The organism is Colwellia sp. (assembly GCF_013214175.1).
Lineage (GTDB): Bacteria > Pseudomonadota > Gammaproteobacteria > Enterobacterales > Alteromonadaceae > Colwellia.
Genome location: NZ_JABSPA010000005.1, coordinates 230,566 through 288,236, shown reverse-complemented (window position 1 = coordinate 288,236; position 57,671 = coordinate 230,566). Strand labels below are relative to the sequence as shown.

Here is a 57,671-nt window from a genome sequence, read left to right as displayed (position 1 = left end):
AAAGCATGGTTATTGGATCACGGCACTCATCGAAACAAATCATTGGCTATGAAAAAGGTAAGCAACTTAGGTATCCAGAGGATTCTTTTGAATATAAATACTGGTTTCGTTTTGAGGTTAGGCTACGTGCTAGGAAATCACAACCCATACCTTTTGATGCATTATTTAACCCCGATGAGTTCTTTGTTGGCGCATACCCTAAAGCTAATCGTCGGTTAATAAGGCATGTGACACCGCGTGTTATTAAAAGAGAGGTGATTAAAGCTACTGATAAAATGCTTAGCGACAAACTAGCTTATGCCAAACACCAGGTAGGGAAAACGATATTTGGTGCGGTTGACAGAGGCTTAACGAGTGAAGTTATCGTTCAAAAGATTATACGTAAAGGTAAAAAAGATAACCTTTGCTATCCGTCATTTATTACTGAGAATGATAAGAGCAGCTACATCTTTAATTAATCGTATTTAACAGAAATTAGTTTTAAATTTAGCGACAAATACTAGTTAGTCGTTATGTTTAAACTGCTCACACCTGGTTATTAACATGACAACAGTACGATTAAACCTTTCCAATAATGCCATTGAAGTAAACCAATTAGATACAGCGGTAAACCAGTTAAGGGATAACCGGCACTCGGTTTATTATCGCTACAATAAACACCATCGGGAGTTAGGCACTTTCTATGGTGTTACCCATCAACAAGGTAAAACAAAATGGATAAAGTTGGGTTGTTACCCGGCTTTATCTGCCAAAAATTCGTTAATTAAAATGCAAAAGCTACTTCAGGAGGGTGCATTAAAAGAAACCGTGACTGATCAGCTTGAGTTTATTACCGTCAAAGAGTTATTAACGTGGTACCAAGCAAGACTAAGAAGTAATAAGTCGATATCTCAACATACCAAGCAGAACCAAAGTTCCTGTATTAAGCGTCACTTATTGCCGTTAATGGGAGAAATTGAGATAAATACACTGAGCCTTTCATTAGTCGATGAAAAACTGTTTCAACCCTTACAAAGCAAACTGTCTTTATCTACTGTGGATAACGTCTTGTCTGTGTTTAATGCAGCCAGGAAGAGGGCGAGACAAGTCGAGCTAATTAACGATAGTGCCATGTTTAAATGTACGTTGGCAGAATTTACGAATCAACGGCCGCGATATAAAGCAACAAGGTTAACCAAGAAAGCTTTACTTTCAGCTATTCGAGCATTACCTAAACAAACATTAGAACATCAAATACTCTTTGTATTGCTGCTGATGCATGGCACCCGAATAGGTGAAACCGTTAATGCTAAGTGGGAGACTTTTGATTTTAAGGAGAAGCTTTGGCGAATACCTGCAGAAGATACCAAGACTAAGAAAGCACACTCGATACCGTTAACTAAGCAAGCTATCATTTGGCTGAGGTTATATAGAAAGTATCAACTCAGACAAGGTAAGTCAGCATATTTGTTTCATCAAAAAAACAACCGAAGCAAAGCTAAATCCCCTAATCATGCATCAACGGTTATATCTACCATGGCCAATAAACAATGGTCTGCACATGATTTGAGGAAGTTTGCTCGCTCTTGTTGGATGGATTTAGGCATTGATTACATGGTTGCCGAGTTCTTGCTTAATCACACGTTAAAGAAGTTAGACCAAACGTACATTCAAACCCTTGCGCTGCCTAATTGCAGAGCAGCTTTAGATAAGTGGTGTAACTGGCTAGAGCAGCAAGGTTTAACACCTAGATATAAGCTAGATTCACCGAAGCGGTAACTGAGCTTTTATATCGTTGCATCAATAGCTTAGAGTACTTCATTGTATCCTTGAACTAATAGTTAATCGAAAAGCACGTATTTACTAAGCGTAGGACAAAATATTGAAGGTGGATTTTCTAGGGCTCCGCGCACCCTATGCGTGTTTAAAAAAACACCTGCTTGGCTAGAGGCCAATAGACAAAAGGAATTTGTCATTTGCGCACTTAAATCTAATGCGCACTTTGATTGACCTATTTTTAGTTGGTTATTTTTATTTATGTGGACAAATAAAAGGTAATTGAAGAATTATTATAACCCGGAGAAATATGAGCCGTACTATCATCACTTATAAAATAAATAGCTTAATTCTCACGTAAAAGGTAAATGATAAAAATAAATTAATTTATTTTTGGCTAAATAAACTAGAAAAATTGCTCCTTAAAACAAGATCTTTAAGTAGGTATTGACCTGTATTCATTAAAATAAGCAGGAAAAATAAAGTACTTATATAACAATGCGTTAAATAACCTAGTAAATACCTAGTAAATACCTAGTAAATATTTAAGAAATACTTAGTAAATACTTTTTTGATATGAAAGTTACATGAAAATCACATGGAAATTGTATGAAAAACTCTTTTTAAAACAACTGTGTAGTGTAATCGCATCTTTGACAGATAAGAGTTATAAATATAGATTACATATCTTAAAAATCTGGTTCAATTATGTATTCTATGAGTGCGAGTGATAATTATGACGAAGTTAACTAAAGACCAAAAACGCAAAAAAAAACTGTTAAAAGCTAAGAAAAATGTACTTACAGCAGAAAATGCTAATAACAAAACCCACAACGATAAAGCCAAAGTGAATGACATGTATAACGGAGTCACAAGGAAAGTTGGCTCGGGGATCATATTAGATGGTGAATGTTGGCATGGTTATGATAATACATCAGTTCATGATCTTGGGTTTATGAATGAAAATTATCTGTGCGGCGTGACAAAAATTACACAAGGAAATCATCAAGATTTCGAGGAAATGTTAAAAACCTATTGCCGAGTAGGTCAATGGGTAATACTCCCTAATGGGAAAGAAGGTTTAGGCTTTTCTGGTCCATACGAATTACTGGAAACGGCTAAAGAGTTTATGTTTGAGCATTTCCCTATTAGTGTAATTCGTAATGATAGAGGAGGAAGAATTGATGGTGAAGTTGACTATGACTCTTTGATTTCTACTTTGTTATTGTCTTCAGGTGATGCTGCCCACCAAATGGAAGATAAATTAGATCTATATGGTTATGCTTACGACCCCTTGTGTTTTATTTATTACTTACTTGATAACTTGGCTAAGAGTGTGGAGTGCCCAGCTGTTTTATCTAATATGATACTTGATTATGAAAATGATGTGACATCATTGAAAGAATATGTGGTTTTATTAGAGACAAATCACTTCAATGTACATTTGAAATTGTTATTAATCGCAGCGGAACAAGAAGGGATTGGCGTAATTGATGTCAACAATGCCGAATAAATTTAGTTGAAGTGAAATCATAGGAAAATTTATCACGTTGCTATTTACTTTGTTTTTTCTTGTATTTTTTTAATTTATTGGATATTGACGTAGCTTTAATTTACCATTCATGGCTAAAATTTTAGAAGGGAATAGAAATGGAACAAGAAAATGAAGGACTTAGCTGGAAATGGTTAGGTTGCAAGGTAGTCAGCTACTTCACCTTAATTTTAAATGCGGCTTTCTACTTTATTCTTTTTTTAATTGTGAAAAATGTTTCATTCTCTTTCTCACAGGTGACAATGACATCATTGACTAGTGATGGATCTTGGGGAATTGCTCTTTATTTCTTGAATAAAATAAATAGTACTTACTTTCTACATTGGCTATATATAACTACCCTTATCATAGGGGTATGGAATATTGTAGTCTACAAATTTGATAAGCATGGAAATCGAACCCCCGCGTTTTTAAGACTTAGATTTAATATTCAATGGCTGAGCAGTCCTGCGTGTACATCTACACTATATTTTCTTATTTTTGCCATAGGCATATATTTCTCAATAATTTCGTCTGCTATCAACCAATGGCTAATCAGCGATAACTTAATGTCAAGTGGGACAAGTTTTAGCTTCTCAATTGTTGTGGCTAGTTTAGCACTCTGCATAATTGTATTCATATTAAGCCAAATAGCTATTGGGAAAAAAAAGCACGGCGAAGATCGCGCTAATCAGGAAGTTTACCAAGATAAACTTGGTAAGTTAGAAGACATCATTCGGTTTGCTCCTCCCAATGGATTTGCAAACATATTATCTAATTATGTCGATGTTGCTGACGACTTCGTACAGGCAATCATCAAGCGTAGTAACAGTGTTAAGCAGGCAACTCTATTCGCAAAAAACGTACTTGGTGTTGATGAAGAGACTGTCTTCAAAGGTATTGATTCAATTGAAGGTAAATTAGATAAAGTAAATGTATTGAAAAATAAAGCAGAGATCACCAAAATGATCAATAAACTGAAAAGTGCTCAAGAATTCAATGCTGAATATATTCGAGCTATATTGATTGCTTACGCACGACTTGCTGCCCTATTTGATGGCATAATTCCGTCTAGCAAAAATAAAGATATTTACCGTGCCAATTTGATGCTTAAATACAACGTTACTGACAAGAAACTATCGCGTGAAGACACTTTCAGGTATGTTCCAGCAGTGCTGAAAGGAGCAGGTGCTCCCAATATTAAGCACTATTTGACCTTGCACGAGGAACATTCTGTAAAGGTTTTTAGCGAGAAAACTGGGCTCATAAAGATAAATGAACAGGGTGAATTCGTACCAATAAGATTCGACCAAGATCCTGATATTAAGACGTTTTCGTTGCCATTTTTTCTGGGTGAAGATAAGAAAAATTATAATTGCTTTGGAGCCCCCAGAGCTGTTGCCGAAGTAGAGTGTCAATTTATCAATAACACTCAAAAAGAGATAAAAAAATGGCGAAAAGAGCAAATGACACCCGTCGAAATTATCGATGAAGCTGAAAGGCATTTTAATCAGCGAGATATAGCTAAATCAATCATATCCCTACCACTAATGCTTAGTCGATATGATGTTATCCATAAGTCATCTAGATATGTAATGGGCGTAGTAAATATCTATCGGGATAAAACTGACCTGATGATGGGTAACCCGAAAAAACAAGAGCAATTTGAACATATTACTACACCGTTAAACTTTGCTTTATCAAAGATTGTCGCACATGACATGGTACACCGTTATCATGCCAATCTTTTGCAAGACATCCTTTCTTTTGCTACTATAGGTTCAACAAGTATTGAAGATTCGCAGTTAAGTGGCGAGATTGGAGAAAGCAATGGGTGATTTTCTAGAAAATTCTAGCTATATTTTTGATGATCTTCATGATCAAGAGGTTATTGATAACAAGGCAGCTGAGATCCTAGCATCCGGAGATTATTCTGATGAAGAGCTTAATCCCGTAAAGCGATCTTAAACCCTAGTTTATTCTAGGTACTTGTATGCTATTTAAGGCTTGTCATCGACAGGTCTTTTTTGTGTGTTTTTTTAGGTGAATTTCAAATACGAAACGAAGTTAGTATATTTGTTCTAGGCATTAATGGTTTATTATGCTGGCAAGATAATTAGCTATTTTGGTATGCGCAGCTAGCCGTTCGTCTAAGTAATCATGACGGTTATAAGTACCTACAATGCCTTTTAGTTTATGGTTCAAACATCGCTCTGCAACATGACCTTGAATTCCTAAAGCGGCAGCCAAGCTTCGAAATGTTCTCCGTAAATCATGAGGGGCGAATGGCTTAATATCACCCATTAAATTTACTGGTTGTACTTTCCGCCCAGCTTCATGACCAAACATTGATGAAATAGCTCTATTTAGCGTGTCGTCACCCATGTGAGGCTTTTTAGAGGTTCGACGGGCAGGGAATACATAATCAGAGCCACATGCTCTTATTTTTAGCTCATTTAGCCATTCCATGATTTGTATAGGTAGTGGAATGGTAATTGGTGCTCCTGTCTTACTTCTGCCTTCAGGTAAATTCCACAAAGCTTTATCAAGCTCGAACTCATCCCATTTAGCACAGCAAAGCTCGCTTTTGCGAACCCCTAAGGTTATTAGTAATGCACAGGCTAAGTAATTATCACGATTAAACTTAGCAATATTTTTCTTTAACACTCCAAATACTTGCTCTATTTCTTCAATAGTTAAGTATCTATCCCGACTTTTCTCTACACCACCAGCATCGCTTACAGTAAATGCGTTTGCAGGGTTATGTGTAAGTAGGTCTAACTTAAAGCCATGTCGAAACATTTGCTTCATGTACATCAGAGCATCATTAGCAACGGTAGGTCTAGCGTCTGATATGCCTTGAATAATTTTACGAATACTTAAGGCGCTCACTTCAGCAATAGGTAAGTCTCCAATTACAGGCTTAATATCTTTAGTGTAAATGCGCTTGGGGATACCTGGGTGTTTCAGCCTTTTGGCTAGATCGTTCTCATACCAGTCTGCAAAAAGGTCATCTACTAACTTAATGGATTGCTCTTTAACCTGCTTTTTGGCTAGAAGTGGATCTGAACCTAGGTTTATTTCCCGCTTTTTAATTGCAGCATCGGCTTTGGCATCAGATAGTGAAATGTCGGGGTACTGCCCTAAGGTCATTTCTTTCCTTTTACCGTTTGCTGTATAACGCAACATCCAATAGGGTGTCGCTGCATTTCTAACAACAAGATATAAGCTACCACCTATTGCATGTCGCTTAGGTTCACCCTTAACAAACTTTTGTATTTGTTTTGCAGTTATAGTTGTCATTAGTTACTTGCCCACCATTTAGGTTTTGTATGAAAGTTTTTGCCCACCACTTTGCCCACCACAAATAATACAACTTTATCGAACGTAATAAAACAAGCAGACATAAAAAAGCCCCGAATAACGAGGCTTTTCATATGGTTTGGTACTGTTTGGAACTTTATGGATTACTATTCTATATTCGCAATCTGCTCACGCATCTGTTCAATTAATACTTTCAACTCTACTGCACTGGCGGTAACGTCGGTATTAATAGATTTTGAGCCTAATGTATTCGCTTCACGATTAAATTCTTGCATCATGAAATCTAAACGACGGCCTTGAGCACCACCTTTTTTCAGTATCTTTTTGGTTTCGCTAACATGGCTGTTTAAACGGTCGAGCTCTTCGGCAACATCCATTTTTTGCGCTAATAAAACTAACTCTTGCTCAACACGGCCAGAATCTAAATCAATCTTAGCATCAGTGAATTTTTCAATGATGCGATTACGCTGCCAAGCAATTACCTCTGGCATATACGTTTGTACTTTATCGGCTTCAGCAGATATAGCATCAAGGCGCTGTTCAATCATCACCTTAAGGTTTGCACCTTCACTAGCGCGAGCTTCAATAAAGTCTTTAAGTGCTTGGTCAAAAGCGGCTAGTAATTCTGCTTGAATGGCCGACATATCGCTTTCAGGTGCTTCCATAACACCAGGCCAGCGCATTACTTCAATCGGGTTAACTTGACTATTCAGCGTGTGTGCATTAATCCAGTTAGCATGCTCAATAAGTTGCAAGGCGAGTTTTTCATTTAGCGCTAATTCACTTTTGTTGGCTGGGTTGGCGTTGAAACGTAAGTTACATTCTACCTTGCCGCGATTAAGTTGTTTGCGAAAACGTTCTCGTAAAACTGGCTCTATACCACGGAATTGCTCAGGTAAACGGAAATAAGTTTCTAGAAACCTTTGATTTACCGAGCGGATTTCCCATACTGCATTGCCCCAATCGCCTTTAATTTCGATGCGAGAAAAAGCAGTCATACTGTAGATCATGGTAAGCCTTATTATTAATGTCACTGATTAAATTGGATTATGCCTGAGCTCGGCACATCTAGCCAGAAATTCAGTGTTTAATGAATAGCCTTATTGCTCTGTTACTGTATAGCTAAGGAGCCGTTAAGGAGTAAATTCCATCTGGCCAAAGTTAGCAGCAAAATCGACACACCAAACACTGAGACCACTAAGGTCATCTAAGCTTTTATTTTGTGGCAGTTTTATCATTATGCTAGCGTTATCAAAGGTTTTTCCATTAATTTGTTGCCCTATAGGAAAAGCCTCTTCATTTGCATATTGATGATTTTTAGCGCCGTAGAAGTAAACATCTGGACCACCGCCATCATAACTAAATTGAGTTATTTCGATGGTGCAGTCATCAATGATTGTTGCCTTACCCGATACATTGTGAGCAAAAGTATTGAAGAAGCCACTATGACCAACTTTTTCGTGTGTAGTGGTGCAAGTTGTTAAATTGTTATTACTGATTTGACTTAGTGTTAACTGAAAGTGTTCGATGGCCATTGTCGCAGAAATAAGCTCTTGGTTAGCTGCGCCACTTTGACTGACTAGCTCAGTAACTTGTTGGTCAAAATTACTGGCAGAAAAGTCAATATTCAAATTAGCGGCTAATTGGTGAGTAGACTCGGTAATTTCGATACCGTTACTGGCGTCGCCATCTAAATCTAGACTTTGCAATAACCGTAATAAGTTAACAACTTCAATTTTATTGATATCATTTGTTTGATAGAGCTCTAATGGCGTTAAGTAGAGAGCGGCAGGTGTACTGGGCAGTTCAATGCCGCCAATCGAGAAAGTGATCATTTCATCTTCTTGAAAAGTAAATTCGCCAAGTCCATTCGTTTGGCCGTTTTGGCTAGCCGTTTTATAATTTAGTCCGTCGACAACGGAATCTAAAAATATTCCTGTATAAGTAGTTGGTGGTGTCGGGATTAAGTTAGCTTGTGTTTCTGTAGCCTTGTCATCTGAGCCGCAAGCGGTTAAAAGCAAAACCAATGTGCATGAAAGTAGTATTTTGTAGGTCATATCCAGTCACCAATAATGATTATTATATAAGGTGACCCGATATTGACGGTATTTATTCACAGAAATATCACAAGTTGATAGTTTTTTTAATATTTCTACTAATGCGACTTAATTATTAAGGCTTATTAGATAATGCTAACCAATGAGTTTTTATTTGATCCGCTACGCGAAAAGCATTGGCATAAATAGTAAAGGTGTAAGGCACGCTACCGCCAGTAGGCATAAATGAGCCATCGGTGACATACAAGTTATCAACTTCATGGGCTTGGCAGTTTTTATTAAGTACAGAGGTTTTTGGATCATTACCAAAACGACAACCACCGGCCATTAAGTTTGTTGATGGGTAACCGCTAACCGAAGACGAAACATTTTTTGCTCCTAAGGCTTCTAACAATTTTTCTGCTTTTTTCGATAGGTATTCACCTACTTCTAGGTCATGGTCATGATAACCAATACGCACCTTAGCTACCGGATCACCCCATTGATCAGTCACTTCGTTATCTAAACTAACAAAGCAATCGTCTGTGGGTAGCCAATCATTAAACACTTCAAAACGTAGGGTTTTGTAGGAAGTGAATTCAGTCTTCATGCTTTGTTTTAATTCTTCACCCCAAAGCAATTTGTCATCGCCGTTTTCATCCAAGCCCCATTGTGTGCCACGCGCTCTAGCTATGGGGTTTTGGTGGAACAAAAAGTCGATAGTACCACCTTTGGCTTGGCCTTGATTATTGGCGCCGCTAAAGCTTTTGTCGCTAATTTGATACCAGTCTTGTAATGCGCGATTAATAAAAGGACCGACTTGCTTTAATTCATTAACTTTTTGCTTAGATAGGTCAGCATAATTAAAATCACCTTGGCCAGTACCACCACCACTAAATAGTAAGTTTTTTCCTACTTGGCCACTATTATTCGCTAGACCTTGAGGGAATTTCTCACCGGTTGAAGCTAGCAATAAGCGCGAAGTTTCTACCGCCTGACAAGCAACGACATATATTTTGGCACTGACTGATTTTTTACGACCGATTTTATCGTAATAATGTACGCCAGTAATTTTACCCTCTTTATCACTGGCAATTTTATAGACCTTAGCATTGGCCTTTATCGTGCAATTACCCGATGCTACCGCATGGTTTAACAACGCAGCTCTACCACTGCCTTTAGCGCCAGAAGAGCAGCCATAACTGCTGCAATAACCAGAATATTCACAGCTACGTCTGCCCATGGCAGGTTCAGATAAAATGGCTCTGGGTACTGGAATGGCGTGATAACCTATTTTTTTCGCGGCTTTATCTATCCATGAAGACATGGGTAATTCGGCAATAGGAGGGTAAGGGAAGTCTGTTGAACGCGGTTCTTGATGAGGGTGTTCAACCACTCGGCCAGATACACCCACTTCACGCTCTACTTTGGCATAATAAGGTTCAAGTTCATCATAACTTATCGGCCAATCGGCGATATTAGCGCCTTTTATTCCACCAAACTCAGATTTTAGGCGAAAATCTATTGGCTTTAACCGGTGAAAGTAACCACTCATAAAGTTTGATGAGCCACCGACCACATTGCCATTCCACCAACTCCAGCCTGAATCACTGGTTTTTTCACCTTGCCAAAACGGCTTATCGTTTTCATCAAGATATTCTTCTTCAATAACGTGCTGTTCATCACTTAACTTAGGATTGTAAGCATCATGAATACTGATGGTCAGTTCGTCTTTGAAGAATTCTTTTTCCGTTAACCAAGGGCCTTTTTCAAGCACTAATACTTTAGCGCCTGCTTGTGCTAGTTGATGGGCAATAGGGGAGGCGCCAGCACCGCTACCTATGATGCAAATATCATAACTCATGGAAAACTCCAAGATTGAGGTGAGGTAAACGCGTTGTTATCAATAACTCGGTAGCGGTGGCCAGTACCGTCATTACAAGTGAAGCAAATGTCATCATTTAACGAAACGGTCATGCTTTGCGGGTTCCTTGATGGGCTTTTTTGCGGTTGCTTGCCACACGCTTATTTTCATAATCTTCTCGGCTAAGCATATCTACCCGAGATCTAGTTGGTAATTCAAAATAGCGTTGACCTTTTTTGGGTAAGGGAAAACCTGCTTGATGCTCTAACCATTGCCAGCCTATACCGTTAGGGTTGCCGCCGTAACTTTCTGGTGAAAGCATAGCTTCAAAAATATAACCGAGCAGGGTATTTAACCAATTTTGTCCTGCTCTTGATTGGCTAATGCCACGCAGTAACTGTTCTTTATCGGCAAAGTCTAGTAGGGCAAAGTCCATTGCTTTTTGTGAATTAGCATAACCATTTAACCAACCAACCCCCTTAACAATAAAATCTTTTTCATCTTGCTCGGTAGGTTGTACTGTCATCACTTGATGCAAATAAGCGGTCGCCCTAATTTCGCTGGCACTTGGACCCGTTGCTGACTTGGGTAATAAATGATTAAGCGTGGCATCAAGCGTTAACCAAGGCTCGGTTTTAACTAAGCTTTTAAGCGATTCATTTAGTGAATCCTGCGCTTTAGCGCTAACAGAAAAAGTAGATAAACTGGCCATTGCGCCCATGCCAGCAGCCGATTTAAGAAAACTACGTCGACTTTGTTGTGCTTTTTTTTGTTTATCTTTGATAAATTCAGGCGTTTGATAATTTTTATCAAAAAAAGAAGTTACAGTTGGCAAGCTGATTATTCCTCAGATTATTGGGCGGTGGTTTTAGTGGAGATATTACTGGCGGTATTAGTGGTGACCTTAGCACTGGTAGCGTTATTTTCTACCGACCACTGAGTGAGAAAATCTAGCCATTGAGATTTTGAATAATTATTATCGGCCAGTAATTCGGCAGTATCTTTCGATAAAATCATTTTTCCTTGTGCTGTTGAGACATACATATGTGGATAACCCAATACCGGCGGTAATGATTTCATAAAGTCATCATTTTCATTACTGTCACTGACATTAATTTTCAACAAGACATATTGACTATGTAGTGCTTGAAATACTTCGGGATTTTTAACGAGAAAGGCATCCATTTTATGGCACCAACTACACCAGTTTCCGCCTATTTCAATCAATACTTGGCGATTAGTTTCTTTTGCTAAGACAAGTGCGGCAGCAGCATCTTTAAAAGGGTCGCGTTGCTCATCATAGACTTTACTGTAACTGGGTAAGTTCGCTGTTATTGCTGTTGGCGTGGCATTGCTAGTAGCACTTACGGTAATAAAAACGCTTAAAAGTATATTTAAACTGATAACTAAGGCGGTGATAATTTTCATGGTGCTCTCTGATGTAATACATTGCTCGGACAATTAACATGACCTTGCTTTGCTGAACTATATTTCAAAAAAGTCTGATAGGCATTATAATAGCCGGAATTAATTTATCAGTCTTTATATAAAGGAACACACATGCGTCCAAGTGGCAGAACATTAGGGCAAATTCGCCCGGTAACGATTACCCGTCAATTTACTACTCATGCGGAAGGCTCAGTACTTATTGAGTTTGGCGATACTAAAGTCATTTGTACTGCTTCAGTTGAAGTCGGTGTACCACGTTTCTTAAAAGGCCAAGGTAAAGGTTGGATTACGGCGGAATACGGCATGTTACCTCGCTCTACTCATACACGTATGCGTCGTGAAGCCGCTATGGGCAAACAAAGTGGTCGTACTTTAGAGATTTCTCGCTTAATTGCGCGTGCATTACGTGCCGCGGTTGATTTAAAAGCGTTAGGTGAAAATACTATCTCAGTTGATTGTGATGTTATTCAAGCCGATGGTGGTACACGTACTGCGGCTATTACCGGTGCTTGTGTAGCACTTGTCGATGCACTTAACTACATGCGTGCTAAAGATATTATTAAAACTAACCCACTTAAACATATGATTGCTGCGGTATCTGTTGGTATTTATAAAGGCGAAGCAGTGGCTGATCTAGATTACCCAGAAGATTCTGCAGCTGATACCGATATGAACGTGGTGATGACAGATACCGGTAAACTTATTGAAGTACAAGGTACTGCTGAAGAAGAACCGTTTAGCTTTGAAGAAATGCAAGCCATGCTTGAACTAGCTAAAAACGGTATCAACGAATTATTCGACATACAAAAAGCTGCATTAAGCTAGGCTACGTTCAGATAAGTAACAGGAAAATAACTATGAAAGATTATCAACGCGAGTTTATTGAATTCGCAATCGAAAAACAGGTTTTACGTTTTGGCGAGTTCACGTTAAAGTCTGGCCGAGTTAGCCCATACTTTTTTAATGCGGGTATGTTTAAAACTGGTGGTGATTTAGCACGTTTAGGTCGTTTTTATGCAGCTAGTTTAATGGATGCAAAAATTGATTTTGATTTGATTTTTGGTCCAGCTTATAAAGGCATTCCAATTGCAACTACCACGACTGTTGCTCTGTACGATCACCATAATATGGATGTGCCTTATTGCTTTAACCGCAAAGAAGCTAAAACCCATGGTGAAGGTGGCTCATTAGTAGGCGCTGATCTTGAGGGTAAAATCATGTTAGTTGATGATGTTATCACTGCGGGTACTGCGATTCGTGAATCAATGGAAATTATTAAAGCACACGGGGCACAGCTTTCCGGTGTATTGATTGCGCTTGATCGCCAAGAGAAAGGCCAAGGCGAGTTATCAGCGATTCAAGAAGTTGAACGTGACTTTGGTACGCAAGTGGCGTCGATTGTCACTTTAGGTGATGTTGTAGCTTTTCTTGAAGAAAAAGTTGCAGCTCAAGGTGCCGAGAGTTCAGAACTAGCAGAAAACTTAGCCAGTATTAAAAAATATCGTTTAGATTACGGTATTTAAGCTATAAGAATTTCAGTGATTTAATTATCAGCCTGTGGACAATTTTCATAAATTTTAACGCCTTTGCCGCATAATGCTGCAAAGGCGTTATTTTTTTGGTTACTATATGACGTTCTTGCACAGCTAATTCATCAATAAATTAACAGGAAGTCATTATGCAAAAGGTAAATAGGTATGCGCTATTACTACTCTGGCTGGTAAGTACTTTGTCATTTGCTCAGGGACAGGAGAATTGCCTGAGTATTCAAGCTGACTATGCCGCGCTCATTGAATCGGGTAAGTATCGCTTTTCTAAGGAAGTAGCTAATGAGTCTTCAGCCAGTGTTAATTTTAAAAAGCTAGCAAGTTATCAGCAATATCTTACACAGACTTATCAAGAAATTGTAAATAAAAATCCTAAGGCTAGTATGCCTTGTCCGATTGTTACTGATACCTACCAACAATTGGCGAAACAAAATCAATGGTCACAAACACCGCAAATAAGCCAGTTAGTTGCTCCGTTTGAATTAGCTCAAGATCATAATGACAAAGCTATTTTGCTTATTCATGGTTTAACGGATTCACCGTTTTCTTTTCATGATCTTAGCCAGTTTTTCTATCAACAGGGTTTTACCGTCCGCACGCTGTTATTACCAGGGCATGGCATGGCGCCGTCTGAGTTGTTGACTGCCGACTATAACGAGTGGCAACAAGCGACAAAGTTTGCCATTGAACAAACCTTGAATGATTATCAGCAAGTCTACCTTGGTGGCTTATCTACGGGCGGAGCACTTATCTTTGATTACTTGATGCAAAAAAAGCATGTTGATGAAAAAATTAAGGGCTTATTTATGTGGTCGCCGGCATCAAAGGCAAAAAGTGATCTCGCTTGGTTGGCTAAGTATATTGACGCTATTCCTTTTGTCGATTGGCTTGATTTAGATGCCGATATAGATTTTGCTAAATATGAGTCATTCCCCTATAACGCAGCGACTCAAGTCGATGCCATAATGAACCTAGTTGCTGGCGAACAAGCCTTAGCGAGTCGGAAAATGCATGAAATTCCGGTATTTGTCGTTGCTAGTGAACATGATCAAACTATAGATACTGAGCACACCTTACAGTTAATTCAGCAATGGCAACTAGCATCACCGCAAGAGCAGATGCAGAAAAGCGTGTTGATTTATTATGGTAATAACAACAAACTGCCAAAAAAATTAGTTAAAGTCATGCAGGTGATTGTGCCGGAATGTTCAGCTGAGAGCTTATGTGATGAGATATTTGATGTAGCTCACATTGCTACAACTAATTCTCCCGATAATCCACATTATGGCGTTAATGGCCAATATAGAAACTGTGGTCACTATGTTAAAGATGCAGCACGTTATCAGGCGTGTAAACAAAATAAGCAGGTGATAAAAGGGGAAGTAACAACAATGAACCTTAATCGAGAATTACCAATGCAAAGACTGACTTACAATCCGTATTATCAAGAAATGCTTGCTGCCATGACAGTGTTTTTAAAGGCTACTCACTAGCAGTTAGTGATTAACTTGTGTATATCAAGAAAAGATTTTAACGTGAGTATTTCAGCCAAAGCTTATAAAAAATGGCATTACAGCTTGGGTTGTCATCCATTTTTCCATCTCTATCGCAATCTGAGCCGGTCAATGATTTAGCGACTTGTTGACCGTATTCTTCTATATCGGCCTTTGATGGCGTGACGGTCATAGTTACCCTGGGTGACTGTGCAATAAAGTCTGCGACATCTTTATAGTTGGCAAACTCTTCTTTAGAAATTAAGTGACTAATATCCTGCGAGGCTGGTTTTTTTGCGCTTAAGGCAAATGATGCTAAGGCTAAACTTGCTGTTAGAAGCAGAATTATAAATTTCATTTAAGTCATCAATGTGTATGAGTGAGCAAAGTATACCCTACTCAAGTGATAAGCCCAGCTAAGCAATTTAATTGCAGCCAAAATGTGGAGGTAATCTGTATTTTTATCATTCTAAAAAATAGAAAAGCTGGGTCAGAGTATTGAGTGATGAAATTAATAACACACTGGGGCCAAGTATCTCGTTAGCCTCTAGGTTAGATAAATTAACAGTTCAAAGTGATTGAACTTGAAAAGAAAGAGGATATTCAATCAGAGTTGAAGGTTATTTAAGATATAGCAAATATTTAGCCGTATTGTTTTGTGAAAAAATGTTTTAATGATTGAAATAAATTTATTGATGTTATACCAGTTTCATTAAGTTTGTAATCTTGTTGTGTATAGGAAAAATAAATCAGGGCAAGGCGCTCGATTGAGCAATAGCTGGCGTGTGTGATTGAGAGTAACGCTGACATGGCGTATTTTAACCAGAACAAGTGAGTAATAATTTAATGAAATTGGTATTGAAGGGAGATAGTTGATGCACGAACCTGAGATCTCACGTTGGACCTTGATTAGAGATATGCTCATTTTTCAAGCTAAGCTAGCTATGGATGCCATTCGTGACTTATTGTTAAGCCCAGTATCAATAATATGTGGGCTTATAGATATCTTGAAAGGCCATACTCTTTCCAAAAGTTATTTTCATAAATTAATGGCCTTTGGTCAGCAAAGTGACTCGTGGTTAAACTTGTTTGGTAACCATAACAAGAGCGCTGAAAATACTGACGTTATGGGCAGTCAAAAAACTAAGGTTGATGTAACTGTTGACCAATTATTTTTACAAGTTGAATCATTATTAAAAGATCAGCACGGGAAAGGCGGTTTAACGGCTTCTGCTAAAGCTAGCATCGACCGTTATCTTAATAAGATAGTGGCAAACAAAGACTCCGGTCGAGTAAAATAATCGAATTTTTTAATAAAGATAAAAACGGCTTCCACACCATATTAAGTCTTATTATCTTAATTTAAATCTTGATAGCCAGACATCAATGCCTGCCAGTTTTTCTCGGTAAAATAAAACTGTTCGAGTTTATTTAACTCCTTTAAAAACGAGCGTTGTAAACGCGCCATATTGGCTTGTTTCCACTCAGTATTTACTGGGTTAGTGCGCAGTTCACCACGATCAAAGTCGATTAAAAATACCTGTTCTTTATCATCTAGCAAAATATTATGGCTATTTAAGTCATGGTGATAAATACCATGATGATGAAAGCGTTTAATGGTGGCGCCAATGCGTTGCCAAACATCATCAGTTAAAGTTTTTTCACTTAATACTGCCACTAAATCTTGCGCATCTTGAATACGGCTTGATAATAAGTCTGCTTGGTAAGTTAATTTATGGCGAATAACGCGATAGGCAACTGGCTCAGGTGCCGGAAGTTGCAAGGTTTTCATATGACGCAGCAGGGCAAACTCACATGCCGCACGGCTGCTTTCTACACCGCTAAACCAGTAGGAATCTTTGATTATTTTACCAATTAAACCACCACGGTAATAATGGCGCAATACCCAATCATGCTGATTATTGTTGTTATCTTTATAAGCAACAAACCAAGTGGTACCACGTCCTTGAGCAGAGCCAGTAACCGCATCTTGTTGCTGCCAATAACTTGGACTGAGCATCTCGGCAGTGAAGTTACTAATAAGGCTTTCATTGAAAAAACAAGTGGTTTTACCTTGCTCAAGCTTAGAAAATTTTTCACTGGTTATCGTTTGGCTCAAGAGTTTTCTCCTAATGGCTTGGTGCTGTTACTCGCTAAGAACTCTTGTACTTGAGCTAAGGTTTTATCGCTGGCACCTTGATTGGCAAGTACTACGTTAAATGCCTTGTCGCCAAGCGACTTTTGTCGTGCTGGTTGTTGTAATAACTTACTTACTGCATCGGCTAATTGCTGCGACGTTGATTGAGTAGTGCTATTAACATCTGAATCATTAACCAGTTCAATAATGGCATCTGCTTGCCTTAACTGTTGCATGATCTCATTGAAGTTACTCATGTTGTGGCCAACGATGACTGGCTTATTAAATAACGCTGGCTCTAATGGATTGTGGCCGCCCACTTCATTGAAGCTGCCACCCATAGTGACGATATCACTTAAAGCAAAAGCCGCCATTAACTCACCTAAGCTATCGAGTAACCATACTTGTTCATCAGTTATCACAGTGTTTTCACTGCGCTTAGCCAATGATAAGTCGTGCTCAAGGCAAAGCTTGGCTACTTGCTCAAAGCGTTCGGGATGGCGCGGCACTAGCACTAATAATAACTGAGGATATTGAGCTAATAATTCGTTAAAGGCAGCCAAGGCAATAGCTTCATCACCATTATGGGTGCTGGCGACTAACCAAATGGTTCTTTTGGCTTGACTACTATCAGCAAAAAGTAATTTGGCTAACTCGGTCTTTTTTGCCATTACTTGCTCGTTGATACTGATATCAAATTTTAAGTTGCCACTATTCGCACAGCGACTTGTTTGCGCACCTAGCTGTAAGAAATGATGTAAATTTTCTTGGCTTTGGGTCAATATTTTATCGAAACTATTTAAACAGGGTTTAATAAGTGGGCTAATTTTTTGGTAGCTTACTAAAGACTTTTTCGATAACCGCCCGTTGATCAGTAATAATTTAATGTTTTGTTGTCTGCATTGTGCAATTAAGTTCGGCCATAACTCGGTTTCCATGAAAATCATCATTTTTGGTTTCAATCTATGTAGAAATAATGCCGTACAAGGCAATAAATCCAGTGGTAGATAACCGTGTTGCACACGACTGCCAAAGAGTTTGCTGACTTGTGCAGAGCCTGTCGGGGTAAAGGAAGTAATGGTAATAGGTAAATCAGGGTAAGTGAGTAACAACTTTTCGATAAAGCTTTTTAGCGCGATTACTTCACCAACACTGGCAGCATGAACGACGATACCAGCTTGCTGGCAAGGTTTTGGAAATAGACCTAATCGTTCAGACCATCGTTGACGATAGGCTTTATTATTTTTAGAGCGAAACAGCAAAAAAATGAGTAGCAGTGGCAGTAATAGTAAGAGTAAAATTCGGTAAAATAGCAAGGAAATCATGTCGGTGAATATTGCTCTATAATGAGTTTGTCGGTAGATTATACCAAAGGGTATCCAAATAAGCGTTAGCAATTATGATGGTAAAAGCCATACAGCAAAAATTAATGAAAACCTTCGCCATCTGCAAATTAAAATGCCTTACTTATCTGGGTATCATGATGGTTTATAGCTTAGCTATGCCTGCTTATGCACAAGGTGTATTTCCTGAGGATGAGGTCAAATCAGCTATGCAAGCTAAGATCAACCTAGCCCTTCAATACCAAGTAAAGTTTAAAGCACGTCCTGACCATAACTTTTTATTAACGGCTGATTATCGCTTTTTCCCCGATAAAGCATCGGCTAAAAATATGCCCGGTGTTATCGTTTTACATGACTGTCATAGTCAACGAAACAATTATCAAAGCTTATCGACAAGTATTGCCGAGCAAGGTTTACATACTTTATCGTTAGATTTTCGCGGCTATGGCAGTAGTGTTGCTCAGGGCTATTCGAAACTAGAAGTGAAAAAACATGCCACTGACATTATTAGTTTTCAAACTGAAATTGCGGTATTGATGTCTTATTGGACAGAAGACTTACTGGCGGCTTATGAATACTTACGCAAAAAAGTTGATAAAAGTCAGGGGATTTCAATTGTTGCTAGTGGTTGTGCAGGTGCTTATGCAGTAGCATTAGCTGAAAAAGTGCACTTAAGCTCTATGGTGTTATTAACGCCCGATATGTCTTATGGCGATAAAGAGCGTTATAAAAATCTGGTTGATATTCCCAGTTATTTTATTAGTTCAGCTCAGCACGCCATAAGCTATGCTACAGCACAGGAGCTCTTTGCTTGGAGTGGTGCGAGACATTCAAAGTTGCAAGTGTACAAAGGTGACAAGCTCAATTACCAGGTCATTAGGGCCAATAAATATTTGGTTAATGATATTGCCCTTTGGTTGAAATTCACTTTACGTTAAAAGCAGCCTAAAGAGATATTCAGAGAGATTAAGGGAGCAACAGGGCAGCACTAACGCTCAAAGATGGTATCAAGAATAATAGCAGAATTGGTTCTTTCTACACCTTCAGTTGAGCATACCGTATTGAGTACGTCACTGAGTTTTTCTAGAGTACTGGCTTGTATGGTAACCAATAAGTCATATTCGCCACTTATCGAATGGATATGGGTAATTTGGTGAACTTTCCTTAAGGCGATACAAATAGTTTTTCGTAAGTTTGGCTTTACTTTTAACGAGACATTGGCGGAAATCAAACCACTGGTATATGCGCTGTTGAGCACAACGCTGTATCCTTTAATCACCTTATTATTTTCAAGCTTACTGAGTCGATTTTGTATCGCTGTTCGAGAAACGCCTGTTGCTCTGGCGATATCTGAAACACTTGCTCGGGCATTTAGCCGTAATATTGACAACAATTCTTCATCTTTTTCGGTTAACAAACTACACTCCATTTTACTGACTACATTCATAAAATAGCCATTAACTTACACTTTGACAGCTTTATATGTCAATTTTACTATAAAAAAGGTCATATTACCAAGTTGTGTCACTTTTATTGTAGCCGGCCTGAGTTGATAATATGATTATTAAAGCACAATAATTATTTAAGGAATTTACATGACTGATTCTGTATCTACGAAAGGTTTTTATTCACATTTAACTGCACAAATTGAGCAAGTAAAAGAAGATGGTTTATACAAGGCTGAACGTATTATTACTACTGCTCAGCAGCCACAGATAGCCGTTAATACTGGTGAAGAAGTGATTAACTTTTGTGCCAATAACTATTTAGGTTTAGCAAATCATCCAGAACTCATTGCCGCAGCAAAAACTGGTTTAGATGAACATGGCTTTGGTATGGCATCAGTGCGCTTTATTTGTGGTACACAAGATATTCATAAGACCTTAGAGCAAGGTATCAGTGAATTCCTAGGTATGGAAGATACCATTTTATACTCTTCTTGTTTTGATGCTAATGGAGGTTTATTTGAAACCTTATTAGGGCCAGAAGACGCTATTATTAGTGATGCCTTAAATCATGCCTCTATTATTGATGGCGTACGTTTGTGTAAAGCGAAACGCTTTCGTTATGCCAACAATGACATGGCTGCTCTAGAGCAAAGTTTAATCGAAGCGGATGCCGCTGGCGCACGTTTCAAGTTAATAGCCACCGATGGCGTTTTCTCAATGGATGGCGTTATAGCTAACTTAAAAGGTATTTGTGATTTAGCGGACAAATACAATGCCATGGTAATGGTTGATGATTCACATGCGGTAGGTTTTGTCGGTGAACAAGGCCGTGGTAGTCATGAGTACTGCGAAGTGATGGGTCGTGTTGATATCATCACTGGTACTTTAGGCAAGGCTATGGGCGGTGCTTCAGGCGGTTTCACTGCAGCGAAAAAAGAAGTAGTTGAATGGTTACGTCAACGCTCTCGTCCTTACTTGTTTTCTAATTCACTAGCGCCAGCGATTGTTAATGCGTCATTAAAAGTACTTGAGCTTTTAGCAGAAGGCGGTGCTTTACGTAAAACATTGAAAGATAATGCTGCTTATTTCCGTACTAGTATGGAAGCGGCTGGCTTTACTTGTGCTGGTGCTGATCATGCGATTGTGCCGGTAATGTTAGGTGATGCTAAAGTTGCTAGTGCCATGGCTGACCGGTTATTAGCGGAAGGTATTTATGTTATTGGTTTCTCTTTCCCGGTAGTACCTAAAGGGCAAGCACGTATTCGTACACAAATTTCTGCTGCACACACTAAAGCACAGTTAGACCATGCAATTGAAGCCTTTATTCGTATTGGTAAAGATATGGATGTTATCTAGTTAAAATTCACTACTTGTATAGCCCAATTTTTGTTTGATAATTAATTGGGCTATACAACTTGTAATCAGTTAAGAATTAAAAAGATAGAGAGCGACAATGAAAGCTTTAGCTAAATTAAAAGCAGAACCAGGTATTTGGTTAACCCGTACCGAAAAGCCTAAACTAGGTCATAATGATCTACTTATCAAAATTAAAAAAACTGCTATTTGTGGTACTGATATCCATATCTACAATTGGGATGAATGGGCACAAAAAACGATTCCTGTACCTATGGTGGTCGGCCATGAATATGCAGGTGAAGTGGTAGGTATTGGTCAAGAAGTAAAAGGCTTTACTATAGGTGACCGTGTTTCAGGTGAAGGTCATATTACTTGTGGCCATTGTCGCAATTGCCGAGGTGGTCGTACGCACTTATGTCGCAATACGGTAGGTGTTGGTGTAAACCGTGAAGGTTCATTTGCTGAATATTTAGTGATACCCGCTTACAATGCCTTTAAATTGCCCGATGAAATTTCAGATGATTTAGCTGCAATTTTCGACCCCTTTGGTAATGCAGTACACACCGCATTGTCGTTTGATTTAGTGGGTGAAGATGTTTTGATCACAGGTGCTGGTCCTATCGGTATTATGGCTGCTGCAGTGGCCAAGCATGTTGGTGCTCGCCATGTCGTTATCACAGATATTAATGAGTACCGCCTTGATCTAGCCAGAAAAATGGGCGCTACTCGTGCGGTAAATGTCAGTACAGAAAAACTAGAAGATGTCATGAAAGAGTTAGGCATGAATGAAGGTTTTGATGTTGGCATGGAAATGTCAGGTGTGCCAATGGCGTTTACCTCCATGTTAGAAAATATGAACAATGGTGGAAAAATTGCCATGTTAGGTATTCCAGGTGGCGAAATGGCTATTGATTGGAGCCAAGTTATTTTTAAAGGTTTAACCATTAAAGGTATTTATGGCCGTGAAATGTTTGAGACCTGGTATAAAATGGCGAGTTTGATTCAATCTGGCTTAGATCTAACGCCAATTATCACCCATCATTACAAGATTGATGATTTCCAACAAGGCTTTGATATGATGCGCTCTGGCCAATCGGGCAAGGTGATTTTAGATTGGACCTAAATCCGTTATACTAACTGCTACAAAAACGCTACCCTAGCTGGGTAGCGTTTTATTAAGTTGAGTAAAACAAAAAATTCACTGTCACTAAGGCCGTGATTAAAAATAAAGGTTAATTGAGGAATTAAAAGTGTCAGATAATAGTTTCAAACATATGTCAGTCAGTGCTCTACAAGAAGTTATGGCGGATAAATCACATGTTGTTGTCGATATTCGAGATGAAAATTCCTTTGCCAATGGCCATATTGCTCAAGCGATTCATTTAACCAATGAATCAATGGCTGACTTTTTACGTGCAGCTGATCTGGATGCACCGGTAGTTGTTTGTTGTTATCACGGCATTTCTAGCCAACAAGCGGCACAATTCCTTATTAGCCAAGATTTTACCGATGTCTACTCTCTTGATGGCGGTTTTACCCAATGGCAAACGGAATTTCCTGACAATATTGAGCGATAATTAGCATGACAAATGGGCCTGCTGAGAATATGGATACTTTACAGCCTCTGGTACAAGTTAAAGACCATAATATTGCCTTACTATTTAGTAATTATTTACAATCTTTGGGCATCCAAGCTCAGCTTAAGGCAAGCGAAGATCAGGGCTATATAATTTATTGCCCTGAGGATAAAATCTGCCAAGCAAAAGCAGAATTTGATGCCTTTATTTTGCAACCCTATGCTGATAAATATCAACAAGCGGCATGGGATAGAAGTGAAGCAGTCACGTTAAATAGCGATGATTTCAGTTTATTCACCAACTTTAAAGAAAATTTTTTAGCCCATGCGGGTATTGTCACCTTAGTGGTTTTTAGCCTTTGTTGGTTGGTTTTTCTTGGCAGTGAACTTGGTTGGGCGCAGCAACTTTTCAATACCTTACAGTTTTACCCGCAATTATCACTTAATGCTTTTTTAGCCGACCCCATACGCTTAATTGGACCAGCATTTTTTCATTTTTCTTGGCTGCATATTGTCTTTAATACCATGTGGTGGTGGCAATTGGGTGGCAGTATTGAGAAGACATTAGGTAAAGCAACGCTAATTAATATATTACTTATCTCGGCAATTGTTTCTAACCTAGGACAGTTTTTAGTATCCGGCTCAAATTTTGGCGGCTTATCCGGTGTCGTTTATGCCTTGGTGGGCTTTGTCTGGTGGTTTGGTTATTTAGCACCTGAGCGTGGTTTATCACTGTCTAAACCGATAGTTGGCTTTTTACTTTTCTGGCTAGTACTAGGCTTTGTTGATTTACTACCAGTTAATGTTGCTAATACCGCACACTTACTGGGGTTACTGTCTGGCTGCTTACTTGCCGTGTTCACGGTAAAGGTTATAAAGAAATTGTAGACAATATACATTTGCTTACTAACTAACCTTTCTATTTTTTTATTTCTATGATTCAATAAGTTAAAATGCTTATTCAAAATAGGGAGATAGAGCAAGTGATCAGGATTGAGAACATCACTAGAACTTACGGTTCCGGTGACATTGAAGTTAACGCCCTCGTAAATGTATCCTTAGTTATTAAAGAAAATGAATTTGTCGCAGTCATGGGAGCCTCAGGCTCTGGCAAATCAACCTTAATGAATATTCTTGGTTGTCTTGATACTCCTACTTCCGGTGAATATTACCTGTCAGATTTATCTGTGAAAGATATCGATGATGTAAGTCTATCTAAAATTCGCAATGAAAAAATAGGCTTTATCTTTCAAACCTTCCATTTACTGCCGCGCTTAACTGCCCTACAAAATGTGACTTTACCGCTGCGCTATTGTGATGTGACTCCTGAGGAGTCCGAACGTCGGGGTAAAGAGTTACTAGCAAAAGTTGGACTATCAGATCGCGCCCATCATAAACCTTTCGAAATGTCTGGCGGACAACGACAGCGCGTAGCAATTGCCAGAGCATTAGTGAATAACCCTAAAGTGATTTTTGCTGATGAGCCAACGGGTAACTTAGACTCTACAACTTCATATGAAATAATGGACTTATTGTGTGAATTACACACACAAGGGCAAACAATTGTCATGGTTACCCATGAAGAAGATATTGCTAGGTATGCTGATCGCACCATTCGCATGAAAGACGGGCAAGTGGTTCAGGAGAAATTATGTTTAACGGCTTAGTTTTTAGTTTATTACTACTCTCTTTTTCAAGTGTCGCTAATGATGCTTTTATTCTTTCGGGACAGATCAAAGCCAGTGACAATCAAACCTTTTACGCACCGAAAACGGATAGTTGGCGAGTACAAGTCCAGTGGATGCTACCAGAAGGTGATATAGCTAAAAAAGGCGATTTGGTGGTGGTATTTGATAGTGGCTCTATTCAAAGTCAAATCGAGCAGGAAGAAGTGAGTTTAATTGTTGCACAAGAAGAACTGCACAGAATAGCAAGCAGCAATAAACAAACACTGTTAGAAGCCACTTTTGGTCAAAAAAAAGCAGTACTATTATTAGAGAAAAGCCGCATTGATGCCAGCATCACCATAGAATATTTGAGCCAATACGATTATGAGAAAAATCAATTAGAGTTTGAAAAAGCCTTGGTAGCAAAGGCAAAAGCCAAGGAAAACTTAAAGCAAACAAAGGTAGCAAACCTTGTGGCGACAACTAAGCAAAAATTGGCTATCAAAAAGATGCAAGGAAAACTGCAATACAATCGTCATAAGCTCCAACAAATGAGTGTTTATGCTGAGCGTAGCGGACCCGTTTTATACGGCAGTCATCCATGGACTGGTGAAAAAGTTTTTGTTGGTATGACTGCACAACCATCATGGAAGATAGCCGAAATTCCTTCGATGAATGGCTTATATATTGAGACATGGGTTCATGAGATTGATTATAAAAACTTGAACCTAAATAGTCGCGCAAAATGTACCTTAGATGCTTTTCCTGAAGATAGCTTTACCGCGAAGTTAACGGATATTTCAACCCAGCCAGAAGAACGAAAGGAATGGGGTAAGGGTGTTTATTACCGCAGTGTTTTTAAATTTGATGTGCTATCTACATTAACCTTACTACCGGGTATGAGCGTGCAATTAGAATTTGAAGGAACAAATCATGAATAAGTTTGCTTTAGCGAGTTTACTGCTGTTATTGCAAGCATGTGAACAGGTTGCTGTAGAAACAGTGCAACAAGAGCGTATTGAGGTCATTGTCTCGGCAAGTGGTGAGCTTGAGTCACAGCAAACGGCAATGATAGCGCCACCGTCTATTGCAAGAATGTGGCAATATCAAATTAAGCAATTGGTCCCTGAAAATAGCCAAGTGAAAAAAGGTCAAATTTTAGTTTCATTTGATGATCAAAAAGTCACCGACAGACTAATTGATAAACAAGCTGATCTAGACCGAGCTGAAAAAGAACTGGAAAATAAAATAGTTAAAGAAAAAGAAGCCGAGCAAGAGCTGATTTTAGTGGTGGCAGAAAAAGAGATGGAATTTGAGAAAGCGAAGCGAAAGGCTGAAATTGTTGATAATAGTCGCTCGTCAAATGACAGAAGAAAGGCTGAAATAGACTATACCATTGCTGAAAACGATCTGTTTTTAGCTAAGAAAAAACTGAAATACCAACGAAACAACAAGATAGTTAATCTAAAGTTAGCTCAAGGAAAAGTTGATCGAATTACTGCTGAAGTGAATAATTTTAATCGTGATATTGAACGCTTAAAAGTAAAAGCGCCTATGGATGGTATGGTTATTTATAAGAGTGATTGGCAAGGAGAGAAGCCAGCTGTTGGCGAAAGTGTGCAATTTGGCCAGCCTATTATTGAGCTGGCAGTGGTTGAAAAAATGCAGTTAAAGGCGCAAATAGCCGAGCCAGATAGCGGTAAGGTAGCGCTAGGTCAAAAGGTAAAAATAACCCTAGATGGTACCCAAGAATTAGTTTTTCAAGGCAAGATAATAAGCCTCGGCAAAGTATTTAGGGATAAGTCATCTCAGGACAAACGCAGAATTTTTGATGCCATCATTGCCTTTGATAAAGCAGATGCCACGGTTATGAGGCCGGGAATGACGGCACGGATTGAAGTGGTGACCGCGGTATTAGATAACGTCTTAACACTCCCTGTAACAGTAGTAACAAATACCGATGGTAAATATATAGTTTACCTCGCAAGTTTGATTGATAAAGAGCCAAAACAAATCAAAATTAGTCATATTGTCGGCACTAAAGTGGTGATATCTCGAGGCTTATCGCTAGGTGATGAGGTAATACAATGAAAAAATTAATTATACTCGGGGTATGTTTGTTAAGTGCTTGTAGTGAGGCGCCAATATCACCGCTATTGTACCAAGTAAAGTCACAATCTTTCGCCATAGAAGTCCCTGCTGAAGGAGAGCTATTCGCCGCAAAAGCAACCATTATAAGTGCCCCTGTCTCAAGAGGGGGAGTACAGAATATTTCTTGGTTGGCACCTGAATTTTCGATCGTTAAAGCGGGCGATATTATTGCTCGTTTTGATGGTGAAGCGATGCAGGTTAAAAGCCGAAATAAAGAAAATGAAATGGCGATTACTCAGCAAGAAATTATTGAAAAAACTGGCATGTTATATAAAGAGCTTGATGCGATCAATCGAGATATTGGCATGGTTGAGCAAGAACGATTATTTGCGGAAAACTTTTCTATTGATGATGTCCGTATTCGTTCCAAGCTTGAAATTATTGACTCACTGCAAAATACCGCTTACTTAGCTTCAAAACAAGAATACTTGCACTGGAAAAATGATAGTTTTAGCGATAGTTCTGCCGGTGATATGGGTTTGCTTGAAATGAAGCTACAACAGAAACAAGATAAGTTAACGCAGTTAACGGCCAGTTTAAATCAACTTGAAATAAAAGCACCACATGATGGTTTACTAGCTTATAAAGCAAATTGGCGGGGTGAAAAGCCTAGAGCGGGACAATCTGTTTGGCCAGGCCAAAAAATAGCTGAGTTACCTAATATAAAAGAGATGAAAGCTAAGCTATTTGTTATTGAAAGTGAAGCGATAGAATTGGCAGAAGGAAAAGAAGTTAATCTGTATTTATTTGCCCATGTCGATAAACCTTTTACCGGGAAAATTTCTTCGGTAGCGCCATTCCCCAAATCTATTAAACGTGGCAACCCACAAAAGTACTTTGAAGTTGAAGTGATTCTTGAGCAGCAGAATACCGAACTATTTGTGCCCGGAAGAAAATTGCAGGCGCAAATCTTAATAGAAAAAGCACAAGATAAACTTATCGTGCCATTACAATCTGTTTTCACTAAAGAAAATAGTTCGTATGTTTATTTATTTGAGGATAATGAATTTAAAATGACTGAAGTTGTTTTAGGCCAAGCAAATTTAAGCCATGTAGAAATTGTCTCAGGGCTAAAGTCGGGCCAGCAAATATCGTTAACAGATCAGGAGCACAGCTAAGTGAAATACATTGATATTTTTAAGGATACCTTTGCTGAGCTAGCGCAACATAAATTGCGTACGCTGTTAACGTTACTCGGGATGATTTTTGGTGTTGGCGCTGTTATTGCCATGCTTAATATTGGTGAAGGTGCAGAGCGTGAAGCACTGAAAATGATTGATACCATGGGTTTGCATAACCTAATTATTGAAACAAAAACATTTGAAGACAAAGAGTTAAAAGAGCAGCGAAAACACTCCTCAGGTTTAACCATTCGAGATGGTGAGATAAGTGCGCGCTCATTACCCTTTGTTGAGTCTTTTAGCGCGCAAAAGGTAATTGATACTTATAGTATTTTTAGTGCTCAAGGCAAGAGTGATGGTGAAGCGATGGGAGTCAGTCCAAGCTTCTTTACCTTGTCTAAGTTTAACCTTGAGCAAGGTCGCTTAGTTAATGAAAGTGATAATTTAGGCTTTTCACAAGTGGTTGTGCTTGGTTCAACGAGTGCAAAACAGCTGTTTCCACTCGGTGGTGCGCTAGGTAAGAATGTTAAAATAAATCATCTATGGTTTAAGGTCATTGGTATTTTAACGGCGCCATTTTTGAAAAAGGCCGAGTTTCAAGGAATTAAACTGGGTGGAGATCAGCATAGGGTTTTTATTCCCCTTAATACAGCCATTCATAAGTTTGCCAGTAAAGATCTTGCCAGTGAAGTTAATAGCATTAAGTTAAAACTAAATGACTCAGTTGACCCTATTGAAGCAGCCAAAGCGGTTAGCCATTTATTAGAACGTCGTCATAATGAAGTGGCTGATTATGAAATTGTCATTCCTGCGGCATTATTGGCGCAACAAAAACAAACTCAGCAAATTTTCAATATTGTTATGTCTTGTGTTGCGGGTATTTCTTTACTGGTGGGCGGTATTGGCATAATGAATATTATGCTGGCAACAGTGCTTGAGCGTACCAAAGAGATAGGTTTATTAAGGGCTGTCGGCGCGACACAAAAAGATATTCAAATACAGTTTATTGCCGAGAGTTTTACTATCTCTATTATGGGGGGCATTCTTGGTGTGTTCTTTGGTATCTTACTGTCAGAATTGATCTCTATCTATTCACAATGGGCCGTATCCTGGTCACTGACCGCGATTATTTTGTCTTTTAGTATATGTGCAATGGTAGGGCTTACCTTTGGCGTTTACCCAGCAATTAAAGCATCTAAGCTTAACCCGATTGATGCCCTGCAAAGTGATTAGACTTAAGTAAGAGACTTCAACGATGATGTTGCTTATGTTCATCTGAACAGCGGTATGGTGATGTTATACCAGTTCCATTAAGTTTGTGATCTTGTTGTGTGTAGGAAAAATAAATCAAAGCAAGGCGCTCGATTGACCAATAGCTGGCTATTGGGATTGAGAGCTACGCCGCCTTGGAGTATTTTAACCAGCACAAGTGAGCAATAATTTAATGGAATTGGTATTTAAGGGGTATTGAAATGAACACTTAGGTGATGAGTTTACCTAAGTGTTTTTATATAACGCTTGCCTATTACAAGAGAGTTTAACGTAGACGTTAGTAATAACAGCCGTAAAGGAAAATTTATTAAGTAGAATTCAGCTTAATTATCTAGCCATTGAGTGAAGAGTAACTTTTTAATCAGTGGTTGGCCGGTTTCTCTAATGAGTAACTCTTTTACTTGCTCTTCACACTGTAGCTGAATTTCCGCGCGGCCCTTCATCGACTTAACTTTCGCTTCCGATTGTTGGCCAATGATGTTGATTATGGCATCGCGTAATAAAGGTGCATGATGTTCCACTATGCTAAAGTCATCACCGGCAACCATTAGCTCTACCGTTAAGCGTACATAACCCATTTTCTTCTTCACCGCGATATAATTGGTGACAATGTCAGGCTCAAAACCATAGTAAGCATAATCGCTAGCATTGGCCCTAGAGGCACCAATGGTTAAAGTGAATAAAATAGAAAAGAGAATTAAGGATTTAAACATAAAATAACAGTCGATTAGGGATGATTGAACTTACCCTTATCATAACCTGATTTTAGTTTTTTACCTGATTATTTTTTATGAAATTTTAATTCTGCTACTCCCTTGATTGAGATAAATGAGTTTACTGTTTAGGTCTGCTACTATAGCGACGATTTTAACGATTGATCATTTTATAAAGTAGATTCATGAAGCAGAAAACTGTGAACTTTCCGGTAACATTTCCAGTAATTTTCCCGATAACCTTAGCGGGTCAATGGCAATCACCTAGCGATGAGCGATTTGCTGAGTTGCCGGTGCCACTTAAAGATTGGTTGCTTGATGAAGGCTCACTTACCGCCCGGTTAAAAAGCCGCTGCGAAAACTTTAAAGTTAAGGTCATTGGTGAGCAACAACAACTATGCTCAGCAGCAGAAGCTTGTAACCTTATTAAAGTAGGTGAACCTATTTTAGTACGGGAAGTCATTTTATATTGCGATGGCGTACCACAGGTTTTTGCTCGCAGTTTACTGCCTTTAGCTAGCTTGACCGGCAAAGAGCAAGTGCTTGGCAATTTAGGTGAGCAACCCTTAGGGCAAGTGCTGTTTAATAACCCTTCACTGCAACGCTTACAGTTAGTACTCTCCTCTTTTTCAGCTGACAGCAGTGTCGCCATTTTAGCAACTAAATTAACTGAGAAACCAAAAAAAGAACTTTGGGGGCGTCGTTCTATCTTTATGTTGGACAATAAGCCTTTGATGGTTGCCGAGGTGTTTTTACCTGATGCCTTTGCTTATCAAGGCTCAGAAAATGTTAGCGTCTCAAACTAATAAAACACCGATTAACTAGATAACAAAATACTAAAAAGAAACCAGATACATGCTAAAAAAACTGCAACAAAAGTGGTTAGCGATTAAGTTAATTACCCGTATGGATAAACCTATTGGTACCTATCTATTATTATGGCCAACGTATTGGGCATTATGGATTGCTAGCGATGGCTGGCCTAACATGCACATATTGTTGGTTTTTAGTTTAGGTGTGTTTATCATGCGCAGCGCGGGTTGTGTGATAAATGATTACGCCGATAGAAAAATAGATGGCAAGGTTGCCCGAACTAAAAATAGACCCCTTGTGAATGGCATGATGAGTGCAACCGAGGCTATTAACTTATTTGGTGTGTTAATTGGCATGGCGCTTGGCTTAGTGCTGACCCTTAGTTGGCCGACTATTTATCTCTCTGTGGTCGCGGTATTTTTAGCGGCGCTCTATCCATTTATGAAGCGCTATACCCAGTTGCCACAAGTGTTTTTAGGTGCTGCCTTTAGCTGGGGCATGATCATGGCTTTTTCTGAAGCACAAGGTCAGATACCCTTAGTGGCTTGGTTACTCTTTGCTGCTAACCTATGTTGGACCGTTGCTTACGATACCATGTACGCCATGGTTGATAGAGATGATGATGTGCAAATAGGGGTGAAATCTACGGCTATTTTATTTGCCGAAAACGATAAGCGCATTATCGGTTTTTTGCAATTAATGACCTTGGCTTTATTGTGGACAGTAGGTGACATCTTAGCCTTTGGTTGGCCGTATCAGCTGTGTCTTATTGTGGCTGCAGGCTTGTTTAGCTATCAACAGTTATTGATTGTAAATAGAGATCGTGACGCCTGTTTCCAAGCTTTTTTGCATAATCATTGGGTCGGCTTGATTGTATTTGTTGGTATATCCATTGAGTATTTATAGTCGTCTACTGAATTAATTCAGCAGTTGAATAAACTCATCAAAGGGTAAAGGCTCACTAAAGTAATAACCTTGGTATTGATAGCAACCCAAGACTTTTAAACAGTTGAGTTCTTCAGCTGTTTCAACACCCTCAGCAAGAATATTCATCTTCAGGGTTTTTCCCAAACTAATAATCATACTGGCAATGGCGGCGCTCTCGTTGCATTGCTCAATATTGGCGACAAAAGAGCGGTCTATTTTCAATACACTGGCTGGAATACGCTTTAAGTAGGTAAGTGAGGAGTAACCGGTACCAAAATCATCAATACTACAATCGATAGCATTGGCTTTGAGCGAGGCGATTAACTTAATGGAATCTTCAATGTTTTCTACCAGAAGGTTTTCTGTTAACTCTAACGCTAAACGTTCAGCGGGAATGTTGTTTTGCTTAATAGCATGCAGCACCCGTTCTTGAAAGTCATGTTGATTTAACTGTTTAGCGCTAACGTTTATGGCTATTTTCTTAAAGGACTCTGGTAGAGTCAATTGCTCAAGTTTGTTGATGTCACGACAGGCTTGCTCTAATACCCACTGGCCAATGGCGAGAATTAAATCACTTTCTTCGGCAATCGGGATATAAACCCCAGGTGACTCCATACCATGCACAGGATGTTGCCATCTTAATAGTGCCTCAGCACCAATAATGTCACCATAATGATTATATTGTGCTTGATAATATAGTTTAAAGTCTCCGTGCTCTAAACCTCGCTTCATATCATCGACATACGCTAGACGGCGTTTTATTTTTTCAGACATTGCTGGCTGGTATTGTTTTCCTTGTTTGCTTTTAGCGCGCTTAGCTTCGTACATGGCAATATCGGCAAACTTAATGAGGTTATTCACTGTGCTGCTTTGTAATGGGAAAAGCGCATAACCAATACTGCAACTGAGTTTGTATGAGTTAGCATCAATAACAAAAGGTATTGCCAGTAACTCATTAATTTGGCTAATTAATTGGCTGATGGCATCTTGATAGCCGAAGTTAAGGTTCTTTACCACCATGATAAATTCATCACCACCAAAGCGGCCGACATCGATATGGTCACTACTTAAAGAATGCAGACGGTTTGCTAGAGTGAGTAATATTTTATCGCCAACGGTATGTCCCATGGCATCATTTATTGGCTTAAAACGGTTTAGGTCAATAAAGATGATGGTGCCAATGTGCTTACTGCTGTGCGCATCTTCAATAGCATTGGTCAGTAGATGATTAATATGTTGGCGATTGAATAAACCCGTTAAACCGTCGTGCTGTGCTTGATAGGCTACTTTTTCTTCGATGAGCTGTCTTGAATGGACTTCTTTAACCAGTGAATCGTGCACTAGTGAGGTATAGCAACTAGTCGCTAGCTTTTGTAAAATGGGTAGCAAGGCCTTTTGCACTTCATCCGCTAAGGCATAATGGGTTTCGAACACAAGTAAGCCATGATCAGGGATGATAAAGCCAAACAAAAAATGATCATTTTTACATCGAAAGGAAATATTTTGCTGAGCATGATTAAGTTGCTCGGCAAAGTTGGATAATACTGAATTCTGTTGCCAGGGTTGGCCGATCTTATTTTTAGGAATACTTAATAAATGCTGATAATTTTTACTTTCCAGCGCCGCTAATTTACGAGGCATACCACTATGATCACAATGTACATAAATATGGGCACTGGTTAAGTTTAGGCGACTAAAACATACCTTTAAAAAAACTTTCAGCATGGCTTTTAAATCAAGCTTATTGCCGATGGCCATGGCAAGCTCATGTTGTAGTGAAATAATAAACAGTGCTTTATTCATTGCTCACCTAGTTGCTACCAAGAGCTGATTACGGTTGATTTATTGAGAAGGCAAATAGCGCCACTGGCACTATTGGCTATTTCTCCTAAGGAAAGTACACCAAATAATATTGGTGTTGGGCAATGTTTGGCGATCACATCAAGTTCTTGCTCAAATTTATCTTCCATATATAACACCCTACTAATGCAATCAAAGATCATCGACGTTGATGTAATCTCTGATGCGGTGGAAAATGCAGTGATAGCGGCTTGTTCTGCCGAGGATATTAACGTCTCAGTATCACTTTCCAGTAAATAAACCATAGAGTTAATTGGTATATTGCCAAGCCATTGCAAGTGGTTATTATCGGCGGAAATAGGTTCTCGTACGATCAAGTTGTCATTAATATCTTCAATACCGAGGGGGAAGTTCTTGGCGATATCGAAAAAGTTATCGTTATTAAATCTATGTTCACTAGCACTTTCAATGGCTTGGCAATAAACTTCCTGTGCTGGTTGATAATTTAAGCTTTGCACTGTTTGTCCGTGTGCATCCGAGACTAAAAAAGGTCCCTGGAAAATTCTCCAGCCATGGCCAACACCGGTACTGAGTTTGCTAGGTAAGGTGACGAGTAAAGCCGCATTGCTGTGCAGTCCTTGATTAGTAAAAATACAGGGACGTTGGATTAAGTCTAAACTACCGGCACCACCGCCAGCGATATTGATTTCGTGATCTAAGCACTCAAATAGACAATCGATAAAGTCTTCGATGTTGTTGAGTAAAGAGTCATAAAACATCAAAAAGTTATCATGACCACAATAATTCTTTTTTTGTTCGAGCGTGGTGGTAATGACATCTTCTAACTTGTCTTCATTACTGAGCTGATGCAATTGTGAAAATACCGTGACATCAAAGGTTTCGTTAAAACCAATAATCAAAGCGCCTTGCTTTAATAAAGTATTTTGTAAGGTAAGCATGGGATAAATACCACCGAAGATTGTCAGTGGGCAGGCGCTTAATAGTGAGGAGAGCTTATCTTCGGGGTAATGATTTTGGCTGCAGGTTAACACTAATAAACTTTTTGCCCCGCTATTTTGGGCAATAGTTAAGCCGTGCTTAAAATCGCATAAGGTGTCGCTATGAGTATGCCAAGTGAATAATCCAGTATTCATCTTATTGTATCTCTTGATTTTATTATTATTATTACCGCACTACTCCTAGCATAATGCCTAAGTTATTAGCAGAAAACTAGTGTTAATTATTGTATTGCCGTACAAGCACTTGTGTATTGGTTTATATTCGTTAGGCGGGTTAAGAAAAATATAACTACTACTTATGTCTAGTTGCGTTCTTTAATCAAAGCAAAGTACAACTAGTAGGCTCAATTGAATTTCTACAATAATAAGTTCTTATATAAAAATAATTAATGACAATAAGTTAAAAGGAAGGAACAGATGAAAAAATCAATTTTCGTAAAAGCGGCACTCGTGGTATCGCTAGGTTTATCCTCATTGGGGCTGTCTCTGTCAGCTCATGCCGATGATGACAAAAAATATCGTTGGCGCTTAGCTGAAACTTGGGGTCCTAACTTTCCTATTTTTGGCGATACCACAAAAAATATGGCTAAAATGGTCAAAGAAATGTCCAATGGCCGGTTAACCATTCGTATTGATTCTTCAAATAAACATAAATCAGCATTAGGTATTTTTGATTTTGTTAAGAGTGGTCAATATCAAATGGGTCATTCTGCTTCGTATTACTGGAAAGGTAAAAACTTTAATACCATGTTTTTTACTACCGTACCCTTTGGCATGATTGCTTCTGAACAGCATGCATGGTTCTACTATGGCGGTGGCATGGAGTTAATGAAAAAGGTTTATGATCAATATGGTATTTTATCATTTCCTGGTGGTAATACCGGCAACCAAATGGGTGGCTGGTTCAAAAAAGAAATTAATAGCGTTGCAGACCTTAAAGGTCTGAAAATGCGTATTCCTGGTTTTGCTGGCGAAGTATTAGCAAAATTAGGCGCTAAGCCAACTAATATCCCATCAGGTGAGTTATATACAGCGTTAGAACGTAATACTATTGATGCATTAGAGTGGGTTGGTCCTTCTTTAGATTTACGTATGGGTTTTCATAAAATAGCGCCATATTATTACACTGGTTGGCATGAGCCAGGTACAGAGTTGCAGTTTATGGTCAATGAAAAAGCTTACAATTCATTGCCAAAAGATTTACAGAAAATTCTAACTGTAGCGATGAAAGCAGCAGCTTATGATATGTACGCGCAATCAATGCATGCCAGTGGTGTTAACTTAGCCACGTTGAAACAAGATTACCCGAACGTAAAAATGCGTTCTTTTCCTAAAAGTGTGATGAATGCTATTAAGAAAACCAATGATGAGTTATTAACAGAGTTTGCAGCTAAAGATCCGATGACAGCGGAAATCCTTAAGTCATTAAATGATTATAAACATCAGGTACGTGCTTGGACAAACTTGTCTGATCGAGCCTACCTTGATAATTTTGATGGCAAGTAGCTTTTGCTGTTAAGGTAAAGTGGTCTTTTAAATAAAATCAGTGAGCTTAGCTCACTGATTTTATTTACTAACTATCGTTACTAAAAAGTTTTACTAACAGAGATACTACATGGATTCAGTGTTAAAAATAACGGGTAAAATTATCGATGCCTTAGGTAATTTTTGCAGTTTGTTGATGGTATTAATGATCATCAATGTTTTTTATGACGTTATCATGCGTTATTTTTTTAATGATGTCAGTATTGGTATGCAAGAGCTTGAATGGCACTTATTTGCCGCCATGTTTATGTTTGGTATTGCTTATACCCTTAAAGAAGATTCTCATGTGCGCGTTGATATTTTTTACGAAGCCATGTCAGCGAAAAAACAAGCTTGGGTCAATATTTTGGGCTCGTTAGTTTTAGCCTTACCTATCACTTTAGTTATTCTTTATTACAGCTGGGACTACACCTTTGAAGCCTATCAAATGGGCGAGGGCAGTGCCGACCCTGGCGGCTTACCGCATCGTTGGATAGTGCGCAGTGTTATTCCACTTTCTTCCATCTTCTTAATTATTGCTATTTTCCATGTGCTGCTTACTCAAGTGAAAACTCTCACCACGCCAATTCAGCCTGAAAAAGGGGCACAATAATGACAGGTATTATACTGTTCGCTATTGCCCTAGTTTGTTTGTTTTTAGGTTATTCGGTTGCTTTTACCTTTGCTGGCGTTTCATTAATTGTTGGCACTATTGTTTTGGGCGCAGATCTATTCGCTTTTATGCCTTATCGCATAATGAGCATTATGGAAAACACCATTTTAATGGCTGTGCCTATGTTTATTTTTATGGGCATAGTTTTACAAAAAACCGGCTTGGCCGAACGCTTGTTAGAATCTTCAGCGAAACTTTTTGGCGGAATTTCTGGTGGCGTGGCAGTTTCAACTATCATTGTAGGTGCCTTATTGGCTGCATCAACAGGTGTAGTTGGCGCTAGTGTCGTTGCTATGGGCGTTATTTCACTGCCAGTTATGTTGAAAAATAACTATCACCAGCCAACTGCTGCTGGGGTTATTTGTGCTTCGGGCACCTTAGGGCAAATTATTCCGCCTTCTATCATCTTAATTATTTTGGGTGATGTTATGGGTGTACCTGTGGGTGATTTATTCCGTGCGGCGGTGATCCCCGGTATGTTGTTAGTGATTTTTTATACAGCTTATATTTTAATTTTAGGCAAGTTTAAACCCGAATTAATGCCACCTCTGGTGGTTACCGAAAGCAAACGAGAGTTACTAGTACAAGCGCTAAAAGATATAGTTCCGCCGTTAGTACTTATTCTTGCTGTACTTGGCTCTATATTTGCGGGTATTGCCACACCCACTGAATCGGCTTCTATCGGCGCTGTTGGTGCGGTTATCTTATCTATTTTCTATGGTAGTTTTTCTTTTAGTAAAATGCATGAAGTTTCTAAAGAGACGGTGAAAGTGACTTCCATGGTTTTTGCAGTACTTATTGGTGCGACGGCATTTTCTATGGTATTTAGTTACTCGGGCAGTGAATATTTGATAGAAGACTTCTTTATGGAGCTACCTGGCGGTAAATGGACTTTTATTATTTTAGCCATGTTAGCAATTCTCATTTTAGGCTTTTTTATCGACTTTATTGAAATTGCTTTTTTAGTGGTGCCTATCTTGTTACCAGTCGCCATTGCCTTAGATATTAATTTGGTTTGGTTTGCCATATTAATTTCAATGAACTTACAAACCTCATTTTTAACACCGCCCTTTGGTTTTAGTCTATTTTACTTAAAAGGTGTAGCCCCTAAATGGATGAAAACAACTACTATTTATAAAGGTGTTATCCCCTTTATTCTGATGCAAATAATGGTGCTACTGCTGGTAATATTATTTCCTGAGTATTTGATAATTTCCTAGCCCAGTAAAGTGGCATCTTAAGGTTACCGAACCCAAGTTAATTTAATTAACTTGGGTTCTTTTGTATGTTGAACATTAGTCGATAAACAACTGGTTTTAATAATCTATTTAAACTATTAGTTACTGTTTTTGTTGTGTTTTATGTTTTATGTCGGTGTGTACCACATTGAATAATCGGTAATGTTGATATATATTTCATATTAGTCCTCATTTGTTGGCTGATTGTATGTTTGCACAATACAAAAACTGTCTATGCTTTATCTTCTTAGCTTTTGCCGCCCATGTGGCAGCAGATGAGACCAACAATGTAACAGGAAATGAGCAATTACAATTTAGTGCTTTTGCCACCCTAGGTGCGGTTTATGCTGATTCTGATCATCATGGCTACCGTAAAAGTGTTGGCTCTAATGATGCCGTTTATTCTGGTGACATTGATTTTAAGCAACACTCATTACTTGGCTTACAAATTGACTGGTCTATCTCGGCAAACTTTGATGCAGTTTTTCAAGGGGTCTTAAGAGACCTACCTGAGCTATCACTCGATAAACTTACCACCCTAGCTTTCCTGCGATATGACGTGAATAGCAATTGGAGCCTCAGGCTCGGCCGAACAGCGCCAGATATTTTTTTATTGACCGAATATCGAGATGTCGATTTTTCTTATATTTGGGCGACAGCACCCAATGAGATTTATGGCATTGTTCCTTACCGTAGTATTGATGGATTTGATGTTACTTATAGCCGAAGAGCCTTAGGTGGGATATTTAAAACCAAATTATTTATCGGCGAAAGTGATGCAGATATTGCGGCTAACACCACTGTGGTAGATATTAAAATTGAAGATATTCTTGGTATCGCGCTGTCCTTCGATCACTTTAACTGGATAGTGCACGCTAAATATAGCCAAGTCACAATTGCCAGTGAACCAGGAACTAATGCTTCTTTAGCGGCTAATATCAATGAAACCCCCGATTTTTTATGGCCTAACTCACAAGACTTTTCCCTGTCATTATTAATGAAAGGGCAAAAAGTCGACTATTCCTCATTAAGCGGCCAATATCAGTGGGGCAACTGGCTGGCTTCAGCCGAAATGTCGCAAATAAAATCAGCGAGTACGGTTATTCCTAAAATAACCAGTGGCTATGCTGCTTTGTCATACCAGTTTAATAATGCTCACCAATTTTATGGCATTTATGCTGTTACTGACTCTGATAATTATATTTTTGACGAGCCAGGAGTCAATCAACAGGCACTAGAAGAAGTTATTCACGCGACGGATGATTTATTAAACTTTTATGTAACAAATCAAGAAACGATTTCTTTAGGCTGGCGTTGGGATATTACTAGCTATATGGCTTCATCATTACAATGGAACTACACAAGTTTAAAAGAGGGTGGCAGTACTTTATGGTTAAATAAGCCTGATCAGCATGATGTTGCGGAAAGTGTTAATACCTTTTTACTGACCTTGTCTATGGTGTACTAATGAGTCAGTTACCGCAGGCTTTCACCATGATCATACTGACACTATTGAGTGCTTCAGTTTTGGCGCAAGAGCCGCTTGCTGTCGTCGTTAATAAAGCAAACCCGGTAAATGAAATATCGCGCTCGGAACTAATAGACCTATTTATGGGTAAGTATGTTGCCTTCCCTAATGATAGTAAGGCCATTCCGGTCGAGCTTAAGGGGGATCATAAGATCAAAGCTGATTTTTATCAAAATCTTGTAGGTATGCCTTTATCTCGTGTTAACGCCTATTGGTCTCGATTACGCTTTACCGGCAGAAAGCGTGCCGCGGTATTTCAGCCCAATGAAAATGACTTAATTGCTTTTATAATAGCTAACAAACAAGCGATTGGTTATGTACCACAGTCACTTATCACCACTGACTTAAAGGTGGTTTATATATTAAATGAATAAATCTGGCTTAGTTATTCGATTGGCAGTTGTTATTGCCTTTACAGCAGTGATTGTTGGGCTTATTACTACCCAACTTTTCTATCGTTTTACTTTTTTGAATGAGAAGATACTGGGCGAACAGAGTATTAATCAATTATATAATACGGTTTCTCCGACAGCCTCGATCGCCAGTTATTTAGGCGATGAAGAGCTGGCCCAAGAAGTTATTAATGGTTTGATTAGTAATGACCTTATCACTTCTGCGGCCATTAAAACGGATATGCTTATGGTGAAAAGTGCTAACTATCAAGAATCGGCAGCTATGCTTGAATTTGTCTTATTTTCACCTTTTCAAAAAGAAAGGAGTGTTGGCGTGCTGCTGGTTAAGCCAAATGATAAACACCTTGCCGATAAAGCCAGTAATATAAGTGCGACTAATACTGCTGTGGTCGCAATTGAAGCGTTGATCATCACCGCTATTTCTATTTTTGTTACTTATTATGTTATTACCCGTCCTATATTGAGTATAGGTAAAGCATTACATGCAATCCGCCCTGGAACGGTAGAGCGAATAGACAAACCATCATCACATGAAAATAGTGAAATTGGTCAGTTAGTCGATGATGTTAATAGCTTATTAACTAAAGCAGAGCAACAAATGCTCAGGGAAAAAAAACTGAGAAGTGAAGTTCAGGTCTTAGAAGCAAGATTTAGAATGTTATTTGAAAATGCCACTTCAGCTATTGTGTTAGTTGAGCCACAGGGCGATATTCTGCTTTATAATAAGACGTTTGAACAACTCATTGAAAAGCTCAAACTGCCATTGAAAAAGAATTATGGTAATTATTTACAAGAGCTTTTTATTTTAAAAAAAGAATTACATGAACAGATCCAAATTGCTTTTGCTAATGATGAGTCCGCGGTGGCAGAATTAGAATTAATCTCGCATCAAGAGGGGAAAATGTGGGTGCAAGTGGTAGTCACTCAACTAATAACCGATGACTTTCAAGAAAATTATCAAATCACCCTACACGATATTTCCAAACGGAAACAACAAATATCATTACTTGATCAAAAAGCTAATTATGACAATTTAACTAATTTACTTAATCGTCAAGCGGCAGAGCAGCATTTAAAACAACTTACTGTCACCGGGGGGGCATTTGCGCTGATAATGATGGATTTGAATGATTTTAAACCGATAAACGACATCTTTGGTCATGATGCTGGCGATGAGGTACTGATTCATGTTGCCAGTCAATTAATGAAAAGCCTAAGAAAAGCCGATGTTTTATCACGTTGGGGTGGCGATGAGTTTGTCATTGTCTTGCCTAATGCAACTAAAAAAGAAGTGACTAATGTCTGTGCAAAATTGGCTGTACAATTAAGTAAACCCTTGCATTTATCTCAACATAATAAAACTGTCTTTGTTACGGCTAGTATGGGCGTTAGCTTTTATCCAGATGAGCAACTGGAGTTATTAGAGCTCATTAGAGCCGCTGATAAAGCCATGTACCAGGTGAAAAAAGCTAAATCGACCAATAAAGCACTTTATTTAGCCTTTAGTAGTGATATTGCTAAGCCCGGGAATGCTGGGAAAGCAGAGTAATGACAGTAAATTATGAGGCAAGGCGTTTGTCAATTACGCTATTTTCACCACAAGCAGAAGTTCGCCGGCTTAGACTAACGCTGAAAATATTGCTGACTATTCTTATTCTGCTACTGCTTAATGAACTGATTTTTACAGGCCTATCAATGTTAGCTTTAGCGATGTTTTCATCGATTAGTCTTTTAGTGGTGTTTTACTTTTGGGCCTCTCCTGATACCTGCAGTGTAATAGCGGGCATGGTGTTATGGTCTATCGCAGTCTTTATTACTTATGCCTGTTGGTTAGGCAACGGCATCTTTGACACCATTGTCTTTGGTTTTCCCTGCCTATTGATGCTGGCTATAGTGTTATCAGGCAAGTTAATTTTTATTTCCTTGTTTGTCTATCTTGTTAGTGCTTTATGCTTCTTGGCTTTTGCCCATAGCCAAGGATTTCTGGCGGGGGCTGAACTCTTTGCCACATTACCCATGTGGGGGCGAGTCTTTAGTTATATTGTTCTGCTGACCTGCTTTTCTGTCGGGGTGTTTTTTATCTTTGCCGATATAAGAAAACGATTCAAATACATTTTGCAAAAGAATGCTGCGTTAGAGGCCGCCATTGGTCAATTAAGAAGGAGTAGTCGCTTTGATCAACTCACCCAACTACCCAATGAAAATGCTTGTAATATTGATCTTGTCGAGCAGCTAAAGCAACAGAAAGCGTCAGGCCATATTTTAGCTTTTATCACCTTGAATCTGGGTAATTTACACTCAATAAGGATGAACTATAGCCATAGTATTTGTGATGAGGCACTTAAATTATTGGCAAAAAACTTGCTGTCTTTTACCAATGACAAGACGGTTGTTTATCGGTTCCAACAAAATGAATTTGTTATTTTAATACATTCCATTGATTATCGTGGTATCAGAACCTTTGCGGATAAAATGCGGCATGTTTGTTCACAAACCTATCATGTAACGGACTTTGACGTTGCGCTACAACCTAGTATTGGCATTGCGCTCGCGCCTTTTGATGGTAGTACAATGGCAGAGCTGCGGCATAACTCTCACTTAGCAATGCATGCGAAAGGCGAAGCGGGTAAAGCTGACTTTAGTTTCTTTGACCAGGCAATGGCGGAGCAAGAACAACAAAGGCTGCAATTAACCAAAGCATTAAAAAATGCTATTAGTAATAATGAGTTAATTCTACATTTTCAGCCCAAGATCGACTTAACGACAGAGCAAATAACGGGTGCTGAGGCTTTAGTCCGCTGGATTAGTCCGGAACACGGTTTTGTACCGCCAACAGTGTTTATTCCTTTGGCGGAACAAGCGGGGGTAATCACTGATATCACTCATTGGGTAATTGAACAATCCGTTATCGCCTGTAAGCAATGGCATGAACTAGGATTTAATAAATTATGTATCGCGGTCAATTTATCTGCAGAAGACTTTAAACGCGGTAACCTTGCTACCCATACCCTGAGCACTCTTACAAAGGCCAGCTTACCAGCACATTTTTTAGAGTTAGAGCTTACTGAATCTATGTTGATGGATGATATCAATTATATTCAGAAGCAAATTAATGAATTGCGTTCTTTCGGCATCTCATTTGCTATTGATGACTTTGGTACAGGCTATTCTAATCTAGGTTATCTAACCAAATTTAATGTTTGTACCCTTAAACTAGACCGTTCTTTTGTTAAGAATATCTGCCATTCAAGTAATGAACTACAGATTGTTAAAGCGATTATCGGCATGAGTAAAAGCTTAAGTATTACTAATGTTGCTGAGGGTATTGAAGATAAAGCCACCGCAGATATGCTGGCAGACTTAGGTTGTGATATGGGGCAGGGCTATTATTGGTCAAAACCTGTAGCTCAAGAAGATTTTATCGCTTTATTGAAAGAAAAGGGCCAATAAAAAAGTTAACAATAGGACTTATCGTTTAATCACTAGTTTAGCTTGTACCTTCTGCATATGTTCTCTAAAACTCTTATCGAATTTACTCTCGCCACAAGCAAAATAAGACGTTGTCGCTGCCACCGGGCTACCTAATATTTGTTCGCGCTGAATGGTACAAGTGCCATTGTCATTTTTAGTAATTGAGCCAACATGAGAAGTGCTGGTATTGAGTTTATGTTGCTGATCTGCCGTCAGCGGTACTAAGGTCTTTGGCACAGGAAATGGCTCGCCATCCATGATTGAGGCTGAGCGCTTTTGTATTAACTCAGCAAAAGCTTGCTCACGTTGCTGGTTGTCTAATTTTTTTCTAAGGCGAGATAAGCGGTCATAGCTAGAAAAGCTGCCTCGATTCGCTCCGACCACCTTATTTATCGTTGTTATCGTTTCACTTTTAACAGCATTAGTAATTTGTGTCGGCGGAGCTTTATTCATTGGTGTAGTTACCGGCATTGTTATCGGTATTGCTACTGGTTGATTCTGTAGTATTTTGGCTACTACTTTTGACGGCGAATTATCTGATGGCTTTTTAATAGCAGTTTGCTGAGCATTTATCTTTTTTGTCGGTTTTATTTCTGTGACAATTTTTTCAGTAGTGATTACTTTTTTCGCGACTTTTTTAACTGTGATTATCTTAGGAGCCGAATATAAAAAACTTTTGATTACGGTGACTTTAGGCTGTTCTTGCTTGATAACCTTAGGAGAGTCTATTGCACCGTAAATTAAGGTAATTAATAGCAATAAGTGCAGTAGTACCGAGACAATAATGGCAGTGTAAGATCCCTTTAACACAGAGTATTCATGATTTTAATGATAATAACAGTGGCAATAAGTAAAGTTATAGACCAAAAAAAACACCACTGGTTCAATATGCAGGGGTGTTTTTTTTGTCAAAATATGTCTTAAACAGCAGTGCTCGGGCTAGCGGGCGATACTTTGTAATACTTCAATATCAACCAAGTTAATCACTGTGGCTTTTATTTCAGCCATGCTACTACTGGCGATCAGTAAACCATCATCATTTAGTTCAATATAACCTTGCTCTCGAATACTCGCTATCAAGGTTGCTTGCGCACGCTTGTCGGTGAACTCTGGCGCATTAATATTGTTTAATACTGATAATCGCTTGGCAATCGCCACGACTTTAGTTTCTAAATCACGCTTACTTAAAGGTCCTAAACGACTGGTTAGCGAAGTGATAATTGCTAAGCGCTGTAGGCTTTCATCAACACACTCAGCCATGGCGTGAACTTGGCTAAGCAGTACCATATCGTCAGTCAGTGACCAAAAACCAGCTTTGCTCAGTCTCGTGATATCGCTTGCTTGTAAAGCGGCTAATATTTGTTGAGTTTGTTTAGCAACTTGTTCGCTATCTTGATATAAAAATAAATCTTCTTTGAGTAAAGCCATTAACGCTTGTACCTTGCTAACTAACTCGTCTTGATTAATTTTGTTATGTCTATCGAGTAAACGACAAATAAGTGCCGGCAGTACAAAGGTATGTAAAATATTATTACGGTAATAGCGCATTTCCAGCTTGGCGGTATCAGAAAGTGATACCAAGCTACCAAAGCTATCTTCGGTAATAGTCACTTTATTGAGTGAAATAACATGGGCGAGTAACTGGGCACCGGTTTCTTCTGGAATGGTCAGTTGCTCACTAAAAGGTGCTTGGCGTTGTAAATTTAAGAAAAAATCGAGCTGCGTTTCTAACTCAATTTTAGATAACGCTTTGTTTTTGCTGGCATGTAAGATCAAAGCTGTTAATGCGACGCCGTTCAACGCGGCACTCTTATTGACATTTTCCATTACTTGATTAGCAAGTACATTGACCGTAGGTGTTAACCAGCTCGGTTTTTGTGGATCAATAGGGTCTATTGCGTCTTTCCAATCAGGTACTTGTTTATTTAAAAACTCGTTAATATTCATTGGTTCACCAAAATTTACATAACCATTACCATAGTTACGCAAACTCTTTATGGCTTTTAGTACGCCAAATATCGACTCGCCTTTTTTCTCGCCACCACTTAATTCTTTATGGTAAGTGCCGACTTCCATCACGTGTTCATAACCTAGGTAAACGGGTACTAAGGTTAGCGGTCTATCAATACCACGCAGTAGACTTTGAATGGTCATCGCCAGCATGCCGGTTTTCGGTGCTAATAATCGGCCAGTGCGGCTTCGGCCACCTTCGGTGTAATATTTAACGGCATAGCCACGTTCAAATAAAAGTCCTAAATATTCACGGAAAATTGTTGAATATAAACGGTTGCCACCAAAGCTACGACGAATGAAAAAGGCGCCGCCTTTTCTAAAAACGGTGCCTGCTGGCCAAAAGTTTAAGTTAATACCCGCGGCAATACGCGGCATTACTAGGCCTTCTTGCAAGATAACGTAAGAAAGTAATAAGTAATCCATATGGCTACGATGACATGGTACATAAATTATTTCATGACCGTCTTGCGCTAATTTACGTAATACTTTGGCATTGCTAACGTTGATGGCGCTATATAAACGCGCCCATAACCAATGCAAAATAATTTCACCAAAACGTACCCAAGAGACACTGTAGTCACCAGCAATTTCATTCATCATGGCTAGCGCTTGTTTTTTAACATCTGCTTCGGGTATTTTTTTACTTTTTGCTTCGTCACTGATGATGCGTTTTACCGAAGGATTGGCAAACAATGCGGTGAACATTTGCTTGCGATGCATTAATCTTGGGCCTTTTGCTGCAATGGTTTGACGATGAAAATGAAAACGAGCCACGCGTAAAAATTTATGAGCCGCGACTTCATCAGTGCCATGATTTTCAGAGATGTTTCTAAAAGAAAATTCTTCACTAAAACGTACTAAGGTATCGCGACCTAAAAAAAGTACGATAAAAAACTTACGTAACCAATTTGGCGACTCTTGATCTGCAAGCAAGGTACCAATATTGAGGTTCTTGCGCTCTTTGGTTGGTGTACGACCCCATATTAGGTTGGCAGGAATCAATTTTGCATCGAGGTTTTCATCAAGAGCATGCTGATTTAAAAGCTCTACGCCTTGTGCGGTTGCTGTCGTTTTACCTGCTTTGCGCCACGAAAACAGTGGTGTTGGTTTTGCCAAACAAAGTGTGCGCTGAAAAACCTTACCATTAATGGTTACTTGCCCCAGAGGGTCAGGCAGATTCTGTTTTTTACAAGCATGTTGTAAGGTTAAGAGATCTGACGCTGATTTATGGCGAACGATATAAAAAATAGGCTGACTTGCCTGCTCAGTAATACTATGACTGTCAGTAATAATTTTACTACGGACCAGTAACTTAAGCGGGTATTTTAATAAAAAATAGAAAAAAGAACGTAAAGCCAACATTTTGTATCGCTCGAATAAATAAACTGCTATAAAAATGGGATTTTAGCACCATTAGTTAAAATTGTCTTGGTTTGTGGGTAAAGTGGTAGCACACTGAATCTATTGTCTTTGAGAGCACAAAACCACCTTTATTTTCAGGAGTTCACATTGAAAAAAATCGCTGTATTTGTCGATGTACAAAACATTTATTACACCACTAGAGATGCCTTTTCGAAGCAATTTAACTACCGTTTATTGTGGCAAGAGTTGATGGCACAAGGCGATATTACGGTCGCTAATGCTTATGCTATTCAACGCAGTGATGATCAACAACATAAATTTCAAAAAGCGCTGAAACATATTGGTTTTAACGTAAAACTCAAGCCATATATCCAACGTCGTGATGGCTCAGCCAAAGGTGATTGGGACGTGGGCATAACCATAGATATTATGGAGGCTGCAGCCGAGGTTGATACCGTTATATTACTTTCAGGGGATGGCGACTTTGATTTGTTACTGCGTAAAGTTCGTGAAAAATATGGCGTGACTACAGAGGTCTATAGTGTAGAGAGTTTGACGGCAAAATCTTTAGTGGATGCGACAGACGTGCACCATAAAATTGAGCAAAGCCTCTTGTTGTAGTATGGGTAACCGACAGAGAGTCGCTAACCTTATCTCGCTTTTGCTTTATACTTTCTCACTAAATAAGCAGTTAACAAAAGCGCAATAACAAATAAGGTCACGCTAGCGATTAGCTCATTTTGTGCCCCTAACCGTATACCGCTGCCAGCAAGGGAAAATATGATCATTTGTGGGATAAAACCAATAAATGATCCACTGACATAAGCAGGCATTGAGACCTTACTAACCCCAGCAATAATATTGGTTAGGAAATTACTACCCAGGGGTAATATACGAATAACGATGGCTTTTAAGAACGTTTGATCACCAAGAAAAACCGATAATTTTGCCAGTTTACTTGGGTACTTAGCGGCAATCCTGTCGCTTAATAGGTAGCGGGCAACACTAAAGGTAATTAGACAGCCGAGTGTTGCTGCCAATGTCGCTACAATCACGCCGATAAAAGCACCTAAGTTAATACCCGCGACTAACGCGGCAATTTGCCTAGGTAAACCAATACTGGTTGCCAGTGATAAAAATATAAACAGCAACAGGGTATTAAAAGACGTTGAGCCACTTTCTTGCTGCCAGTTAAGCTGTTCAACTAAGGCAATTGTCCACTGGCTTAAGCTAAAGCCAGTATCTGTTAGCGCTGTGTTAGCCGTTGAAGTCAGTGCTGGTGTATGTACCAGCCACTGAAATAAGCCAGTCATCACAATAATTATCATGATGAGGCTCGCCAGTATTTTAATGGTACCGGCGCGGGAGGAAAACTGGATAAACTTAGCAAGCATTATTATACTCGTTTCCTTTCAAAGTGCGTGATTTCAGTGGGAATTAAAAGAAATTTAGGTAAGGTATTTTATTTAGAGAATGGCGTTCCCTTCTTAAAATTAATAACGCAGCATAAATTAATTTTAAACCCATCGCAGAAGCGCTTGAGCAACATCACTACATCGTTGCCGCTATTTGTAAGGGAATAACCATGACAAAATAACTCCGACTTGTATTTAAATTGCTCAAGCACTCTGAAACCTGCATCTTGAATGGTAACGGGTATATACCAAATGAATTAATACCAATTACACTAATAAATTGTTCAGCTTAGAGTTGTATTGGTGAGCTTAGATCAAGCAAAATTACTTAAACATAGTTATTCTATATTTCTTTAATTTTGAGCAGTTATTAGTTCGCTAATAAACTCCCAAAGGGCGAGTTTAAAAGGCTTACATGCGTCGTTATTCATTTCGACAAGAGAATAACCATTCTCTTCAATGAATGCCTTGCCTCTAAGCCTTTTCATTCTCGCTAAGTGGTCAATTAATTAATGTACTTGGTATAGCTACTCTGCTTTATTTAAACTGTCTAACAGTTTGGCTTTGGCTTGAGAAAATTCATCGCTACTTAAAAAACCTTGTTGCTGTAGTTTAACTAATTTTTCTAAGGCATTCACTAAATCTGTTTCTACTTTAGCTGCTTCTATCGTTGTGGTGTCATGATGGTTAGCTAAAGTGATGCTAGCACTATCTTGCTGAGGAATTATTGTCTCAGTCATTTGTGCTCGGCCATTAACTGCTGCAGGAGGTTGAGGGTGGGTCGCAGGTCTAATAATCTCTGCTTGTGTATGCAGTGGTGTATCATCATGGGTCTTGTGCTCTGCTAGGGCAATCTCTGCGGCAGTGATTTTAGGTTTTAACGAACGCTCCTCGGTATGCTCGCCATTGATCTCCGCAGCAATTTGCCAGCACCAGTTAATAACATCATCAACCACGGCAAAATAACTATTTTTGGTTATTCTATCGCTGCCTTTGCGTAGGTATAAACAAATGATGTATTTATTCTTTTCACCGGTATAAATGCTGAAGCTTATGCGTCTAACTTTACCATCGACCATTTTATCCACTTGCTCTTGATGAAATATCTCACGCAGCGCTTGTTCTTGTTGGTCATTAAAACCATGACCAAGCGTGGTGTTAATGGTCGCAATAACTAAATCACCCAGTAAAAGATGACACTGCGTAATATCCGTTAGGGCAATCGTGGTCTCTGCTTTGTGTTGGTGACGCCTAAATAAATTTAACGCTGACTTATCACCGGTAAATGCTAAGTTAGCGAACTCTCTACGGACAAAGGATTTAGCTGAGTTTTGTCGGATGTTAACTTGGTAAAAAATATAACCAGCCATTAAAGTAAGCATGATAACAATAAAAAATGTCATACCACTAATTCCGCCTTGGCTTGTATCAGAGTTACTTGGTATGTAGCCTTGAATTATATCTTGTTGGAATAATTGATATATAGCGCCGGTGTCTTCATTGAAAAAAAGCAATTCGCCACGGTTATCACGAAAGAGCGTCAGCTGATTGGCAATTAATGCGGCTTGCTGTAATTGCCACTCTAGTTGCGGTGGTGATAGTGTTTTTTGTCGTTGTTGTATACCTAAATTAGTGGTGGAGTTACCATTTTCTAATGAACTGAGTTGCCATTGTTGCTTGTTTTGCGTGAGCAGCAAGAGTTTGTTGCGCAAGGACGGCGCATTTTGACCTCGGTACACTAACAGGCTATTGGCCGTTAAAGGTTTTTCGTTTTGGTATAAAAACTTTTTCGGTGAGGAAATCCGCCAATCTTCCCCACCATAGCTATAAGATAACCAATGTTTTTCGGTGTCTTTAAAGTGATATAGATGTGATATCAGCAACTTATTCGAGTATTTGTCAGGCCAAATAAATTGCTTTATTTGTCCTGCGCCTAGTAGATAAATAGCATCTTCAATTTTCTCTTTAGCGAAAAAAGGATTGCTATCAGGTACGCTATAATTTCCCGTGGCAACTCTTTGTGGATGAATACGTAAAATAGCACCAGAATAAAGTGGGTATCGTTTTAATTTTGGGCTTTGAGCAAGCGCGATATAGAGCTGAGAAAAATCATCATGCCATGACTTGCTGTAGGGGTTAAAGCTTAATTGCTTAATGCCATATTTTACGCGGGCAATAGCGATTCTTAATACTTCACGTTGACTTGAAATATCGACTTGCCTAGTTGGAGTTAATTGCCATTCAGTGACCACAGCATCAAACGATAACTCCATAGTGACAGCGGGTTCTTGTATGCGTTTGGCTCTGCTGATATCAAGTCCTTCCTCTACATGAGCGGTATAGAAAGTACCATAACCGTTTTGATCACGTAGGGAAAAATTGGGATGTAAAGTAAAAGCGCTCAGTTGCAGTATTGGCACTTGAGCTGAAATCTTCTGTAAATCGAGCAATAAAACAGTGTTTTTTGGGTTATCTTGCTCTAGCTGATAAATTTTTCCTTGTTGATTAGCAAGATAATAATATTGGCTGTTGCCAGGTTGCTCAAGTAGCTGAATCCACTGGCTCTGCTTACCCTTAACGTGAGGAGCTTGCGCGATTTTTTGTAATAGATATTGATTGGCTCTATTATTGGCATTGCTATTGTTAGTTAATAGCAGCAGGCATAGAGGAAAAAATAAAAGTAGTGTTTTTTTTACGGTAAGCATTAAGTTGAGTCATCCATAGTTCAGTATCTTGCTAACGATTTCGTTTTTTTTATTTCTTGGTATATCTAAGTGCCTTTAAATAAATGCACGTTTTTTATCTCAATAAACTGATCTTTGTTAGCACCGCTGGTGTAACTTAATTTTCCCTCTAACATCAGTTCATCACCAATATTGCCATGTTCCGCCAAGTACTCTGCTTGTTTGCCCCAAGCATGAATGGCTCGCTCTACTGAAATGGTCTGCCATGCTTGTTTATCGGTATCATAAATATGCTGATTAATAACAATGCTGGCTTGAGTTATATTTTTATTCTGCTCGGTTAACATCAGCTTAGGCTGTGATATTAATTGCGCACTACAATGCACTTGGTTAATTGCTTGAGTATAGCCTTTACTGAATTTTTGCACGAAATTAGCGTGCACTATACCGGTGTGACTAGTATTTTTATCCGTTGCTGTTGGCTTAATATTACTTAAATAACCATGCAGTAAGATAATGTCACCTTTATTGGCATGTAACAATGCCTGCTCTACCAACTCACCTTCCACCTTTACATGGTGGTAACTAGTCCATTCTTTATATTTATTAGTACTTTTATCTAACCATTTACTTGATGTTGCTAAGACAATTTCAGTCACCGCGGTGGCAGGATTCGCGCGATAACGAATATCCGGTGTTGCCACTAAGTTGCCCAGCAAGGTCACGGCACAAAGCTGCGGGCTTGGTGTCGGTATATGTTTATTAACTGCATCTGATAATGACAAAAGTTTTTCCTGTGAGATTAAAAAAGTATACAAATTACTCAGTTATCTATTATCACTTTGTGTGATTAAAGGAGCAAGTGTTTATATTTTAATATGAATGCGCTGTAATTGTTAATACTTTGTGAACTGTTTCAGTTTAGGCGCGGTGATTTAATAATGGTTATTCTCTATTTCATTACTATATAATGAGGATAATATTTTAGAGTTATACCAGTTTCATTAAGTTTTTGATCTTGTTGTGCGCTGGAAAAATAAATCAAAGCAAGACGCTCGATTGACCAATAGCTGGCTATTGGAATTGAGAGCAACGCAGCCTTGGAGAATTTTAACCAGCACAAGTGGGAAATAATTTAATGAAATTGGTATTAAATACAAAAATCTTGTCTTTCTTGGACAAGCACATAGGAAGCTAATGAGCGCAACTATTGCCAGCGAATACCTTAATAACATCGCCCTAGGTTATGTCGACAGTGTCGATAGCGAATATGCTAAACGACTTGCCAAAAAATGGCAGTTTAATTATCTGGGGGATGTTGCCGCTGCCAAGAAACAGCCACAACTTGAGTATATCTTGCAAATGCATCACCACGCACTAGAGCTGTGCAAGTTAGATGAACCTAAACTCGGTGCTATCAAAGTTGATTTTGTTGAAGGTGCCGTTGCTCATCGACGTAAATTTGGTGGTGGTCGTGGTCAAGATATTGCCAAAGCTGTGGGCTTAAAACATGGTTTTAAACCCCATGTTTTAGATGCTACCGCTGGTCTTGGTCGTGATGCTTTTGTCTTGGCTGGCTTGGGTTGTAAGCTCACCTTACTAGAACGTATGCCTGTCGTGGCTGCACTTTTATATGACGGTATTGAGCGCGCGAAACTCAATCATGAAGTTGCTGATATTGCTAATAACATGCAGTTAATTCACGGTACCTCCTTAGAGGATATGGACTTAGCTAACGCGCCTGATGTGGTCTATCTCGATCCTATGTATCCGCACCGTGAAAAATCGGCCGCGGTAAAAAAAGAAATGCGTATTTTTCAATCCCTTGTTGGTGAAGATCTTGATGCCGATGGTCTGCTTGAGCCGGCACTAGCGCTAGCTAAATACCGGGTAGTAGTAAAACGACCAAGCTACGCTCCACCACTGGCAAATAAAAAACCGTCGATGAGCATTAATATGAAAAAAAACCGCTTCGATGTTTATGTTAACCAAGCCATTCCAAAGCCAACTTCTTAAACTCAGCTTAATTGAAGAGACACTTAACAGCATCATTCCCGTTACATAAATCTGTCATATTTGTGTAACCGTACTGTCATAGTAATAAGTGATGATTGCCTTTAATTTATTTTAAAGGCAATCATGTCATGCGCGTTTCTAGCTTTTCCCGCTTGTCTGTTTCGGCAATCAGTATTTTTGCGGCAATATTTCTAGCCACCATGTATCACGTAGGTGAATCTTTAAGTCAAAGCCAAACGCAATATAAGGGCTATCAGGCACTTATTTCTTTAACGACCATTGAGTTTAATCGCACCATAGTTAAGTATTTACAAACTGGTGATGCTGCCTTGCTGAATAAGGCGCAAAAGCAATTGACTAATATAGTCAAACAAACACATAGTTTGAATATCGATAAACTCTCTAAGCAAATAGACACGCAAGCCAAGGCACTCGCTTATAATATCAATACTAAATTTCGCGCCATGGGTAAGCTTAGTGGTGATCCCTTAGTGCTCTTGCGTAATGGTGAACAAGCAATGTTTGCCATCAATAATCATCTAGCTAGTTATGTACAAGTTACAGTGGTATTACCGTTAAATGCACAGTTTAACTACCTCATTAAAATACAGGCGATTGGAAAGTTACTGGCGGATTTAGTTAGTGCCCGAGAAGCTATTTTTACCAAGCAACAGGGTAATATTCAATCGATAACCCCCATACTAAAAGAACTGCAAAGCCTAGGTCGTTTCTTATCAGTACAGCCAGCGTTAGCTATTTATCAAGAAGGTGATAGTGAGGAACTTGATGATGAAGACTTGCTTGGTGATAGTGAAGAGCCGGAAGATTTAAGTATTGAAGCTATCAGTGAATTACAGTCATTATTTAACCGCTATCAGCACGAATTAGAAAACACCCTAGCTCAGCAACAACAAAGGCAGATGGGCTTAGCGCTATTAGCTAAGCAAGTGGGCAATATTGAAAACGCTATCATGCAAGGTGAAGCGGATATATCCCAACAGCAAGAACAGATGAATGAGCAGCTTTATTTTATTGTCATTGGGCTGTTAATCTTTCTAGTGACCTTCCTCTTAGCAAACTATGGCTTACAGCGTAGTGTTATTCTTAAACCACTGCGGAACTTACGTGATAGCTTTGTGCAATTAATGGTTCAAGGCAGGGTAGATAATATCACCAACATTGATAACAGCACTGAATTTGGTGAGATCTCAACCAGCTTTAATCATATGGTTAATAAGCTAGCGCAAGACGATAAAGACAAAGCACAGCAACTTGATTTGGTGGCTAAAGCCTTAACTACCATGGAAAGTCAGGTTAAAAGCATTTACCAGTCCTCGCACACTACCAGTGAGCATGTACAAGGGGCGAGAAAAATCATGCAAGCCTTAGGTGAGGCAACTGAAACCGTTAATACGCTTTCAGGACAAGTGGTTAACAATGCCCAGGCAACTAAACAAGCGATGGCAGTGAGTCAGCATCATGTTGCACAAGTGCTGGCGGCCAGTGAATCTACCAATTTAGCGGCAAAAGAAAGTAAAGGCGCCATTACTTCACTGTTTCACTCTGTTAAGTCGGTTACTTCTATTGTTGATGTCATCAGCGCCATTGCCGATCAAACCAATTTATTGGCACTGAATGCTGCCATTGAAGCGGCAAGGGCAGGTGATCATGGCCGAGGATTTTCCGTGGTCGCTGATGAAGTTCGCCAACTCGCGGGGAAAACACAAGAGTCACTGAAGCAAATTTCCGCCCGGTTAAATCAGTTGCAATGCGCCAGTAATTCGATTGAAACTATCATTAATGACATTGAAAAGGCGTCACATAAGCAACGTATTATCGCCGATGAATTACAAGAAACAGCTTTAGCTGTCACCGGACAAGCACAAGTTTCAGCAACGGTTGCTCAAGACACCCTTGAGCAAATTATCCGTCAACGCCAACACTTTGTTGCCTTTGAGCAGGCCATGGCTAATGTCGATAAAGAAGTCAGTGATTCACAACACTTATCTAATGTCATATCGATTGATGTCAGTAATCAAGTAAATGCTATCGGCCTTACCCTTAATAAAGCTTCTTAATGAGTTATTATGTTAAGTGAATAAAAGCTAGGTATAATTAACGCTCATTCGGGTAAGCTACTCGAAACTTACTGTAATTATACCGTTTCGTATTACTAAAAAACTAATAAAGGTGTTTTCATGATTAAGCAAAAGAGTTTAATGCCAGTAGGCGAACTACAACAATTGAAAAACGGCGAAATGACCACACATAAAACTGCGGAACTTTTTGCCGATAAAAAAGTGGTGTTATTTGCCGTTCCCGGTGCTTTCACACCAACGTGCTCTGCTGCTCATTTACCCGGCTATGTGGTTTTGGCGGATGAATTTAAAGCCAAAGGCGTAGATGCGATAATTTGTTTATCCGTTAACGACGCTTTTGTCATGAATGCCTGGGGTGAGTCCCAAAACGCTGAAAATATCATGATGTTAGCTGATGGCGATGGTAGCTATACTAAGGCCTTAGGTTTAAGCATGGACACAGCTAGCTTTGGCGGCGTACGCTCACAGCGTTATGCCATGATTATTGAGAATGGCGTAGTAAGCAGCTTGCATATTGAAGAGCCTAAATCCTTTGAAGTTAGTAAAGCCGAAGTTATTCTCGCACAGCTATAGTCTAATTAGCTGTTATAGCATTAGCGATTAAGCTGGTATTTTAGTGTTAATTAGCGAGAGTCGCTTAATAAAGCTGATACTAAAAGCAATAAACAAGAGAACACAAACAAGAATGATTAACCTTATTAACCTATTGGTTAATAAGGTTTTTTATGTATTTTATGCTGTTTTCACTTGAATTCTATCGGATAAAAAGGCAGAATTCACCCAATTAAAATATTCAAGGCAAAATTATGTTAAAAGCTGAAATGGTAAAAAAGTTAAACCTACAACTTAATTTAGAGTTTTACTCTTCAAACTTGTACTTACAAATGAGTGCCTGGTGTGAAGAAAAAGGTTTTGCCGGCGCTGCAGAGTTTTTACGTAAACATGCTAATGAAGAAATTCAGCACATGAACCGTTTATTTACTTACGTAAGTGAAACTGGAGCTTTACCTATTATTGGTGCTATTGATGCGCCGCCGCATGAATTTGAAACATTAGGTCAGTTATTTCAGCTAACTTATGATCACGAATGTTTAATCACTGAGCGCATTAACTCACTTGCTCATGAAGCGTTTACTAATCAAGATTATTCTACCTTTAACTTCTTACAGTGGTATGTTGCTGAGCAGCATGAAGAAGAGACTTTATTCAAAGGTATTTTAGATAAAATCAACCTAGTTGGTAACGATGGTCACGCATTATTCTTCGTTGATAAAGATTTAGCTGAGCTAGCAAAAAGTGGCAGCACCAGCATAATGACAGAAGCATAAGCACTTAACTAAATGTTCTCCCTCAAAAATTCGAGATTCATTTAAAGAGAATTTTGAGGGAAACATTGCAGATTTAGCTTTCCGTATTTAAGGTAAACCTTGTGATTTTATTAGTTAAGCTAAGTTAGTTCAGCCTGTAAAAATATATATCCCTGTCCCTTTATTGTTTTAATAACCTTACGCTTCGATATCATCAGTAACTTCTTTCTTAAATTAGCCATGTGACTATTAATACTTTTATCACAACTGGCAAGCTTACGTTGAAATATACATTCAGCAATAACCTCTCTTGCAACTAGCGCCCCGGCATCGCTCATAAGTAATGCCAGTAAATTAAATTCTAGCCCAGTAGTAGTAATCGGCTGGCCTAAAAATAGTACCGAGCGATTTAAAAAATTTAACTCAACTTGCGCAATTAATAATTTATCTAAGGGTAAGTGACTTGCTTGAGTACTCATATGGCTACTCTGCAACTTCTTTTTGTTCGGGCGTTTGCTTGAACATTGTTGTTTTATAACCTGTTGGCGAACTATCACTGCTTTCAAGTACTAAAAATTGTTCCTTTGATTGCTCATTAAGTATCAATTCAAAAGTATTTAATATGATCGAGCTACCATTATCTTGAGCGATGACAAAAACTTGATAACTGTTATTTTTTAAGAAAATTGAGCTAGTGTTTTTATAGCTAAGTTCACGATAATAAGTGGCAGAGCTTATGGTTTCATCTTGTCTAACAAAGTAAACAGCTACTTGAGTAAAGTCATCAGATTGAATTAAGTTTACTATTTCAATTTCATGTTCATAAATACTGCTCAGTAAGCTATTTTCAACCATTAAAGAAAATAAATTAACTTCAATTTCATCAATGATGCCATCACCATTTTCATCAATATTGCCATCGTTATCAGCGTCGACATACTCTTGCTCAGCATAGAAAAATAAAGTTTTATTGGTATTTTCAACTAACGACAATAGATGATTACTTAATAATGGTGTGTTTTCCTCAATAGTGGTGAGGTCTACGCTGTAGTCACCACTGGCTAAGAGCAAGGCATTACTGATTTCACCATAAGGCAGAAATGTGATTGCTGGACTGTCACCAACACCGTTAATATGCAAAGCAAAAGCTTCTTGGTAACTAGTTAGTTGCTCATGGTTAGCTACGGCATTATAAGCCCTAAATTGTGCTTCAGCTTCGGCGTCTACATACTCAATTACCGCAGAGTCCGATATTTTATCTAACACATAAGGAGAAGATCCCGCCCCCATGTTGTCTCTTACCACCATAATATTCTGCGAGCTATAAGCAAAAGCAATGCTGCTTGATCTAAATAACACTTCATCACTACCGGCAGTGGTGACATAAAAAATATAGTCATCTTGGTCAAGCTTTTGATTATCAGATAATTGCTGATAATCAAATTGGCCAACTAAAACCGCCTCATTAAAGCTTTCATTTTCTTTAGAGAGGTAAAAATCAACGGCTTGCTGGTTTGAATGCATATTTAGCACTCTAAGATTAAACAGATCGTTAGTGGTATCATCGTCGTCATCAATCACAGGAA

General features: G+C 38.9%; 53 protein-coding genes (2 of these 53 only partly in view). 33 read left to right on the top strand and 20 right to left on the bottom strand.

Annotated features, from left to right (window positions below; translation table 11 throughout):
- The 5 genes from HRT55_RS14125 to HRT55_RS14105 all read left to right on the top strand — a co-directional run.
- On the top strand, window positions 1–458 hold the 3' end of the coding sequence (locus HRT55_RS14125; protein WP_287204340.1) for a replication initiation factor domain-containing protein. It extends 634 nt beyond the left edge of the window; the window shows 458 of its 1,092 coding nt (coding positions 635–1,092); its start codon lies beyond the left edge, outside the window; it ends in the stop codon at window positions 456–458.
- Between the two features lie 85 nt (window positions 459–543).
- Window positions 544–1,758 carry a site-specific integrase gene (locus tag HRT55_RS14120; protein WP_287204341.1) on the top strand — a complete coding sequence of 405 codons (1,215 nt, stop codon included), beginning with the start codon at window positions 544–546 and terminating at the stop codon, window positions 1,756–1,758.
- A gap of 733 nt (window positions 1,759–2,491) precedes the next feature.
- Entirely contained in the window at window positions 2,492–3,268 is a 777-nt protein-coding gene (locus tag HRT55_RS14115) for a hypothetical protein (protein ID WP_287204342.1), read from the top strand.
- 137 nt (window positions 3,269–3,405) lie between these two features.
- Window positions 3,406–5,124 (top strand): hypothetical protein, encoded by a 1,719-nt coding sequence (locus HRT55_RS14110; protein WP_287204343.1) that lies wholly within the window; start codon window positions 3,406–3,408, stop codon window positions 5,122–5,124.
- Window positions 5,117–5,254 (top strand): hypothetical protein, encoded by a 138-nt coding sequence (locus HRT55_RS14105; RefSeq protein ID WP_287204344.1) that lies wholly within the window; start codon window positions 5,117–5,119, stop codon window positions 5,252–5,254. The genes HRT55_RS14110 and HRT55_RS14105 overlap by 8 nt, the downstream gene beginning before the upstream one ends.
- A gap of 120 nt (window positions 5,255–5,374) precedes the next feature.
- Here the strand turns inward: HRT55_RS14105 and HRT55_RS14100 are convergent, their stop codons facing one another.
- The 6 genes from HRT55_RS14100 to HRT55_RS14075 form a co-directional block, all read right to left on the bottom strand.
- Window positions 5,375–6,589: a site-specific integrase gene (locus tag HRT55_RS14100; RefSeq protein WP_287204345.1), complete on the bottom strand. Its 1,215-nt coding sequence runs from the start codon at window positions 6,587–6,589 to the stop codon at window positions 5,375–5,377.
- Window positions 6,590–6,756: 167 nt separating this feature from the next.
- Window positions 6,757–7,620 (bottom strand): YicC/YloC family endoribonuclease, encoded by an 864-nt coding sequence (locus HRT55_RS14095; RefSeq protein WP_291622241.1) that lies wholly within the window; start codon window positions 7,618–7,620, stop codon window positions 6,757–6,759.
- Between the two features lie 123 nt (window positions 7,621–7,743).
- Window positions 7,744–8,667: a DM13 domain-containing protein gene (locus HRT55_RS14090; protein ID WP_291622239.1), complete on the bottom strand. Its 924-nt coding sequence runs from the start codon at window positions 8,665–8,667 to the stop codon at window positions 7,744–7,746.
- A 115-nt stretch (window positions 8,668–8,782) separates the two neighbouring features.
- Entirely contained in the window at window positions 8,783–10,510 is a 1,728-nt protein-coding gene (locus tag HRT55_RS14085) for a GMC family oxidoreductase (RefSeq protein WP_291622237.1), read from the bottom strand.
- Between the two features lie 109 nt (window positions 10,511–10,619).
- A complete protein-coding gene (locus HRT55_RS14080) occupies window positions 10,620–11,345 on the bottom strand; it encodes a gluconate 2-dehydrogenase subunit 3 family protein (protein WP_291622236.1) in 726 nt (241 codons plus the stop codon).
- 17 nt (window positions 11,346–11,362) lie between these two features.
- The gene (locus tag HRT55_RS14075; protein WP_291622235.1) at window positions 11,363–11,938 is read right to left on the bottom strand and encodes a thioredoxin family protein; all 576 of its coding nucleotides are present in this window, start codon (window positions 11,936–11,938) and stop codon (window positions 11,363–11,365) included.
- A gap of 132 nt (window positions 11,939–12,070) precedes the next feature.
- Here HRT55_RS14075 and rph point away from each other — a divergent pair, with 132 nt between their 5' ends.
- The 3 genes from rph (at window position 12,071) to HRT55_RS14060 (ending at window position 14,999) form a co-directional block, all read left to right on the top strand.
- Complete coding sequence (gene rph, locus HRT55_RS14070; RefSeq protein ID WP_291622234.1) at window positions 12,071–12,784, top strand: ribonuclease PH; 714 nt, start codon at window positions 12,071–12,073, stop codon at window positions 12,782–12,784.
- A gap of 32 nt (window positions 12,785–12,816) precedes the next feature.
- On the top strand, window positions 12,817–13,482 hold the full coding sequence (pyrE, locus tag HRT55_RS14065) for an orotate phosphoribosyltransferase (RefSeq protein ID WP_291622233.1): 666 nt from the start codon (window positions 12,817–12,819) through the stop codon (window positions 13,480–13,482).
- Window positions 13,483–13,637: 155 nt separating this feature from the next.
- Complete coding sequence (locus tag HRT55_RS14060; protein WP_291622232.1) at window positions 13,638–14,999, top strand: alpha/beta fold hydrolase; 1,362 nt, start codon at window positions 13,638–13,640, stop codon at window positions 14,997–14,999.
- A 37-nt stretch (window positions 15,000–15,036) separates the two neighbouring features.
- Here HRT55_RS14060 and HRT55_RS14055 read toward each other — a convergent pair whose 3' ends face one another.
- Window positions 15,037–15,357: a hypothetical protein gene (locus HRT55_RS14055; protein WP_291622231.1), complete on the bottom strand. Its 321-nt coding sequence runs from the start codon at window positions 15,355–15,357 to the stop codon at window positions 15,037–15,039.
- A gap of 517 nt (window positions 15,358–15,874) precedes the next feature.
- Here HRT55_RS14055 and HRT55_RS14050 point away from each other — a divergent pair.
- Window positions 15,875–16,300 (top strand): hypothetical protein, encoded by a 426-nt coding sequence (locus tag HRT55_RS14050; RefSeq protein WP_291622230.1) that lies wholly within the window; start codon window positions 15,875–15,877, stop codon window positions 16,298–16,300.
- Window positions 16,301–16,356: 56 nt separating this feature from the next.
- On the opposite strand, the gene HRT55_RS14045 is transcribed toward HRT55_RS14050, so the two are convergent.
- Window positions 16,357–17,118, bottom strand: coding sequence for a 3-deoxy-D-manno-octulosonic acid kinase (locus HRT55_RS14045; protein ID WP_291622229.1), 762 nt, complete (start codon window positions 17,116–17,118; stop codon window positions 16,357–16,359).
- The gene (gene waaA, locus HRT55_RS14040; RefSeq protein WP_291622228.1) at window positions 17,115–18,461 is read right to left on the bottom strand and encodes a lipid IV(A) 3-deoxy-D-manno-octulosonic acid transferase; all 1,347 of its coding nucleotides are present in this window, start codon (window positions 18,459–18,461) and stop codon (window positions 17,115–17,117) included. The genes HRT55_RS14045 and waaA overlap by 4 nt, the downstream gene beginning before the upstream one ends.
- Window positions 18,462–18,535: 74 nt before the next feature.
- Here waaA and HRT55_RS14035 point away from each other — a divergent pair, with 74 nt between their 5' ends.
- A complete protein-coding gene (locus HRT55_RS14035) occupies window positions 18,536–19,417 on the top strand; it encodes a hypothetical protein (RefSeq protein ID WP_291622227.1) in 882 nt (293 codons plus the stop codon).
- Window positions 19,418–19,467: 50 nt separating this feature from the next.
- Here HRT55_RS14035 and HRT55_RS14030 read toward each other — a convergent pair whose 3' ends face one another.
- Window positions 19,468–19,926: an Lrp/AsnC family transcriptional regulator gene (locus tag HRT55_RS14030; protein WP_291622226.1), complete on the bottom strand. Its 459-nt coding sequence runs from the start codon at window positions 19,924–19,926 to the stop codon at window positions 19,468–19,470.
- Window positions 19,927–20,074: 148 nt separating this feature from the next.
- Between HRT55_RS14030 and HRT55_RS14025 the strand changes: the two genes are divergently transcribed.
- From HRT55_RS14025 to HRT55_RS13985, 9 genes are all read left to right on the top strand, one after another.
- Entirely contained in the window at window positions 20,075–21,283 is a 1,209-nt protein-coding gene (locus HRT55_RS14025; protein WP_291622225.1) for a glycine C-acetyltransferase, read from the top strand.
- A 97-nt stretch (window positions 21,284–21,380) separates the two neighbouring features.
- The gene (tdh, locus tag HRT55_RS14020) at window positions 21,381–22,406 is read left to right on the top strand and encodes an L-threonine 3-dehydrogenase (protein WP_291622224.1); all 1,026 of its coding nucleotides are present in this window, start codon (window positions 21,381–21,383) and stop codon (window positions 22,404–22,406) included.
- A 127-nt stretch (window positions 22,407–22,533) separates the two neighbouring features.
- Window positions 22,534–22,860, top strand: coding sequence for a thiosulfate sulfurtransferase GlpE (glpE, locus tag HRT55_RS14015; RefSeq protein WP_291622223.1), 327 nt, complete (start codon window positions 22,534–22,536; stop codon window positions 22,858–22,860).
- Window positions 22,861–22,865: 5 nt separating this feature from the next.
- The gene (gene glpG / locus HRT55_RS14010; protein ID WP_291622222.1) at window positions 22,866–23,747 is read left to right on the top strand and encodes a rhomboid family intramembrane serine protease GlpG; all 882 of its coding nucleotides are present in this window, start codon (window positions 22,866–22,868) and stop codon (window positions 23,745–23,747) included.
- 95 nt (window positions 23,748–23,842) lie between these two features.
- A complete protein-coding gene (locus tag HRT55_RS14005; RefSeq protein ID WP_291622367.1) occupies window positions 23,843–24,526 on the top strand; it encodes an ABC transporter ATP-binding protein in 684 nt (227 codons plus the stop codon).
- On the top strand, window positions 24,511–25,467 hold the full coding sequence (locus HRT55_RS14000; RefSeq protein ID WP_291622221.1) for an HlyD family secretion protein: 957 nt from the start codon (window positions 24,511–24,513) through the stop codon (window positions 25,465–25,467). The genes HRT55_RS14005 and HRT55_RS14000 overlap by 16 nt, the downstream gene beginning before the upstream one ends.
- Window positions 25,460–26,617, top strand: coding sequence for an efflux RND transporter periplasmic adaptor subunit (locus HRT55_RS13995; protein ID WP_291622220.1), 1,158 nt, complete (start codon window positions 25,460–25,462; stop codon window positions 26,615–26,617). The genes HRT55_RS14000 and HRT55_RS13995 overlap by 8 nt, the downstream gene beginning before the upstream one ends.
- Window positions 26,614–27,795, top strand: coding sequence for an HlyD family efflux transporter periplasmic adaptor subunit (locus HRT55_RS13990; RefSeq protein ID WP_291622219.1), 1,182 nt, complete (start codon window positions 26,614–26,616; stop codon window positions 27,793–27,795). Before HRT55_RS13995 ends, HRT55_RS13990 begins: the two co-directional genes overlap by 4 nt.
- Complete coding sequence (locus tag HRT55_RS13985) at window positions 27,796–29,031, top strand: ABC transporter permease (RefSeq protein ID WP_291622218.1); 1,236 nt, start codon at window positions 27,796–27,798, stop codon at window positions 29,029–29,031.
- A gap of 362 nt (window positions 29,032–29,393) precedes the next feature.
- On the opposite strand, the gene HRT55_RS13980 is transcribed toward HRT55_RS13985, so the two are convergent.
- Window positions 29,394–29,783: a flagellar basal body-associated protein FliL gene (locus HRT55_RS13980; protein ID WP_291622217.1), complete on the bottom strand. Its 390-nt coding sequence runs from the start codon at window positions 29,781–29,783 to the stop codon at window positions 29,394–29,396.
- 185 nt (window positions 29,784–29,968) lie between these two features.
- On the opposite strand from HRT55_RS13980, the gene HRT55_RS13975 reads away from it, so the two are divergent.
- Entirely contained in the window at window positions 29,969–30,589 is a 621-nt protein-coding gene (locus HRT55_RS13975) for a chorismate lyase (RefSeq protein WP_291622216.1), read from the top strand.
- Between the two features lie 49 nt (window positions 30,590–30,638).
- Entirely contained in the window at window positions 30,639–31,502 is an 864-nt protein-coding gene (gene ubiA, locus HRT55_RS13970) for a 4-hydroxybenzoate octaprenyltransferase (RefSeq protein ID WP_291622215.1), read from the top strand.
- Between the two features lie 12 nt (window positions 31,503–31,514).
- Here ubiA and HRT55_RS13965 read toward each other — a convergent pair whose 3' ends face one another.
- Both HRT55_RS13965 and HRT55_RS13960 read right to left on the bottom strand, forming a co-directional pair.
- Window positions 31,515–33,326, bottom strand: a complete 1,812-nt coding sequence (locus HRT55_RS13965; RefSeq protein WP_291622214.1) for a bifunctional diguanylate cyclase/phosphodiesterase — start codon at window positions 33,324–33,326, stop codon at window positions 31,515–31,517.
- Between the two features lie 14 nt (window positions 33,327–33,340).
- Window positions 33,341–34,477 carry an FIST signal transduction protein gene (locus HRT55_RS13960; RefSeq protein WP_291622213.1) on the bottom strand — a complete coding sequence of 379 codons (1,137 nt, stop codon included), beginning with the start codon at window positions 34,475–34,477 and terminating at the stop codon, window positions 33,341–33,343.
- A gap of 282 nt (window positions 34,478–34,759) precedes the next feature.
- Between HRT55_RS13960 and HRT55_RS13955 the strand changes: the two genes are divergently transcribed.
- From HRT55_RS13955 to HRT55_RS13925, 7 genes are all read left to right on the top strand, one after another.
- Complete coding sequence (locus HRT55_RS13955; protein WP_291622212.1) at window positions 34,760–35,848, top strand: TRAP transporter substrate-binding protein; 1,089 nt, start codon at window positions 34,760–34,762, stop codon at window positions 35,846–35,848.
- Between the two features lie 109 nt (window positions 35,849–35,957).
- Window positions 35,958–36,479 carry a TRAP transporter small permease subunit gene (locus tag HRT55_RS13950; RefSeq protein WP_291622210.1) on the top strand — a complete coding sequence of 174 codons (522 nt, stop codon included), beginning with the start codon at window positions 35,958–35,960 and terminating at the stop codon, window positions 36,477–36,479.
- Window positions 36,479–37,759, top strand: a complete 1,281-nt coding sequence (locus tag HRT55_RS13945) for a TRAP transporter large permease subunit (protein ID WP_291622208.1) — start codon at window positions 36,479–36,481, stop codon at window positions 37,757–37,759. The genes HRT55_RS13950 and HRT55_RS13945 overlap by 1 nt, the downstream gene beginning before the upstream one ends.
- 226 nt (window positions 37,760–37,985) lie before the next feature.
- On the top strand, window positions 37,986–39,245 hold the full coding sequence (locus HRT55_RS13940) for a hypothetical protein (RefSeq protein WP_291622206.1): 1,260 nt from the start codon (window positions 37,986–37,988) through the stop codon (window positions 39,243–39,245).
- Window positions 39,245–39,679 carry a hypothetical protein gene (locus HRT55_RS13935; RefSeq protein ID WP_291622203.1) on the top strand — a complete coding sequence of 145 codons (435 nt, stop codon included), beginning with the start codon at window positions 39,245–39,247 and terminating at the stop codon, window positions 39,677–39,679. The genes HRT55_RS13940 and HRT55_RS13935 overlap by 1 nt, the downstream gene beginning before the upstream one ends.
- A complete protein-coding gene (locus tag HRT55_RS13930) occupies window positions 39,672–41,267 on the top strand; it encodes a diguanylate cyclase (RefSeq protein ID WP_291622201.1) in 1,596 nt (531 codons plus the stop codon). The genes HRT55_RS13935 and HRT55_RS13930 overlap by 8 nt, the downstream gene beginning before the upstream one ends.
- Window positions 41,267–43,168: a bifunctional diguanylate cyclase/phosphodiesterase gene (locus HRT55_RS13925; protein ID WP_291622199.1), complete on the top strand. Its 1,902-nt coding sequence runs from the start codon at window positions 41,267–41,269 to the stop codon at window positions 43,166–43,168. The genes HRT55_RS13930 and HRT55_RS13925 overlap by 1 nt, the downstream gene beginning before the upstream one ends.
- A gap of 18 nt (window positions 43,169–43,186) precedes the next feature.
- Here HRT55_RS13925 and HRT55_RS13920 read toward each other — a convergent pair whose 3' ends face one another.
- A complete protein-coding gene (locus tag HRT55_RS13920; protein WP_291622197.1) occupies window positions 43,187–43,999 on the bottom strand; it encodes a hypothetical protein in 813 nt (270 codons plus the stop codon).
- 129 nt (window positions 44,000–44,128) lie between these two features.
- Complete coding sequence (plsB, locus tag HRT55_RS13915; protein WP_291622195.1) at window positions 44,129–46,564, bottom strand: glycerol-3-phosphate 1-O-acyltransferase PlsB; 2,436 nt, start codon at window positions 46,562–46,564, stop codon at window positions 44,129–44,131.
- 147 nt (window positions 46,565–46,711) lie between these two features.
- On the opposite strand from plsB, the gene HRT55_RS13910 reads away from it, so the two are divergent.
- Window positions 46,712–47,185: an NYN domain-containing protein gene (locus tag HRT55_RS13910; protein WP_291622193.1), complete on the top strand. Its 474-nt coding sequence runs from the start codon at window positions 46,712–46,714 to the stop codon at window positions 47,183–47,185.
- A gap of 29 nt (window positions 47,186–47,214) precedes the next feature.
- Here HRT55_RS13910 and HRT55_RS13905 read toward each other — a convergent pair whose 3' ends face one another.
- The 3 genes from HRT55_RS13905 to HRT55_RS13895 form a co-directional block, all read right to left on the bottom strand.
- Window positions 47,215–47,958 (bottom strand): TVP38/TMEM64 family protein, encoded by a 744-nt coding sequence (locus HRT55_RS13905; RefSeq protein ID WP_291622191.1) that lies wholly within the window; start codon window positions 47,956–47,958, stop codon window positions 47,215–47,217.
- Window positions 47,959–48,506: 548 nt separating this feature from the next.
- Window positions 48,507–50,684: a hypothetical protein gene (locus HRT55_RS13900; RefSeq protein ID WP_291622189.1), complete on the bottom strand. Its 2,178-nt coding sequence runs from the start codon at window positions 50,682–50,684 to the stop codon at window positions 48,507–48,509.
- A 65-nt stretch (window positions 50,685–50,749) separates the two neighbouring features.
- Entirely contained in the window at window positions 50,750–51,448 is a 699-nt protein-coding gene (locus HRT55_RS13895; RefSeq protein WP_291622187.1) for a single-stranded DNA-binding protein, read from the bottom strand.
- Window positions 51,449–51,860: 412 nt separating this feature from the next.
- Here HRT55_RS13895 and HRT55_RS13890 point away from each other — a divergent pair, with 412 nt between their 5' ends.
- From HRT55_RS13890 to ftnA, 4 genes are all read left to right on the top strand, one after another.
- The gene (locus HRT55_RS13890; protein ID WP_291622185.1) at window positions 51,861–52,679 is read left to right on the top strand and encodes a class I SAM-dependent methyltransferase; all 819 of its coding nucleotides are present in this window, start codon (window positions 51,861–51,863) and stop codon (window positions 52,677–52,679) included.
- Between the two features lie 128 nt (window positions 52,680–52,807).
- A complete protein-coding gene (locus tag HRT55_RS13885) occupies window positions 52,808–54,757 on the top strand; it encodes a methyl-accepting chemotaxis protein (RefSeq protein WP_291622183.1) in 1,950 nt (649 codons plus the stop codon).
- Window positions 54,758–54,877: 120 nt separating this feature from the next.
- On the top strand, window positions 54,878–55,351 hold the full coding sequence (locus HRT55_RS13880; protein ID WP_291622181.1) for a peroxiredoxin: 474 nt from the start codon (window positions 54,878–54,880) through the stop codon (window positions 55,349–55,351).
- A 233-nt stretch (window positions 55,352–55,584) separates the two neighbouring features.
- Window positions 55,585–56,106 carry a non-heme ferritin gene (ftnA, locus tag HRT55_RS13875; protein WP_291622179.1) on the top strand — a complete coding sequence of 174 codons (522 nt, stop codon included), beginning with the start codon at window positions 55,585–55,587 and terminating at the stop codon, window positions 56,104–56,106.
- Window positions 56,107–56,225: 119 nt separating this feature from the next.
- On the opposite strand, the gene HRT55_RS13870 is transcribed toward ftnA, so the two are convergent.
- Window positions 56,226–56,564, bottom strand: a complete 339-nt coding sequence (locus tag HRT55_RS13870; RefSeq protein WP_291622177.1) for a winged helix-turn-helix domain-containing protein — start codon at window positions 56,562–56,564, stop codon at window positions 56,226–56,228.
- A gap of 4 nt (window positions 56,565–56,568) precedes the next feature.
- A protein-coding gene (locus tag HRT55_RS13865; protein WP_291622175.1) for a hypothetical protein crosses the window boundary here: on the bottom strand, window positions 56,569–57,671 show its 3' portion. 586 nt of this gene lie beyond the right edge of the window; the window shows 1,103 of its 1,689 coding nt (coding positions 587–1,689); the start codon falls outside the window, past its right edge; its stop codon occupies window positions 56,569–56,571.

Excerpts from the sequence above, each read along its gene's own strand:
- HRT55_RS13940 (WP_291622206.1), top strand. The coding sequence starts at position 37,986 with ATGTTTGCACAATACAAAAACTGTCTATGCTTTATCTTCTTAGCTTTT.
- HRT55_RS14030 (WP_291622226.1), bottom strand. The coding sequence starts at position 19,926 with ATGAATGTAGTCAGTAAAATGGAGTGTAGTTTGTTAACCGAAAAAGAT.
- HRT55_RS14085 (WP_291622237.1), bottom strand. The coding sequence starts at position 10,510 with ATGAGTTATGATATTTGCATCATAGGTAGCGGTGCTGGCGCCTCCCCT.
- HRT55_RS14110 (WP_287204343.1), top strand. The coding sequence starts at position 3,406 with ATGGAACAAGAAAATGAAGGACTTAGCTGGAAATGGTTAGGTTGCAAG.
- HRT55_RS13955 (WP_291622212.1), top strand. The coding sequence starts at position 34,760 with ATGAAAAAATCAATTTTCGTAAAAGCGGCACTCGTGGTATCGCTAGGT.
- HRT55_RS13945 (WP_291622208.1), top strand. The coding sequence starts at position 36,479 with ATGACAGGTATTATACTGTTCGCTATTGCCCTAGTTTGTTTGTTTTTA.
- HRT55_RS13900 (WP_291622189.1), bottom strand. The coding sequence starts at position 50,684 with ATGCTTACCGTAAAAAAAACACTACTTTTATTTTTTCCTCTATGCCTG.
- HRT55_RS14000 (WP_291622221.1), top strand. The coding sequence starts at position 24,511 with ATGTTTAACGGCTTAGTTTTTAGTTTATTACTACTCTCTTTTTCAAGT.
- glpG (WP_291622222.1), top strand. The coding sequence starts at position 22,866 with ATGACAAATGGGCCTGCTGAGAATATGGATACTTTACAGCCTCTGGTA.
- HRT55_RS14120 (WP_287204341.1), top strand. The coding sequence starts at position 544 with ATGACAACAGTACGATTAAACCTTTCCAATAATGCCATTGAAGTAAAC.
- HRT55_RS13890 (WP_291622185.1), top strand. The coding sequence starts at position 51,861 with ATGAGCGCAACTATTGCCAGCGAATACCTTAATAACATCGCCCTAGGT.
- HRT55_RS13930 (WP_291622201.1), top strand. The coding sequence starts at position 39,672 with ATGAATAAATCTGGCTTAGTTATTCGATTGGCAGTTGTTATTGCCTTT.
- HRT55_RS14035 (WP_291622227.1), top strand. The coding sequence starts at position 18,536 with ATGATGGTAAAAGCCATACAGCAAAAATTAATGAAAACCTTCGCCATC.
- rph (WP_291622234.1), top strand. The coding sequence starts at position 12,071 with ATGCGTCCAAGTGGCAGAACATTAGGGCAAATTCGCCCGGTAACGATT.
- HRT55_RS14060 (WP_291622232.1), top strand. The coding sequence starts at position 13,638 with ATGCAAAAGGTAAATAGGTATGCGCTATTACTACTCTGGCTGGTAAGT.
- waaA (WP_291622228.1), bottom strand. The coding sequence starts at position 18,461 with ATGATTTCCTTGCTATTTTACCGAATTTTACTCTTACTATTACTGCCA.
- HRT55_RS13965 (WP_291622214.1), bottom strand. The coding sequence starts at position 33,326 with ATGAATAAAGCACTGTTTATTATTTCACTACAACATGAGCTTGCCATG.
- HRT55_RS14090 (WP_291622239.1), bottom strand. The coding sequence starts at position 8,667 with ATGACCTACAAAATACTACTTTCATGCACATTGGTTTTGCTTTTAACC.
- HRT55_RS14055 (WP_291622231.1), bottom strand. The coding sequence starts at position 15,357 with ATGAAATTTATAATTCTGCTTCTAACAGCAAGTTTAGCCTTAGCATCA.
- pyrE (WP_291622233.1), top strand. The coding sequence starts at position 12,817 with ATGAAAGATTATCAACGCGAGTTTATTGAATTCGCAATCGAAAAACAG.
- tdh (WP_291622224.1), top strand. The coding sequence starts at position 21,381 with ATGAAAGCTTTAGCTAAATTAAAAGCAGAACCAGGTATTTGGTTAACC.
- HRT55_RS13935 (WP_291622203.1), top strand. The coding sequence starts at position 39,245 with ATGAGTCAGTTACCGCAGGCTTTCACCATGATCATACTGACACTATTG.
- HRT55_RS13980 (WP_291622217.1), bottom strand. The coding sequence starts at position 29,783 with ATGTTTAAATCCTTAATTCTCTTTTCTATTTTATTCACTTTAACCATT.
- HRT55_RS14025 (WP_291622225.1), top strand. The coding sequence starts at position 20,075 with ATGACTGATTCTGTATCTACGAAAGGTTTTTATTCACATTTAACTGCA.
- HRT55_RS14075 (WP_291622235.1), bottom strand. The coding sequence starts at position 11,938 with ATGAAAATTATCACCGCCTTAGTTATCAGTTTAAATATACTTTTAAGC.
- HRT55_RS14115 (WP_287204342.1), top strand. The coding sequence starts at position 2,492 with ATGACGAAGTTAACTAAAGACCAAAAACGCAAAAAAAAACTGTTAAAA.
- HRT55_RS13925 (WP_291622199.1), top strand. The coding sequence starts at position 41,267 with ATGACAGTAAATTATGAGGCAAGGCGTTTGTCAATTACGCTATTTTCA.
- HRT55_RS13950 (WP_291622210.1), top strand. The coding sequence starts at position 35,958 with ATGGATTCAGTGTTAAAAATAACGGGTAAAATTATCGATGCCTTAGGT.
- HRT55_RS13885 (WP_291622183.1), top strand. The coding sequence starts at position 52,808 with ATGCGCGTTTCTAGCTTTTCCCGCTTGTCTGTTTCGGCAATCAGTATT.
- plsB (WP_291622195.1), bottom strand. The coding sequence starts at position 46,564 with ATGTTGGCTTTACGTTCTTTTTTCTATTTTTTATTAAAATACCCGCTT.
- HRT55_RS14105 (WP_287204344.1), top strand. The coding sequence starts at position 5,117 with ATGGGTGATTTTCTAGAAAATTCTAGCTATATTTTTGATGATCTTCAT.
- ubiA (WP_291622215.1), top strand. The coding sequence starts at position 30,639 with ATGCTAAAAAAACTGCAACAAAAGTGGTTAGCGATTAAGTTAATTACC.
- HRT55_RS13990 (WP_291622219.1), top strand. The coding sequence starts at position 26,614 with ATGAAAAAATTAATTATACTCGGGGTATGTTTGTTAAGTGCTTGTAGT.
- HRT55_RS13975 (WP_291622216.1), top strand. The coding sequence starts at position 29,969 with ATGAAGCAGAAAACTGTGAACTTTCCGGTAACATTTCCAGTAATTTTC.
- HRT55_RS14095 (WP_291622241.1), bottom strand. The coding sequence starts at position 7,620 with ATGATCTACAGTATGACTGCTTTTTCTCGCATCGAAATTAAAGGCGAT.
- HRT55_RS14100 (WP_287204345.1), bottom strand. The coding sequence starts at position 6,589 with ATGACAACTATAACTGCAAAACAAATACAAAAGTTTGTTAAGGGTGAA.
- HRT55_RS13995 (WP_291622220.1), top strand. The coding sequence starts at position 25,460 with ATGAATAAGTTTGCTTTAGCGAGTTTACTGCTGTTATTGCAAGCATGT.
- ftnA (WP_291622179.1), top strand. The coding sequence starts at position 55,585 with ATGTTAAAAGCTGAAATGGTAAAAAAGTTAAACCTACAACTTAATTTA.
- HRT55_RS13960 (WP_291622213.1), bottom strand. The coding sequence starts at position 34,477 with ATGAATACTGGATTATTCACTTGGCATACTCATAGCGACACCTTATGC.
- HRT55_RS13870 (WP_291622177.1), bottom strand. The coding sequence starts at position 56,564 with ATGAGTACTCAAGCAAGTCACTTACCCTTAGATAAATTATTAATTGCG.
- HRT55_RS13905 (WP_291622191.1), bottom strand. The coding sequence starts at position 47,958 with ATGCTTGCTAAGTTTATCCAGTTTTCCTCCCGCGCCGGTACCATTAAA.
- HRT55_RS14050 (WP_291622230.1), top strand. The coding sequence starts at position 15,875 with ATGCACGAACCTGAGATCTCACGTTGGACCTTGATTAGAGATATGCTC.
- HRT55_RS13880 (WP_291622181.1), top strand. The coding sequence starts at position 54,878 with ATGATTAAGCAAAAGAGTTTAATGCCAGTAGGCGAACTACAACAATTG.